Annotated in this window: 39 protein-coding genes, 2 tRNA genes and 3 rRNA genes; 22 read left to right on the top strand and 22 right to left on the bottom strand. The window is 44.5% G+C overall.

Going from position 1 to position 46,352, the window contains the following annotated elements; translation table 11 throughout:
- Positions 1 to 147 precede the first annotated feature (147 nt).
- From rrf to J3U75_RS10070, 6 genes are all read right to left on the bottom strand, one after another.
- Positions 148 to 260 (bottom strand): 5S ribosomal RNA (gene rrf / locus J3U75_RS10095).
- 110 nt (positions 261 to 370) lie between these two features.
- A 23S ribosomal RNA gene (locus J3U75_RS10090) occupies positions 371 to 3,260 on the bottom strand.
- A 322-nt stretch (positions 3,261 to 3,582) separates the two neighbouring features.
- Positions 3,583 to 3,658, bottom strand: a tRNA-Ala gene (locus tag J3U75_RS10085).
- 16 nt (positions 3,659 to 3,674) lie between these two features.
- Positions 3,675 to 3,751 (bottom strand) — tRNA-Ile (locus tag J3U75_RS10080).
- A 77-nt stretch (positions 3,752 to 3,828) separates the two neighbouring features.
- Positions 3,829 to 5,367, bottom strand: a 16S ribosomal RNA gene (locus J3U75_RS10075).
- Together the 16S, 23S and 5S rRNA genes with 2 tRNA genes alongside form the textbook arrangement of a ribosomal RNA operon.
- Positions 5,368 to 5,746: 379 nt before the next feature.
- On the bottom strand, positions 5,747 to 6,655 hold the full coding sequence (locus J3U75_RS10070; RefSeq protein ID WP_267391987.1) for a Rossmann-like and DUF2520 domain-containing protein: 909 nt from the start codon (positions 6,653 to 6,655) through the stop codon (positions 5,747 to 5,749).
- Between the two features lie 134 nt (positions 6,656 to 6,789).
- Between J3U75_RS10070 and minC the strand changes: the two genes are divergently transcribed.
- From minC to dtd, 5 genes are all read left to right on the top strand, one after another.
- On the top strand, positions 6,790 to 7,530 hold the full coding sequence (gene minC, locus J3U75_RS10065) for a septum site-determining protein MinC (RefSeq protein ID WP_267391986.1): 741 nt from the start codon (positions 6,790 to 6,792) through the stop codon (positions 7,528 to 7,530).
- An 81-nt stretch (positions 7,531 to 7,611) separates the two neighbouring features.
- Positions 7,612 to 8,427 carry a septum site-determining protein MinD gene (minD, locus tag J3U75_RS10060; RefSeq protein WP_100140915.1) on the top strand — a complete coding sequence of 272 codons (816 nt, stop codon included), beginning with the start codon at positions 7,612 to 7,614 and terminating at the stop codon, positions 8,425 to 8,427.
- A 3-nt stretch (positions 8,428 to 8,430) separates the two neighbouring features.
- Entirely contained in the window at positions 8,431 to 8,700 is a 270-nt protein-coding gene (gene minE / locus J3U75_RS10055) for a cell division topological specificity factor MinE (protein ID WP_100140914.1), read from the top strand.
- Positions 8,697 to 9,623 carry a hydrogen peroxide-inducible genes activator gene (locus tag J3U75_RS10050; protein ID WP_100140913.1) on the top strand — a complete coding sequence of 309 codons (927 nt, stop codon included), beginning with the start codon at positions 8,697 to 8,699 and terminating at the stop codon, positions 9,621 to 9,623. The genes minE and J3U75_RS10050 overlap by 4 nt, the downstream gene beginning before the upstream one ends.
- A 168-nt stretch (positions 9,624 to 9,791) precedes the next feature.
- A complete protein-coding gene (dtd, locus tag J3U75_RS10045) occupies positions 9,792 to 10,226 on the top strand; it encodes a D-aminoacyl-tRNA deacylase (protein WP_267391985.1) in 435 nt (144 codons plus the stop codon).
- Positions 10,227 to 10,269: 43 nt separating this feature from the next.
- Here dtd and J3U75_RS10040 read toward each other — a convergent pair whose 3' ends face one another.
- The 4 genes from J3U75_RS10040 to J3U75_RS10025 form a co-directional block, all read right to left on the bottom strand.
- Entirely contained in the window at positions 10,270 to 10,908 is a 639-nt protein-coding gene (locus J3U75_RS10040) for a hypothetical protein (RefSeq protein WP_267391984.1), read from the bottom strand.
- Between the two features lie 245 nt (positions 10,909 to 11,153).
- A complete protein-coding gene (locus tag J3U75_RS10035) occupies positions 11,154 to 11,714 on the bottom strand; it encodes a DNA-3-methyladenine glycosylase I (RefSeq protein ID WP_100140910.1) in 561 nt (186 codons plus the stop codon).
- A 53-nt stretch (positions 11,715 to 11,767) separates the two neighbouring features.
- Positions 11,768 to 12,334 (bottom strand): TMEM165/GDT1 family protein, encoded by a 567-nt coding sequence (locus J3U75_RS10030; protein ID WP_267391990.1) that lies wholly within the window; start codon positions 12,332 to 12,334, stop codon positions 11,768 to 11,770.
- A 319-nt stretch (positions 12,335 to 12,653) separates the two neighbouring features.
- Positions 12,654 to 14,111, bottom strand: coding sequence for a DASS family sodium-coupled anion symporter (locus J3U75_RS10025; protein WP_267391989.1), 1,458 nt, complete (start codon positions 14,109 to 14,111; stop codon positions 12,654 to 12,656).
- A 395-nt stretch (positions 14,112 to 14,506) separates the two neighbouring features.
- Here J3U75_RS10025 and dnaK point away from each other — a divergent pair, with 395 nt between their 5' ends.
- The 4 genes from dnaK (at position 14,507) to J3U75_RS10005 (ending at position 20,676) form a co-directional block, all read left to right on the top strand.
- Positions 14,507 to 16,441, top strand: a complete 1,935-nt coding sequence (dnaK, locus tag J3U75_RS10020) for a molecular chaperone DnaK (RefSeq protein ID WP_267391983.1) — start codon at positions 14,507 to 14,509, stop codon at positions 16,439 to 16,441.
- A gap of 304 nt (positions 16,442 to 16,745) precedes the next feature.
- Positions 16,746 to 16,919: a hypothetical protein gene (locus tag J3U75_RS10015; RefSeq protein WP_180295819.1), complete on the top strand. Its 174-nt coding sequence runs from the start codon at positions 16,746 to 16,748 to the stop codon at positions 16,917 to 16,919.
- 132 nt (positions 16,920 to 17,051) lie between these two features.
- Positions 17,052 to 18,221 carry an alpha-hydroxy acid oxidase gene (locus tag J3U75_RS10010; RefSeq protein WP_267391982.1) on the top strand — a complete coding sequence of 390 codons (1,170 nt, stop codon included), beginning with the start codon at positions 17,052 to 17,054 and terminating at the stop codon, positions 18,219 to 18,221.
- Between the two features lie 175 nt (positions 18,222 to 18,396).
- The gene (locus J3U75_RS10005) at positions 18,397 to 20,676 is read left to right on the top strand and encodes a Tex family protein (protein WP_267391981.1); all 2,280 of its coding nucleotides are present in this window, start codon (positions 18,397 to 18,399) and stop codon (positions 20,674 to 20,676) included.
- 85 nt (positions 20,677 to 20,761) lie between these two features.
- Here the strand turns inward: J3U75_RS10005 and J3U75_RS10000 are convergent, their stop codons facing one another.
- Both J3U75_RS10000 and budA read right to left on the bottom strand, forming a co-directional pair.
- Complete coding sequence (locus J3U75_RS10000) at positions 20,762 to 21,196, bottom strand: hypothetical protein (RefSeq protein ID WP_267391980.1); 435 nt, start codon at positions 21,194 to 21,196, stop codon at positions 20,762 to 20,764.
- A 107-nt stretch (positions 21,197 to 21,303) separates the two neighbouring features.
- Positions 21,304 to 22,005, bottom strand: a complete 702-nt coding sequence (budA, locus tag J3U75_RS09995) for an acetolactate decarboxylase (protein WP_267391979.1) — start codon at positions 22,003 to 22,005, stop codon at positions 21,304 to 21,306.
- Positions 22,006 to 22,631: 626 nt separating this feature from the next.
- Between budA and J3U75_RS09990 the strand changes: the two genes are divergently transcribed.
- The 5 genes from J3U75_RS09990 (at position 22,632) to J3U75_RS09970 (ending at position 25,733) form a co-directional block, all read left to right on the top strand.
- Positions 22,632 to 22,955 (top strand): YnfA family protein, encoded by a 324-nt coding sequence (locus J3U75_RS09990; RefSeq protein ID WP_100140903.1) that lies wholly within the window; start codon positions 22,632 to 22,634, stop codon positions 22,953 to 22,955.
- Positions 22,956 to 23,074: 119 nt separating this feature from the next.
- Positions 23,075 to 24,235 (top strand): MFS transporter, encoded by a 1,161-nt coding sequence (locus tag J3U75_RS09985; protein ID WP_267391978.1) that lies wholly within the window; start codon positions 23,075 to 23,077, stop codon positions 24,233 to 24,235.
- 17 nt (positions 24,236 to 24,252) lie between these two features.
- Complete coding sequence (locus tag J3U75_RS09980; protein WP_267391977.1) at positions 24,253 to 24,459, top strand: cyanate hydratase; 207 nt, start codon at positions 24,253 to 24,255, stop codon at positions 24,457 to 24,459.
- Between the two features lie 26 nt (positions 24,460 to 24,485).
- Positions 24,486 to 25,079, top strand: coding sequence for a uracil-DNA glycosylase family protein (locus J3U75_RS09975; protein ID WP_267391976.1), 594 nt, complete (start codon positions 24,486 to 24,488; stop codon positions 25,077 to 25,079).
- Between the two features lie 24 nt (positions 25,080 to 25,103).
- The gene (locus J3U75_RS09970; protein WP_267391975.1) at positions 25,104 to 25,733 is read left to right on the top strand and encodes an NAD(P)-dependent oxidoreductase; all 630 of its coding nucleotides are present in this window, start codon (positions 25,104 to 25,106) and stop codon (positions 25,731 to 25,733) included.
- Positions 25,734 to 25,814: 81 nt separating this feature from the next.
- Here the strand turns inward: J3U75_RS09970 and J3U75_RS09965 are convergent, their stop codons facing one another.
- The 6 genes from J3U75_RS09965 to metK all read right to left on the bottom strand — a co-directional run bounded on the left by J3U75_RS09965 (position 25,815) and on the right by metK (position 33,774).
- The gene (locus tag J3U75_RS09965; RefSeq protein WP_267391988.1) at positions 25,815 to 26,699 is read right to left on the bottom strand and encodes a lipid A biosynthesis lauroyl acyltransferase; all 885 of its coding nucleotides are present in this window, start codon (positions 26,697 to 26,699) and stop codon (positions 25,815 to 25,817) included.
- Positions 26,700 to 26,896: 197 nt separating this feature from the next.
- Complete coding sequence (locus tag J3U75_RS09960; protein WP_267391974.1) at positions 26,897 to 28,426, bottom strand: DHA2 family efflux MFS transporter permease subunit; 1,530 nt, start codon at positions 28,424 to 28,426, stop codon at positions 26,897 to 26,899.
- Positions 28,427 to 28,631: 205 nt separating this feature from the next.
- The gene (locus J3U75_RS09955; protein WP_267391973.1) at positions 28,632 to 29,828 is read right to left on the bottom strand and encodes an efflux RND transporter periplasmic adaptor subunit; all 1,197 of its coding nucleotides are present in this window, start codon (positions 29,826 to 29,828) and stop codon (positions 28,632 to 28,634) included.
- A 38-nt stretch (positions 29,829 to 29,866) separates the two neighbouring features.
- Positions 29,867 to 31,312 (bottom strand): efflux transporter outer membrane subunit, encoded by a 1,446-nt coding sequence (locus tag J3U75_RS09950; protein WP_267391972.1) that lies wholly within the window; start codon positions 31,310 to 31,312, stop codon positions 29,867 to 29,869.
- An 18-nt stretch (positions 31,313 to 31,330) separates the two neighbouring features.
- Positions 31,331 to 31,825: a MarR family winged helix-turn-helix transcriptional regulator gene (locus tag J3U75_RS09945; protein WP_100140896.1), complete on the bottom strand. Its 495-nt coding sequence runs from the start codon at positions 31,823 to 31,825 to the stop codon at positions 31,331 to 31,333.
- Between the two features lie 779 nt (positions 31,826 to 32,604).
- Positions 32,605 to 33,774 (bottom strand): methionine adenosyltransferase, encoded by a 1,170-nt coding sequence (metK, locus tag J3U75_RS09940; protein WP_267391971.1) that lies wholly within the window; start codon positions 33,772 to 33,774, stop codon positions 32,605 to 32,607.
- Between the two features lie 98 nt (positions 33,775 to 33,872).
- Between metK and J3U75_RS09935 the strand changes: the two genes are divergently transcribed.
- From J3U75_RS09935 to J3U75_RS09925, 3 genes are all read left to right on the top strand, one after another.
- The gene (locus J3U75_RS09935) at positions 33,873 to 34,745 is read left to right on the top strand and encodes a lysophospholipid acyltransferase family protein (protein WP_267391970.1); all 873 of its coding nucleotides are present in this window, start codon (positions 33,873 to 33,875) and stop codon (positions 34,743 to 34,745) included.
- 1,336 nt (positions 34,746 to 36,081) lie between these two features.
- On the top strand, positions 36,082 to 37,155 hold the full coding sequence (locus J3U75_RS09930; protein WP_267391969.1) for an ImmA/IrrE family metallo-endopeptidase: 1,074 nt from the start codon (positions 36,082 to 36,084) through the stop codon (positions 37,153 to 37,155).
- A 1-nt stretch (position 37,156) separates the two neighbouring features.
- Positions 37,157 to 37,702 carry a DUF4411 family protein gene (locus tag J3U75_RS09925; protein ID WP_267391968.1) on the top strand — a complete coding sequence of 182 codons (546 nt, stop codon included), beginning with the start codon at positions 37,157 to 37,159 and terminating at the stop codon, positions 37,700 to 37,702.
- 107 nt (positions 37,703 to 37,809) lie between these two features.
- Here J3U75_RS09925 and rpsI read toward each other — a convergent pair whose 3' ends face one another.
- The 3 genes from rpsI to dinG all read right to left on the bottom strand — a co-directional run bounded on the left by rpsI (position 37,810) and on the right by dinG (position 40,916).
- Positions 37,810 to 38,202, bottom strand: a complete 393-nt coding sequence (gene rpsI / locus J3U75_RS09920) for a 30S ribosomal protein S9 (protein WP_100140893.1) — start codon at positions 38,200 to 38,202, stop codon at positions 37,810 to 37,812.
- A 9-nt stretch (positions 38,203 to 38,211) separates the two neighbouring features.
- Complete coding sequence (gene rplM, locus J3U75_RS09915; RefSeq protein WP_100140892.1) at positions 38,212 to 38,640, bottom strand: 50S ribosomal protein L13; 429 nt, start codon at positions 38,638 to 38,640, stop codon at positions 38,212 to 38,214.
- Between the two features lie 143 nt (positions 38,641 to 38,783).
- Positions 38,784 to 40,916 (bottom strand): ATP-dependent DNA helicase DinG, encoded by a 2,133-nt coding sequence (gene dinG, locus J3U75_RS09910; protein WP_267391967.1) that lies wholly within the window; start codon positions 40,914 to 40,916, stop codon positions 38,784 to 38,786.
- A 131-nt stretch (positions 40,917 to 41,047) separates the two neighbouring features.
- Here dinG and J3U75_RS09905 point away from each other — a divergent pair, with 131 nt between their 5' ends.
- The 4 genes from J3U75_RS09905 to J3U75_RS09890 all read left to right on the top strand — a co-directional run bounded on the left by J3U75_RS09905 (position 41,048) and on the right by J3U75_RS09890 (position 44,250).
- A complete protein-coding gene (locus tag J3U75_RS09905) occupies positions 41,048 to 41,881 on the top strand; it encodes a MetQ/NlpA family ABC transporter substrate-binding protein (protein ID WP_100140890.1) in 834 nt (277 codons plus the stop codon).
- 205 nt (positions 41,882 to 42,086) lie between these two features.
- The gene (locus tag J3U75_RS09900) at positions 42,087 to 42,686 is read left to right on the top strand and encodes a CDP-alcohol phosphatidyltransferase family protein (RefSeq protein WP_267391966.1); all 600 of its coding nucleotides are present in this window, start codon (positions 42,087 to 42,089) and stop codon (positions 42,684 to 42,686) included.
- Position 42,687: 1 nt separating this feature from the next.
- Entirely contained in the window at positions 42,688 to 43,602 is a 915-nt protein-coding gene (locus J3U75_RS09895; protein ID WP_267391965.1) for a phosphatidate cytidylyltransferase, read from the top strand.
- Between the two features lie 3 nt (positions 43,603 to 43,605).
- Positions 43,606 to 44,250 carry a lysophospholipid acyltransferase family protein gene (locus tag J3U75_RS09890; RefSeq protein ID WP_267391964.1) on the top strand — a complete coding sequence of 215 codons (645 nt, stop codon included), beginning with the start codon at positions 43,606 to 43,608 and terminating at the stop codon, positions 44,248 to 44,250.
- Positions 44,251 to 45,143: 893 nt separating this feature from the next.
- Here J3U75_RS09890 and J3U75_RS09885 read toward each other — a convergent pair.
- The gene (locus J3U75_RS09885) at positions 45,144 to 45,806 is read right to left on the bottom strand and encodes an alpha/beta fold hydrolase (protein ID WP_267391963.1); all 663 of its coding nucleotides are present in this window, start codon (positions 45,804 to 45,806) and stop codon (positions 45,144 to 45,146) included.
- A 169-nt stretch (positions 45,807 to 45,975) separates the two neighbouring features.
- Here J3U75_RS09885 and J3U75_RS09880 point away from each other — a divergent pair.
- Positions 45,976 to 46,352: tRNA (cytidine(34)-2'-O)-methyltransferase (locus tag J3U75_RS09880; RefSeq protein WP_267391962.1), on the top strand; the 377-nt coding region annotated here is incomplete at its 3' end.

Below are 46,352 nucleotides of genomic sequence, written 5' to 3'. Positions count from 1 at the left end.
CGCTCATTGAATCTATCCAACGCAGCGGCCATCGTAGTGTACGAAGCGCTGCGGCAGCAGGGGTTCGCCGGTTTGTCTTAACCAGTTTCTCATTCAGCACAAAGCAAAAAACCCAGTAGACTATCTACTGGGTTCTTCTTAATGGGTGTCTGGCGGTGTCCTACTTTCACATGGGCATCCATACTATCATCGGCGCTAGGTCGTTTCACGGTCCTGTTCGGGATGGGAAGGCGTGGGACCAACCCGCTATGGCCGCCAGACTTTAAACTGTCAAATCAGAAAGCCTTAATCTTGGTGATGCTTGTATTCTCATCAGTAAGCTTTATCATTTACCTTGCACACCTTCTGTGTGCGAAGTCCTTCAAATGATAGAGTCAAGCCTCACGAGCAATTAGTATCGGTTAGCTCCAAGTGTTACCACTCTTCCACACCCGACCTATCAACGTCCTGGTCTCGAACGTCTCTTTAGAGGGATTAAATCCCTAGGGAAGTCTCATCTTCAGGCGAGTTTCACGCTTAGATGCTTTCAGCGTTTATCTCTTCCGAACTTAGCTACCCGGCGATGCGACTGGCGTCACAACCGGTACACCAGAGGTTCGTCCACTCCGGTCCTCTCGTACTAGGAGCAGCCCCCGTCAAACTTCCAACGCCCACTGCAGATAGGGACCAAACTGTCTCACGACGTTTTAAACCCAGCTCACGTACCACTTTAAATGGCGAACAGCCATACCCTTGGGACCGACTACAGCCCCAGGATGTGATGAGCCGACATCGAGGTGCCAAACTCCGCCGTCGATATGAACTCTTGGGCGGAATCAGCCTGTTATCCCCGGAGTACCTTTTATCCGTTGAGCGATGGCCCTTCCATTCAGAACCACCGGATCACTATGTCCTGCTTTCGCACCTGCTCGACTTGTCGGTCTCGCAGTTAAGCTACCTTGTGCCATTGTACTATCAGTCCGATTTCCGACCGGACCTAGGTAACCTTCGAACTCCTCCGTTACTCTTTGGGAGGAGACCGCCCCAGTCAAACTGCCTACCATGCACGGTCCCCGATCCAGATAATGGATCCGGGTTAGAACCTCAAAGTCACCAGGGTGGTATTTCAAGGACGGCTCCACAGAAACTAGCGTTCCTGCTTCTTAGCCTCCCACCTATCCTACACAAGTGACTTCAAAGTCCAATGCAAAGCTACAGTAAAGGTTCACGGGGTCTTTCCGTCTAGCAGCGGGGAGATTGCATCTTCACAACCATTTCAACTTCGCTGAGTCTCAGGAGGAGACAGTGTGGCCATCGTTACGCCATTCGTGCGGGTCGGAACTTACCCGACAAGGAATTTCGCTACCTTAGGACCGTTATAGTTACGGCCGCCGTTTACTGGGGCTTCGATCCGATGCTTGCACATCTTCAATTAACCTTCCAGCACCGGGCAGGCGTCACACCCTATACGTCCACTTTCGTGTTTGCAGAGTGCTGTGTTTTTATTAAACAGTCGCAGCCACCTATTCTCTGCGACCTCTAATAGCTTACAGAGTTAATCTTTCACCATCAGAGGCATACCTTCTCCCGAAGTTACGGTATCAATTTGCCGAGTTCCTTCTCCTGAGTTCTCTCAAGCGCCTTAGAATTCTCATCCTACCCACCTGTGTCGGTTTGCGGTACGGTTTCATTCAAACTGAAGCTTAGTGGCTTTTCCTGGAAGCGTGGTATCAGTCACTTCGTGTCCTTAGACACTCGTCATCACTTCTCGGCGTTAAGCACCCGGATTTGCCTAAGTGCTCCACCTACCGGCTTAAACGATCTATTCCAACAGATCGATGACCTAACCTTCTCCGTCCCCACATCGCATTTGAATCAAGTACAGGAATATTAACCTGTTTCCCATCGACTACGCATCTCTGCCTTGCCTTAGGGGCCGACTCACCCTACGCCGATGAACGTTGCGTAGGAAACCTTGGGTTTTCGGCGACAGGGCTTTTCACCCTGTTTATCGCTACTCATGTCAACATTCGCACTTCTGATACCTCCAGCATGCTTCTCAACACACCTTCTTCGGCCTACAGAACGCTCCCCTACCATGTCAGTTGCCTGACATCCGCAGCTTCGGTTACAGATTTGAGCCCCGTTACATCTTCCGCGCAGGACGACTCGACCAGTGAGCTATTACGCTTTCTTTAAATGATGGCTGCTTCTAAGCCAACATCCTGGCTGTCTGGGCCTTCCCACTTCGTTTACCACTTAATCTGTCATTTGGGACCTTAGCTGGCGGTCTGGGTTGTTTCCCTCTTGACACCGGACGTTAGCACCCGATGTCTGTCTCCCGAGGAACCACTTGATGGTATTCTTAGTTTGCCATGGGTTGGTAAGTCGCAATGACCCCCTAGCCATAACAGTGCTTTACCCCCATCAGTGTCTTGCTCGAGGCACTACCTAAATAGTTTTCGGGGAGAACCAGCTATCTCCGAGTTTGTTTAGCCTTTCACCCCTATCCACAGCTCATCCCCGCATTTTGCAACATGCGTGGGTTCGGTCCTCCAGTACCTGTTACGGCACCTTCAACCTGGCCATGGATAGATCACTCGGTTTCGGGTCTACACCCAGCAACTCGTCGCCCTATTAAGACTCGGTTTCCCTGCGCCTCCCCTAATCGGTTAAGCTCGCTACTGAATGTAAGTCGTTGACCCATTATACAAAAGGTACGCAGTCACGGATTACTCCGCTCCCACTGTTTGTATGCATCAGGTTTCAGGTTCTATTTCACTCCCCTCCCGGGGTTCTTTTCGCCTTTCCCTCACGGTACTGGTTCACTATCGGTCGATGATGAGTATTTAGCCTTGGAGGATGGTCCCCCCATATTCAGACAGGATTTCTCGTGTCCCGCCCTACTTCTCGTATACTTAGTACCATCTCTGAAATTTCAAATACGGGGCTATCACCCTCTGTGGCCAAGCTTCCCAGCTTGTTCTTCTATCTCAGTGACTATCATATACAGGCTCTTACGCGTTCGCTCGCCACTACTTGCGCAATCTCGGTTGATTTCTTTTCCTCTGGGTACTTAGATGGTTCAGTTCTCCAGGTTCGCTTCTCTAAACCTATGTATTCAGTTTAGGATACCATGCTTTTACATGGTGGGTTTCCCCATTCGGATATCGCGGGATCACAGCTCTATTGCCAGCTCCCCCACGCTTTTCGCAGGCTTACACGTCCTTCTTCGCCTATCATCGCCAAGGCATCCACCTGATGCACTTATTCACTTGACTCTATCATTTCAAGAACCTCTTGACTTCATCACAACTACCGTTGACCTGTAATCATGACTTAAGCTCCCTACTCTCATAAAGCTTACTTCTTGGTTGTCTGAACAACGCCTTTTGTCTTCGTTGCTCAGCGATACAATCATCACCCAATTCTTTCAGCACTTCCACTTCATCCGTCTCCAGACTCAGCTTCCATGCCTCAATCTTTGTTTGTTGATTTCGGCTTTCCAATTTGTTAAAGATCGATGCGTTACTTCGCAAATTAAATTCAGCTTCCGCTTCTTCTGCTTCCAGATAAACTCAATTTAATTTCCAAAGTAAAGTGTGGTGGAGGCAAACGGGATCGAACCGATGACCCCCTGCTTGCAAAGCAGGTGCTCTACCAACTGAGCTATGCCCCCTCTCTTCTTAAATAAGTGGTGGGTCTGGGAGGACTTGAACCTCCGACCCCACGCTTATCAAGCGTGTGCTCTAACCAGCTGAGCTACAAACCCAGTTTATTCAGTCTCTTCTCGCATCTTTTCAGTTTACCGATAAGTGTGAATGCGAATAACCCTCTTCTTTTCTCTAGAAAGGAGGTGATCCAGCCGCAGGTTCCCCTACGGCTACCTTGTTACGACTTCACCCCAGTCATGAAGCATACCGTGTTAAGCGACCCCCTTGCGGTTAGTCTACCCAATTCTGGTATCCCCCACTCCCATGGTGTGACGGGCGGTGTGTACAAGACCCGGGAACGTATTCACCGCAGTATGCTGACCTGCGATTACTAGCGATTCCGACTTCATGCACTCGAGTTGCAGAGTGCAATCCGGACTACGATCGGCTTTCTGAGATTGGCTTCACCTCGCGGCTTCGCTACCCTCTGTACCGACCATTGTATGACGTGTGAAGCCCTGGTCATAAGGGCCATGAGGACTTGACGTCATCCCCACCTTCCTCCGGTTTGTCACCGGCAGTCTCATTAGAGTGCCCAACTTAATGATGGCAACTAATGACAAGGGTTGCGCTCGTTGCGGGACTTAACCCAACATCTCACGACACGAGCTGACGACAGCCATGCAGCACCTGTGTTACGGTTCCCGAAGGCACTCTCCTATCTCTAAGAGATTCCGTACATGTCAAGACCAGGTAAGGTTCTTCGCGTTGCATCGAATTAATCCACATCATCCACCGCTTGTGCGGGTCCCCGTCAATTCCTTTGAGTTTTAATCTTGCGACCGTACTCCCCAGGCGGACAATTTCTCGCGTTAGCTTCGCTACTAAGACATCTAGTGCCCCAACAGCTAATTGTCATCGTTTAGGGCGTGGACTACCAGGGTATCTAATCCTGTTTGCTACCCACGCTTTCGAGCATGAACGTCAGTGTTATCCCAGGAGGCTGCCTTCGCCATCGGTATTCCTCCACATCTCTACGCATTTCACTGCTACACGTGGAATTCTACCTCCCTCTGACACACTCTAGTTAGACAGTTTCAAATGCACGTCCCAAGTTGAGCTCGGGGATTTCACATCTGACTTATCTAACCGTCTGCGCTCGCTTTACGCCCAGTAATTCCGATTAACGCTCGCACCCTACGTATTACCGCGGCTGCTGGCACGTAGTTAGCCGGTGCTTATTCTTTAGGTACCGTCAGCACCAGGTGGTATTAGCACCCGGCTTTTCTTCCCTAACAAAAGTCCTTTACAACCCGAAGGCCTTCTTCAGACACGCGGCATGGCTGGATCAGGGTTCCCCCCATTGTCCAAAATTCCCCACTGCTGCCTCCCGTAGGAGTTTGGGCCGTGTCTCAGTCCCAATGTGGCGGATCATCCTCTCAGACCCGCTATGGATCGTCGCCTTGGTAGGCCTTTACCCCACCAACTAGCTAATCCAACATCGGCCGCTCAAATAACGCGAGGTCCTAAGATCCCCCGCTTTCCCCCTCAGGGCGTATGCGGTATTAGCCATCCTTTCGGACAGTTATCCCCCATTACTCGGTACGTTCCGATGCATTACTCACCCGTTCGCCACTCGCCACCAGAGAGCAAGCTCTCCGTGCTGCCGTTCGACTTGCATGTGTAAAGCATGCCGCCAGCGTTCAATCTGAGCCAGGATCAAACTCTTATGTTTAATCTTAGCTTGTTGTAATCCTGAAGTTCCCTTCAGTATCACTGGTCTGCTTCAAAGTTATTGACAAGATTTGTTACTATCCTGTCCCTCTGAATCAGTGTGAGGCTTATCCGCACTCACACTTATCGGTAATCTGTTCTGTTAAAGAGCGTTGCTTTCGACTGCGTTCTACTTTAAACTGTTTCGTTCGTTTCGGCTCGCGTCTCAGCGAAGAAGGCGAACTATACGCCCCTACATCCACCCTGTCAACTACTTCCTCCGCTTATTTTTATCTAATACACCAAACCTCTGTTCTAATAAGATTTATTTTTTAGCGTCATCTGCTCCGTTTGAACCTTCTATAATTATCACACTCTATATTCCTCACTTCTTATGACTCTTAATTTTGCTTCGTTTGCGTTGGTGATATGATTTGTAATATTTGCTGACGCTTGTCTTGGCTTAATTTGGTCAAATTTAATGTCTGCTTGGCGAGTACGCTATATATCTCCTGCTCTGTTGTGTTTAATGCCTGCCAATGTTTTGCGATTGTGGTGCTATCGCCACGTTTTATTGGACCTGTAAGGGCTTCTTCCGGAACCATTGTTTGTAGTTGGTTTAGATTTTGCTGCATGAGCTGGTTTACGAGTTGTTCAGCCAGGCTTTTCGGTATAGACAAAGAAGTAAGTATATTACGCGCATATGCATTTAGGGTAATCAGAAAATTGGCACTGGCTGATAGTGCGGTGTGATAGCGGCTTTTCTGGTTTGCATCAATAATAAAGCTATTTAATTTTGCAGCCTGAGCCAGTTGTTGCAGTATAGGTAAAGCAACTATATCGCCTTCTATGGCGCACATGTGTCCGGCTAATTGATTTAAGGCTATTTCGATTGAGGCAAAAGGAAATACCGGATGCAGGGAGCCTGCCAGCACTTTATTTTGGTTTGATTTTAATATTTTGCTGTCTAACGCACCGCTTAGGTGAATAACTAATGAATTGCGTGTTAGGCAATGATTTTGTTGAATTTGCCAGCTTATTTTTTCGATAGCCTGATCGCTGACACCTATAACATAAATATCAGCTGGCGGTAGATTGCTTAATTCTTTGCATAGTTGAATAGAAGGTATATGGTTTTTAAGATTTTGCGCTGTGATGAAGCTGCGGTTCCATGCTGCCTGTATATTTATTTGCTTGCTCTGATGCCAGATGATGGCGAGGCTGGAGGCTACTTTACCGGTACCGATGATATTTACACGCAGTTGGGAAGACATATTGAGTTGTGGTTTGATGGTGGGGATATTGGTCATTATGGGTTTTATAGGGTTGATTAGGTAATTATTTTGCTGAAGGATATGAGTTGTAATTGAAGCCGCTTAACCAAAACGGTACACTTCGGTACTTACTCTTTATTCTAATCATAATTTTTTGGGCAAACACGTTAATGAAACCAGCTTTTAATGTGAAATCCGCGCGTCTAGATACTTTGTCGGTACAGTTGCTGACGGATGACCTGACTTTGATTAACCATGAATTAAAGCAACGTGCAGAGCGTTTTGGTAATTTGCGTAATATGCCTTTTACACTTGATCTGCACAATCTTGCCAATCCGGCAACATTGGACTTGGCTAAAATTGTGGCACTGTTTTCACGTTATCATTTGCGTATTATTGCTATCCGTCATTCTGATGCAGCCTGGGTCAGCTTAGCCAAACAACATAATATAGCTTTCAGTATTTTACCGGAAGAACAGGCTAACAGTAGGGTTAAAGCTGTGGCTGATGCGCTGGTTCAGCCTTCTGCCGATGTTAATGACAAAATAAATTCTTCAGTTGCTGCAAGTGCTCTGCCTACGTTGGTCATTGATCGCACCATAAGAACTGGTCAGCAAGTATATGCGGAAAAATCAGATTTGATTGTTCTGGGTTTGGTCAGTGAAGGGGCGGAAATCATTGCTGATGGCAATATTCATATTTATGGTCCTTTACGCGGACGAGCTCTGGCCGGTGCGGCAGGGAATAAGGAAACACGTATTTTTGCTCAGTCTATGCAAGCTGAGCTGGTATCTGTGGCCGGTATTTATCGTATTTTTGACCAGCAGTTGCCGGCGCATCTGGATCGCCATCCGGTACAGATTTTCCTGCAAAATGACCGGCTGGTACTCAGTGCGATTCAGGCGCATTAGTTAATTCAGGGACACGCATCGGTGTGTGGCTGATTTGTGAATGTTTTGTATATTCGTTTATATAACAAAAGGAATTTAATTGTGGCAAAGATTATTGTGGTGACGTCAGGTAAGGGCGGCGTGGGTAAAACCACGACCAGTGCCAGTATTGCAACTGGTCTGGCTTTAGCCGGCCATAAAACTGCGGTAATTGATTTTGATGTGGGTTTGCGTAATCTGGATTTGATTATGGGTTGTGAGCGCCGAGTGGTTTATGACCTGATTAATGTTATTCAGGATGAAGCTACGCTGAATCAGGCATTAATCAAGGATAAACACTGTGATAATCTTTATGTGTTACCTGCTTCGCAAACTCGTGATAAAGATGCACTGACCCGTGATGGGGTGGAAAAGGTGCTGAAGGATTTAACAACGAAGATGGGTTTCGAATATGTGGTTTGTGACTCACCGGCAGGCATTGAGCAGGGTGCGTTGATGGCCTTGTATTTTGCGGATGAGGCAATTGTTACCACTAACCCAGAAATTTCCAGTGTGCGTGATTCTGACCGTATTCTGGGTATTTTGTCGAGCAAATCCAGACGAGCTGAAACCAACAGTGAACCGGTAAAAGAACATTTGCTGATTACGCGCTATTCACCTGAACGTGTAGACAAAGGTGAGATGCTGTCTGTACAAGATATTCAAGATATTTTACGTATTCCGCTGATTGGTGTGATTCCAGAATCCCAGAACGTATTGCAGGCTTCTAATTCTGGCACGCCGGTAATTTTGCAGGAAAATTCGGTAGTGGCGGAAGCTTATAAAGATGTTGTTGCGCGCCTGCTGGGTGAAGACCGTCCAATCCGCTTTGTGGATGCTGAGAAAAAAGGCTTTCTCAAGCGTCTGTTCGGAGGTTAAGACATGTCTATAATGGATTTTCTTTTTGGCAAAAAGCAGCAATCCGCTCAGACAGCGCGTGACCGTTTGCAGATTATTATTGCGCAGGAACGCGCTACTCAGACTCCGGATTATTTGCCTACGCTGCAAAAGGAACTGTTGCAAGTACTTTCAAAGTATGTCCATGTTTCTTTAGACGATATTCATATTTCTCAAGAAAAGAAAGATGGTATGGATGTCTTGGCACTTAATATTACTTTACCGGAAACAGGAAAGAAAAAGGCCAGTGAATGACGCTGACTGAATTGCGCTATATTGTGGCTGTTGCTCAGGAAAAACATTTTGGGCGTGCTGCCCAGCGATGTTTTGTTAGCCAGCCTACTTTATCTATTGCAATTAAGAAGCTGGAAGAAGAGCTGGGGCTGACTTTATTTGACCGCAGCAGTAATGAGGTAATGACAACTGATGCTGGTCAGCGCATTGTGCTTCAGGCTCGCCGTGTGCTTGAGGAGGCTGACCGCATTAAGTTGATGGCCAATCAGGAGCAAAGTGAGCTTGAAGGAATTTTCAAACTAGGGCTGATATTCACTATTGCTCCCTATTTGCTTCCAAAGCTGATTTTATCTCTACGTCAGCTGGCGCCAGAAATGCCTTTACAGCTGGATGAAAATTATACGGATGTTTTAAAAGAATCGCTTAAGCGAGGCGATCTGGATGCGATTGTTGTTGCAGAACCGTTTCAGGAAAACGGTTTGCAAACGATACCGCTTTATGATGAACCTTTTTTTGTTATTGTGCCTAAGGGTCATGCATTTGAGCATTTAGACGAGGTAACGCCGAAACAGCTGGGTGAAGAACGGGTGTTGCTGCTGACTGAGGGTAACTGTATGCGTGATAATGTGCTGGATAGTTGTCAGGAACTGGCTTCGCGCCAGAAAATTCTGGGCCTATCGAACAGTATTCAGGGCAGCTCTATTAATACCATCCGGCATATGGTGGCCAGCGGTTTAGGTATCAGTGTGATGCCAGCGACTGCTTTAACGGATAATGATCATTTATTATTCAGCATTATTCCTTTTTCAAAACCGACACCTGAGCGAAGAGTGGTACTGGCTTCGCGTCGTAATTTTGTCCGGCCTAAGGCTTTACGTATTATCAAATCAGCTATCCTGTCTTCGCAGTTGACCGGCGTGAAGTTTATCCATGATGTGGATTAATATCTCGCTTTTCTGAAAAACGTCTGTGTCTAAGCAGGCGTTTTTTCATTAGTCAGTTTGATTATCAGTCTTTTTCAAAATGGATAATTTGGTCTATAGCTATGGTTTGTTTTAGCAGATAAACCTGAAGCGTTTGAATGAGACATTTAGATTTTAAAGGAATTTTGCATGATTGCTTTAATACAACGCGTTAAGCAAGCTAATGTGGAAGTAAATGGCGAAACAGTTGGTCAGATAAAACAGGGATTACTGATTTTATTAGGTGTTGAACAGGGAGACGATACACAAAAGGCTGAACGTCTTTGCGATAAGGTACTTGGTTACCGTGTTTTCAGTGATCAGGATAATAAAATGAATCTGAATGTTAGGCAGATAGGCGGGCAAGTATTGGTGGTATCACAATTTACACTGGCTGCAGACACTAAAAAAGGCACTAGACCTAGCTTTACTAGAGGTGCTGCGCCGGCTGCAGCGGAACGCTTGTATGATTATTTCGTTGAATTGTGTCAAAGGCAGATTTCCACTGAAACCGGTATTTTTGCAGCCAATATGCAGGTCTCTTTGGTAAATGATGGACCGGTAACTTTCTGGCTTCAGGTTTGATAATTTTCTACGATTGTTTTTGCTATTTTGTAATCAGTGATATTTAATACCGGTTTAATTCCTGCCTGAGTACGCGGATATTGGCCTGCCTATCATTAACATTCTGCTGCCAACGCTGAATCTGAACGGCGATACCTTGTTTTTGCGCTTGACGCAGTTGCTGTTGTGCAGCAGCCAGTGCCCGCTGTTCACTGACGATATCACGTTGTACAAGCTGTTTCGGTGTTGGCTTGGGTACGATGATTATTTTGGCTGGGACGGTAGGTTGTGTATTCTTGATTTTAGGTGATGCTTCTGACTTCGGCATTTGCTGACGCAGTAGAATGCCGATTTTAGGAGCTGGAGGGGTTTTCATTAGGTCGCCATCACGTCCGAATTCAGCGCTGTACCATAACCGCTGTAACTGTTCTAAACCAGGTGCATTCTGATTTTCTAATGAATATTTTTTTAAATTATCACCATCGGTAGGCGGATGTTTGGCTATCTGGCAGTGCACGTCTAAAGGTTTAGTTGTGTAACTGACATGGTTATTGGCCAATGGACATGCATACCATGTCACTTGTGTCGGTTCGCTAGCGGTAACATTGGCAGTTGAATTATCTTCAGCCCAAGCTAGATTTAAATATGTTGACAATAGTATGCCGATACTGAGATGGAGGCTGAGTTTGAACTTGTTTTGCATGGCTAAGGCTCATTGCGTCTAATCTGAATCAAACACCCTAAACAAGTTTGTATCACATTTATTCTGCTTTTGGTATTTAATTCCAAATTATACCTGTATGGTATCTGGATATAATTTTGTAACAAATTATTGATGTATCTTTGCTTCCTTTAATTTTATTATACCAAAAACATAATTATCATGTTTCTTGTTGCGGTGGAATCTGGTACTTTCTATTGTTTGATAATGTATTTGAGTAGCGGTTTTTAATGTTGGGCGCAAAAACAGCCTTGCAGATGATCATTAACTAGTCCCATTGATTGCATAAATGCATAACAAGTGGTGGGACCGACAAAACTAAAACCGCGTTTTTTCAGCGCTTTTGACATGGCCGTACTTATTTTTGTCTGAGTCGGCACTTCGGATAAATGCGAATAATGATTGATAATCGGCTGATGATTGACAAACGACCAGATAAAATTAGCAAAATCTTCTCCCTGTTCTTGCATGGAAAGATAGGCATGCGCATTATGGATAATTGCCTGTAATTTGCCCGGATGGCGTATCAGTCCCGGATTTCGGAGTAATGGCTCAATATCATTGATGGTTATAATTTTTTGCGGATTGAAATCATAAAAGCAACGCCGGTATTCAGCACGTTTTTTTAATACCGTTATCCATGATAGTCCGGCCTGCTGGCCTTCTAGACAGATTTTTTCAAACAATTTCTGGCCGTCTTTCTGCACATGCCCCCATTCATTATCATGGTACTGCTGATATAGTGGATCAGCGTTGACCCATTCACATCTTGTTATTTGTTTTTGCATTTTATGTTTGGCACTGGATTGAAGGAATTAATCTGTCTGAACATTTATGATATTTAGTTTAAGTATGTCTGAATGAGTGTCACGATGCCTAATAGACAGAACAAGACGCAGGCACCTATGCGGATGCGGTTTAAGGGCAATCGTTGCATGAGCCAATTACCAAAAAATATGACTGGAACATTTGCCAACAATAAGCCTGCTGTACTGCCCATAACTACAGAAAATAAATCCCGATACTGTGCTGCCAGCAATATGGTAGCAATTTGGGTTTTATCCCCTACTTCAGCCAGAAAAAACAAAACAGATGTAGCCACAAACGGCCCGTAGCGCATGAATCGGGTATCTACACCATCATCCTTATCTGGTTTTAATAGCCACAATCCCACGACTAAGAAACTGATACCAACTACCCAGCCCATTAACTGCGGGGTAAAAAATCGTGCGACTTCTACGCCAAACCATGCTGAAACAACGTGATTAAGTAATGTGGCACATAACATACCAGCAATAATGGCATATTTACGCGCAAAGCGGGTAGCCAAAAATAATGTCAGTAATTGAGTTTTATCGCCAATCTCAGCCAGTGCAACGGGAACAACGGAAGAAAGAAAAGCATGAATCATTATGAGATACCGTAGGCGGGCATAGACAAAAGACACGATAAAACGCCCGCCATTGCAGTTTTATCCTGTCTCAAGTCTCGTTAATCCACCATCTGGTTAGACGTTACGACCATACAGCAAATGCTGCAAATATGTTGATCGTAACCACAGGTATTGGAGATATTACCTGTGAAACTACTCCCTTAAGGCACTGCATCATAACCGAATCCGGACGATATTAACAAGCGAATTTCTGAATTGACGCATTAAATTTGATTTTAAACAATAAAACAGGCTGCCAAACCTTTTGGCAGCCTGCTGCTGTGAAGATAACAGATTAATAGTAACCCAAAACTTTCCACCAAACTCCGCCAATTACAACGAAGATAGCAAGTTCAATCACGCTCATGATGAAACCAATTTTCCACCATTCACCTAGGGTCACAAAGCCGGAACCGAACACTACAGGTGAGGTACCGGTGGCGTAATGAGTTAGGGTCATCATAATGCTGGAAGCAGCAGCCATCATCAGCGCAAACAGCATGGGCGGCGCACCCAATGCCAGACCGGCTGAGTAAAAGGCGGCAAACATAGCGGTAATATGGGCCGTGGTGCTGGCAAACATATAATGTGCATACATATACGCCAGTAATAATAGTGTACAGGCACCCATCCAGCCCATACCCAGACTACCAATACTGCTTTCCAGTACCCCGGAGAACCATGTAATCAGTCCCAGTTTATTCAGGAACGTTGCCATCATTACCAATGCAGCAAACCAAGTGATGGTATCCCACGCACTTTTTTCTTTCAGGATGTCATCCCAGCTCAATACGCCGGTTAAAAGAAGAAGCGACAAACCGATAAACGCGGTGGTGGTCGGATCTACTGCAAAGGATTTACCGAACAGCATGGCCGGAATACCTGCCCACAGAATCAGCAATACCGCAAAAATACCCAGCATGATTTTTTCATCACGTGTCATCGGGCCCTGTTCTTTCAAACGCTCTTTGGCAAAAGCCACTGCATTCGGAGTGTGCTTGATTTCAGGCGGATACAACCAGTAGATAATCAGCGGCATCAAGAACATCGCTACTAAACCAGGTACCAGCATGGCCAGCGCCCAAGTACCCCAAGAAAGATGAATATCGCTGTTGGTGGCTTTGGCTACCAGATCCACAATCAAAGGATTGGGTGCTGTAGCGGTAATAAACATAATTGAACTGATGGGATTAGCGTGGTAATTTACCAATGCCAGAAATTTACCCATGCGTTTTTCGGTGCCCTTTTCGGGGTCTGAATCATAGCTGGATGCTATAGATTTCATGATTGGGTGAATGATACCACCACCACGGGCTGTATTACTGGGGGTTACTGGAGCCAATAATAGTTCCACCACTGCCAGACTATAGGCCACACCTAGGGTACGTTTACCCCACAAGCCGATAAACAGGTAGCCGACACGAGCGCCCAAACCAGTTTTCAGCAAACCACGAGAAATCATGATTGCTACGCCAATCAGCCAGATAAGTGGATTACCAAAGCTGCTTAAAGCATCATTCATGGCTTTGCTGGGTGTGTCTGCAGTAACACCGGTTACGGCTACCAGCATAATAGCGATGATAGACAGCGCACCAATGGGCATAGCTTTGCCGATAATAGCTGCAATCACACCAACAAACATAGCCAGCAAATGCCAAGCTTGAGGAGAAACCCCTTCTGGTACCGGGATGGCAAACCAGACTATCAGGCCGATTAACAGCGCTACGGCAGCGGGAATGGGCTTGAACCCAATTTTGACAGGCATACAACTTACTCCTAATCATGAAGAAATAGATACAGCCAGACAGAAATCATTAATGTCTTGAGTGATTGTAAACTCATATTGAAAAACACCGTCTGACATAGCGCAAATTAGTATCAGACGGCATTGACAAAAGCAGGATGATTTTACTGTTTAAGCCTGAATGAATATAACATACAACCATGTAAGCAAACGCTATTGATATTAAAGCAGACATTAGGGGTGCAATAATTTGGATAAAATTTGCAAAACTATGCTTGAAATCGTATCAGGTATACCCATTTACGATTCATTAGCAATAGTATAACGGTGGTTTCATACTGCCTATTTGCAACTGTAAGATAATGCTGCAAATCACGAAATTAAATAATTAGGAGATTTTAAATATGGCAAAAGTAATCGGTATTGATTTGGGTACGACCAACTCATGTGTTGCCATTTCAGAAGGTGGCCAGACAAAAGTAATTGAAAATGCGGAAGGTGCACGTACCACACCTTCTGTTGTTGCTTATCTGGACGACAATGAAATTCTGGTTGGTGCACCGGCCAAACGTCAGGCAGTCACTAACCCTAAAAACACTATTTATGCAGTAAAACGTCTGATTGGACGTAAATTCGACGATGCTGAAGTACAGCGCGATATCAAATCCATGCCGTTCCAGATTGTTAAAGCCAATAACAACGATGCATGGGTGGAAGCACATGGTGAAAAACTGTCTCCTCCGCAGGTTTCTGCTGAAGTACTGCGTAAAATGAAAAAAGCCGCCGAAGATTATCTCGGTGAAAAGGTTACTGAAGCTGTCATCACTGTACCAGCCTATTTTAACGACAGTCAGCGTCAGGCTACCAAGGATGCCGGCCGTATTGCTGGTCTGGATGTAAAACGCATTATCAACGAACCTACAGCTGCTGCTCTGGCCTTTGGTATGGACAAAGGCGAAAAAGGCGATCGTAAAATTGCTGTTTACGACTTAGGTGGCGGTACTTTCGATATTTCTATTATTGAAATTGCCGAAATTGATGGCGACAAACAGTTTGAAGTATTGGCTACCAATGGCGATACCTTCCTCGGTGGTGAAGATTTCGATCAGCGTCTGATTAACTACATCATTGATGAATTCAAAAAGGATCAGGGTATCGACCTGAAAAATGACGTAATGGCATTGCAACGTCTGAAAGAAGCCGCTGAAAAAGCCAAAATCGAACTTTCGAGTGGACAACAAACTGAAATCAACCTGCCTTACATCACCATGGATGCGACTGGCCCGAAACATCTGGCCATGAAAATCACCCGTGCCAAATTTGAAAGTCTGGTTGAAGATCTGATTACCCGTTCTATCGAACCTTGCCGTACTGCCATCAAGGATGCTGGTTTAAGTGTGAACGACATTAACGATGTGATTTTGGTAGGTGGCCAGAGCCGCATGCCGAAAGTACAGGAAGCTGTAAAAGATTTCTTTGGTAAAGAACCACGTCGCGACGTTAACCCTGATGAAGCAGTGGCTGTTGGTGCAGCAATTCAAGGGGCAGTACTGGCCGGTGACCGTAGCGACGTATTGCTGCTGGACGTAACCCCGCTGTCTTTGGGTATCGAAACCATGGGTGGTGTGATGACCAAGCTCATCAACAAAAACACCACTATTCCGACCAAAGCAACTCAGACATTCTCTACTGCTGAAGACAATCAAAGTGCTGTAACCATTCATGTATTGCAGGGTGAACGTGAACGTGCTTCTGCTAATAAGAGTCTGGGACAGTTTAATCTGGGTGACATTCCGCCGGCTCCACGCGGTGTACCACAAGTAGAAGTAACTTTCGATATCGATGCTAACGGCATTTTGCATGTTTCTGCCAAAGATAAAGGTACAGGTAAAGAAGCTAACATTACTATTCAAGCTTCATCTGGATTGAGCGAAGAAGAAATCGAACGCATGGTAAAAGATGCAGAGGCCAATGCAGAAGAAGACCGCAAACTGGCTGAACTGGTAAGCAGTCGCAATCAGGCCGAAGCTCTGATTCACTCCGTGCAGAAATCTTTGAGCGAATACGGTGATAAACTTGATGCAGCTGAAAAAGAAAAAATCGAAGCAGCCATTAAGGAAGCTGAAGAAGCTGTTAAAGGTGAAGACAAAGCTGCAATTGATGCTAAATCAGAAGCACTGGGTGCAGCCAGCCAGAAGCTGGGCGAAATGATGTATGCTCAGGCTCAGGCAGAAAGTCAACAGGCTGGAGCACAAGCAGACCAGGCTCAAAGCAAAGGTAACGATGATGTTGTTGATGCTGAATTTGAAGAAGTAAAAGATAAAGAGAAAAAAGACTAAGTTTTTCCTTTAAAATAAAACCCCGCTAACAAGCGGGGTTTTATTTTAGGCGCGTCAAGGAAGAGAAAGTCTTTTTACTGAGAATAATATTGCTCACAAGCTGAATTTGGATATTAAGAGGAGTATAAATAAGTATGCAGGCATACGTTCTGGCTACTAACAAAATGTTGCTTTACTCTTCAGATTTTGGTTAACCTAGCAAATACCCTGCGTGATTGTAAAAAAAACAGACATGTCTGTGAAACGGCCGTTACAATAAGTACATTAATTATTGACTATAAATATATTTCTACCGGAGTAAAAGATGAACTTTTATATTTTGCTTATCCTGCTGGGCGTTTGCTGTGCCATTTTAACAGCCGGATTTTGCGGACGTTCTCAGCGCTGGGGCCCGTGGACTATGCTGGCAGGCATTAGCTGTCTGCTGATTCTGATTATGTTTATGATTTATAAGCTGTCCCGTGTTGTCGGTTTGTAAATTACTGGTGTTCAGTCTGTAAGATTCAGGCGAAAATTCAGGACAATAATTACATTACGTTAGAACTGATGTATAAGTTTATATTGTCCAGTTAAAATTACATTTACCAAAAATTGAAAATTAGGTATCTACATGCAAAATAAATTAAGCAAAATAACCTGTATCGAAGATTTGCGCATAGTGGCCAAGCGCAAAGTACCAAAAATGTTTTACGACTACGCCGATACTGGTTCATGGACAGAAACTACCTATCATGCCAATACCACCGATTTTCAGCCGATTAAGCTGCGTCAGCGTGTACTAACTGATATGACCGGCCGTACACTGGAAACTACCATGGTAGGGCAAAAGGTAAAAATGCCGGTTGCAATCGCTCCTACTGGCCTGACTGGTATGCAGCATGCCGACGGAGAAATTCTGGCGGCGCGTGCTGCTGAAAAATTCGGAGTTCCTTTCACTTTATCTACTATGTCCGTCTGCTCCATTGAAGATGTAGCAGAAAACACCAGCACTCCTTTCTGGTTTCAATTGTATGTAATGCGCGACCGCGAATTTATGCGCGACCTTATTCGCCGTGCTCAGGCTGCCAATTGCTCTGCTCTGGTTGTTACTGCTGATTTACAGGTAATGGGGCAGCGCCATAAAGACATTAAAAATGGCCTATCTACCCCCCCCAAACCCACCTTGCGCAACTGGATTAATCTGGCCACCAAACCGGAATGGTGTCTGGCTATGCTTAATACCCAACGCCGCACTTTCCGCAATATTGTTGGTCACTGCAAAGGCGTAGCTGACATGTCTTCACTGGCTTCATGGACAAGCGAACAATTCGATCCGCGTCTAAGCTGGAAAGACATTGAAGAAATCAAGAATTTATGGGGCGGTAAATTGATTATCAAAGGGATACTGGATGCTGAAGATGCTGAAATGGCGGTCAAATCCGGTGCTGATGCAATCGTGGTATCTAATCATGGCGGTCGCCAGCTAGATGGCGCTCCCTCTACCATTCACGCTTTACCCAATATCATCTCTGCCGTGGGCAACGATATTGAAGTATGGCTAGACAGTGGTATCCGTACAGGTCAGGATGTATTAAAGGCCATGGCCATGGGTGCCAAAGGTACACTGATCGGCCGTGCCTTTCTGTATGGCCTGGGTGCATATGGTGAGGACGGCGTAAGACGCGCTCTCGAAATCATCTACAACGAATTAGATACTACCATGGCTTTTACCGGCCACACCGATATCAAAAAAGTTAATACCGATATCCTGATACCCGGCACTTATCCTGTTGCCAGTTAATTCTGCATAACGAGCAAGTTTAAGGCTATTTGTCTATGACAAATAGCCTTTTCTGCTGTTACAGATAAATCAATCTACGTTTATCACCATTCTGCTGCCATACAAACAAGCTGCAACAGGTGACAAAGCCACAACAGGCGGCTATGCTTGCATTTTTATTGCTCTATAGGTTGTTATGAACATCACTGAGAAAATTGCTGACGAACTGAATGTAGCTACGGCACGAATTCAGGCTGCGATTGACCTACTGGATGATGGTGCCACTGTACCGTTTGTAGCCCGCTACCGCAAAGAGGCCACTGGAGGACTAGATGATACGCAATTGCGCACCCTTGCCGAACGCCTTCAGTACCTGCGCGAATTGCAGGAACGTAAGCAGACTGTCCTGTCCAGTATCGAAGAACAAGGCAAACTCACTGATGAGCTGCGGCAAAGTATTGCTGCAGTAGATAACAAAACCGCGCTGGAAGATATTTATCTGCCCTACAAACCCAAACGCCGTACCAAAGCACAAATTGCGCGAGAACACGGACTGGCACCACTGGCCGAAGCTCTGCTCAATCAGCCGCAGCTGAATCCAGAAGCAGAGGCGCAAAACTATCTGAATGAAAATGTACCCGATAGCAAAGCTGCGCTAGACGGTGCGCGGGCCATACTGATGGAGCAGTTTGCCGAAGATGCTACGCTAATTGGCCATCTGCGCGATAAACTGTGGCGAGAAGGTGAAATCCTCGCCACCGTACTCGAAGGACAGGAAAGCGCTGGCGAAAAATTCAAAGATTATTTTAATCACCGCGAACCGATACACAGTATGCCCAGCCACCGCGCATTAGCTGTTTTACGCGGACGCAATGAAGGCATACTGGCACTAAACCTAAAATATCAACCGGACGATAAACCAGTCGGCGAACAAAGTTTTTACGAACAGTTGATTGCCGAGCAATTTGGTATCGCTGACAATGGACGCCCTGCCGACCGTTGGCTGCGCGACACCGTACGCCTGAGCTGGCGCGCCAAAATCTTCCTATCGCTGGAATTGGACGCCCTCAACCGGCTGAAAGAAAATGCTGACCAGGCTGCAATCAGCGTATTTGCGCAAAACCTCAAGGATTTACTGCTGGCAGCTCCGGCAGGTCGTCTCACCACCATTGGCCTCGATCCCGGTATCCGTACTGGCGTTAAAGTCGCGGTAGTAGATGATACCGGCAAACTACTGGAAACCGCCACCACCTATCCCCATCAGCCCCGTAACGACTGGCAGGGTGCCCTCAACACCTTGATGCATCTGGTTAAGCAGCATAATGTACAACTGATTGCTATTGGGAATGGCACTGCCAGCCGCGAAACCGACAAATTAGCAGGCGAACTGATACGCGCCTTGTCCGACCGCAAACTACAAAAAATTGTTGTCTCCGAAGCCGGCGCTTCTGTCTATTCCGCTTCCGCACTGGCTGCCAAAGAGTTTCCTGAGCTGGATGTTAGTCTGCGCGGTGCCGTATCCATTGCCCGTCGCCTGCAAGACCCGTTGGCCGAATTGGTAAAAATCGATCCCAAATCCATCGGTGTGGGACAGTATCAGCATGATGTGAACCAGACCCAGCTAGCCAGAAGTCTGGATGCCGTAGTTGAAGACTGTGTGAATGCCGTTGGCGTAGATGTTAACACCGCTTCCGTAGCATTGCTGGCACACATTTCTGGCCTTAACAGCACGCTGGCGCAGAATATTGTCACCTATCGCGACCAGAATGGCGCCTTTGCAAATCGTCGCGCTCTGATGAACGTACCGCGGCTGGGCAGCAAAACTTTTGAACAGGCAGCCGGCTTTCTGAGAATCCAGGGTGGTGATGAACCTCTTGACGCCAGCGCCGTGCATCCAGAAAGCTACCCTATCGTCGCCAAAATGCTCCAAACCACGCACCTGCGTGCCGAAGAACTCATTGGCAACCGCAGCGCCCTCAAAACCTTGAAACCGAGCGATTATATCGACAGCCACGTTGGTCTGCCGACCATCAACGATATTCTAGCTGAGCTAGAAAAACCTGGCCGCGACCCTCGCGGCGAATTTCAGACTGCCACCTTTGCCGACGGTATTGAAGACATAACCGACCTTAAAAGCGGCATGATACTTGAAGGTGTAGTTAGCAACGTAGCTGCATTCGGTGCATTTGTTGATATCGGCGTACATCAGGACGGCCTCGTCCATGTTTCAGCACTGGCCAACCGCTATGTTGCTGACCCGCGTGACGTTGTGAAAGCCGGCGATGTGGTAAAAGTAAAAGTTGTCGAAGTCGATGTCGCACGTAAACGCATTGCTTTATCCATGCGCCTAAACGACGAAACCAAACCAGCAGCATCCAGAAGTGACCGCCCACGCAGACAACAAGACAAAACCGGGCATAACAGCGGCATCACAGATAATGCCATGGCCGCAGCATTTGCCCGCCTGAAACAATAGCTGGCGCACCCATATAACAACAGGGGGTATAACAACAGGGGGGTTGATAACCCCCCTGTTTTGTAGCCTAGCCAGCAATGTAGAACTAGCGACAATCTTTACCAGACAAAGTGATGCTCTGCTGTGAATGATCCTGAAACGTATACACATAAACAAAATCAAATCCACCCAACAGCATTCGACGTGTCAGAGGCTGACGACAGCTGCGCATGAGCTCTTTTTTCACAGAATCTACATTAAAATTATCTCGCTTACGCTTTTCGTCCAGCATTGTATATGAATAATAAATCGTGTAATTATGGCGTACAGCTGCATTAAACCTTATCTGCTTATGCTGCTGTGGCAATTTTTTTTGCAACGCCATCAGCTGCTGATCAACAGAAGTGGTTAACGCTGGGTCGATTACCAGCGGCATATGCCGCGGCTGGCTGGCGGCAGAAGCTTCCACAGCATCCACAGCTTGCTGATGGCAACCTCCCAGCAGACACATATAAAACAGCCCGCAAATTATTTTTTTCATAGTACGCTTTCCGTAGTGGCAAATTCGTTATCCGGCTGTACGAACACTAGCACCGCCTCTCCCCTATAATTGATTAGATAACGAAAAAACAGTGTAGCACGTCCGCGCTAATTTTCTACTTGTTTAATCACCTGATTCAAATCGTCCATATTTAGGTTTTTACGCAGATACTCCTCGCTCTGGGGCAATGCAATTTCTATTGACTGCTTACGTTCAAACGCCAGCTCCGCTTTGGCAGCACGAAAATCAATCACATGTCCACCTAGTTTGCGTGTGGTATCAATAAAATGCAGATGGAAGCCGGCTACCGACAGCTCCTTGAAAAACTCCGGCGTCCAGAACCCAATCAGCGAACCGCTGACAGCCTCCACTGTATCCACCACCTGTTGCTTAAACACCTCAACCACAGACGGATAGGGTTTCTGCTGCGCATGCGGGCGGCGGATTTTCAGTTCATCAAAACGGGCATTGATTCTCACCGCAACAAACACATTATCCATAGGCAAGTAGTTGGACAGATGGGTATACAGATTGTCTTTACAGATATCCACCACATCTACCACCTTGTCTGGTTGAAACGTGGTGACCTGCACAAATGGCAACAGCTCTTCATCGCCCATTACCTTTACCGCTTTATCGCCATCAGCCTCCAGAAAATCCTGATCAATAATTACCTCACCTGCTAACGCGTGCGAGCAACCCAGACCAAAATTGCCATATTTTTTTACCTCCCCAACCGCAAATACCCCATCGAACAAGCCTGCCATCAAAGCATTAATCGTAGAAAACTGCCGGATTTCTTTTTGCATGTATATTCTCCTGCATAATTTATTTACATATTAATTAATTGTATTCCATTTAGCAGTTTATAGCTAATATCAGCCATCAAGCATTTGTCGAAAAAATGAATTATCAATAAATCAATCTACATAGATTTTTTCCTTAAATACGCTCTTCAATATTTTTCGGCAGATTAGTTTGCTTTATGAAGGGAACAGCTATTAACAATGCTATCAAATATCAGACTAACAGCATCTCAATAACAACATCACCTGCATGATTACATAACGCCTCTGTCCGAGCTGTTTCATCGAACCAGCGGATAGAAAGTACAAATATTCAGTATTTATGAACTAGCCTCCATCAACTATTATTGCTAGTCCACACCCACTAATTTCGATACAAAAATCAAAATCATCTGCAAACTACTCCTTGATCATTAGCGATTTTCCCAACACGAGCACTAGTTACCACACTCACCGGCAACCTAAACGGAAGCATTAACTGTATTTAGCCTAAACGCGCCCACACAGCATAAACATATTGTCATAATATTTTTGTCGATAATGAAAAATATTGGCGGTTTTATTTTCATAGATTGTTCTTAACGAATATTGATAGTATCTGGAACAATTAATTTAATTTTGGTGTAGCAATGAAAACCTTTATTTATTTTTTTCTCGCCGCTATTGCTGAAATCAGTGGCTGTTTTTCTTTCTGGGCATGGCAACGTATGGGTAAGTCTGCATGGTGGACATTACCGGGCACATTATCGCTGCTGCTATTTGCATGGCTGCTCACTTTGGTAGAAAGCAATATTGCCGGCCGTGCCTATGCAGTATATGGTGGTATCTACATCTGCTCATCACTGCTGTGGTCATGGATAGTAGAAAAATCCATGCCAGATAAATGGGACATCAGCGGCGCACTGGTATGCCTCCTCGGCGCTGCCATGATATTGATGGCACCACGCAGCTAAGATTGTAATTCATAATTTATTCAGACAGATTATCCCGTAATAAAGCATGGAAAGTGACAAGTAGGCAGGCTACGTCTAAACTTGTACTTTAGCTGAACAGACAATGGCTGTAGATAATTATGCTACTAAAAAGTTTACTTTCGCTGTCATTAGGTACCTTTGCACTGGGCATGGCAGAATTCAGTATGATGGGTATTTTGCCGGATGTAGCTGCTACTCTGCATATCAGCATTGCACAGGGCGGGCATTTTATTGCCGCTTATGCTATCGGCGTATGCTGCGGTGCCTGGCTGCTGGTATTAAGTTACCGCCTACCGCCGAAAACCATTTTGCTGTCACTGTCGGTACTGATTGCCATCGGCAATCTGCTGGCATCCATTGCACCCGGCTATAACACGCTGCTCGTAGCGCGTTTTATTTCCGGCCTCCCGCATGGAGCGTATTTTGGTATCGGCTCGATTGTTGCCACTAAACTGGCGCCACCTGGCCGTTCCGCACAGGCTGTAGCGATGATGATTGCGGGTATGACGGTTGCCAATCTACTTGGCGTACCCGTAGGCACATGGCTAAGTCTGCATTTAAGCTGGCGGCTGGTATTTGCTTTGGTAGCCGTGGTGGCAATTGTGCTAATTTTTACCTTACAGCGTTTTATTCCGCAGATGGAACGGCTACCTGATACCGGCATTCTGGGGCAATTCCGTTTCCTGAAATCAGCCGCACCATGGTTGATCTTAGCGGCTACCACCTTTGGTAATGGCGGCATTTTTTGCTGGTTCAGCTATATCCGTCCCTTATTAACACAGGTATCCGGTTTCAATGGCAATCAGGTCAGTCTACTAATGGTACTGGCTGGTGCCGGTATGGTAGCAGGAAACTGGTGTGGCGGCCGTCTGGCGGATCGCTATACCCCCGGCCAGGTAGCTGCCGGTTTGCAAGGGCTGGCCGCAGTGTCATTGTTACTGATTTTTGTGTGTTCATCTGTCGGCTGGCTGTCGGCCACGCTGATGTGTGTATGCACATTCTGTCTGTTTGCAGTATCAGCACCACAACAGCTCCTATTGCTGCGCTTTTCGCCCGGTGGTGCGCTACTGGGTGCAGCCAGCGTACAGATGGCGTTTAATCTAGGCAATGCCATTGGTTCATACAGTGGCGGCGTGGCCATCAGCCACCAATGGGGTTATCAGTATCCGGCACTGCTCGGGGTACCGTTAACTTTAATCGGCTGTGCCTGCCTACTGTGGTTTCACCGTCGCTACGAAAGTCAAGGACGAGCAATCTGAAGCATACGGAGGTAATGATGAGCGATACAATACCGGAAAATATCCAGCAACGCCTGCATCTGGCAATTAAACATGGTAATCAGGCCGAGCAGCAGCGTCTGTGGCATGAGTACAGTAGTCTACAGGGCTTTAGCAACGAGTGGGTAATGTCAGCACGACTGGGTCAGGACGGCTATACGGAGGAACAGGCACATATGGTAGCCTGTCTATTTGGCCGTTGTTAGCATGCACAATGACACAACAGGAATATATGACTGAAATTATTATTGAAACCCATCCACTAGCACCGTTTCTGCCAGCCAATGCAAAGCTTCTAATGTTGGGGTCCTTTCCACCACCGGCCACACGTTGGAAAATGGATTTTTACTATCCGAATCTGCAAAATGATATGTGGCGCATATTCGGACTGGTGTTTTTTCAGAATAAAAATTATTTTCTTAGTAATGATCAAAAAGGCTTCAATGAGCCTTTAATTCGCGCTTTTCTTAACCAACGTGGCATTGCCATCAACGATACAGCCTATCAAATCAAGCGCCTGCAAAACAATGCGGCGGATAAATTTCTCGAAGTGGTAACACCAGTGGATTTAGCGGCATTACTGGTACAGATTCCAGACTGTCGGCACATAATGACCACAGGCGACAAAGCCACCACCACTTTATTGCAACTGCTCCCGGCAGAAACTCCGGTACCAACTATCGGCCATCCCAGTGAAACCATACTAAACGGACGGCAGCTGACCCTTTCCAGACTGCCTTCTTCTTCGCGAGCTTATCCACTCTCACTTGAGCGCAAAGCACAGGTTTATCAAGATTATTTTTCTAACATCGGTTTATTAAACTGATTTTTAATTTTCGGGAAAACATTAATGCATATTCTTATTTTCGGTGCCAGCGGCGGCGTGGGCAAAGCTTTGGTCGAACAGGCACTGGCAAACGGTGATGAAGTGACAGCAGCAGTACGTTCGCAGAAAAAACTTAATATCCAACCCCCTAAATTACATATTCGTCTTTGTGACGTGTTTGAGAAAGCCGATGTAGCAGCATTGTTTACAAACAACAGCCATTACGACGCAGTGGCCTCGGCTCTTAACACCAACCAAGGCATAAAGCCAGGCAATGATTTGGAACGTATGCTGAGCAATATCACCCCACAAATGCAACAGCATGGCATTAAACGCATCGTTTATTGTGCCTCCGCCGGCGTAGACAATGAGCTGGAAGGTGAACGTGGACAGGCCGCAATGGAGTTTTTACGCCATCCGCTGGCTGACCATCGTGCCGCCATAGCGCAAATTCAGGCAGCCGGTTTAGACGCAACCATCGTACGCCCACTTGGCCTAACCCACGATACCCTAACCGGAAAATATACTGAGGCAGCACGGGGCATACCAGCAGGCAGTGGCCGCATAGCACGTGCCGATGTAGCGCACTTCATGCTAAAAGCGTTACATGATGATGCCTATATCGGCCAGTCTGTCGCTTTGTCTGGCGTATGAATACAAAAACTGCTGCCAGAGCCAAGCTCTGGCAGCAGTTTTATTTTAATCAATTGTCTGCCACAACAGATAATCGGATTTTTATTTGTGAATTTTTTGGTAAAACGACGCTTCACCCTCGGGGCGGGTTTTAAACCGTTTATGCAGCCAGTAATACTGTGACGGCTGCTCTCGTACTCGTGCTTCGATAAAATCATTCATTCGTTGCGTATCGGCCACTATATCTTTACTGGGAAAATTATCCCATTGCGGATAAAACCGCAAGGTAACCTTGCCATCTGATTCCCGTGTCGGAATTGCTGGAACCACTTTAGCATTGGTTAAAGCAGCGATACGGCTCAGCCCAGCAATCGTCGCTGTGGGAATGCCGAAAAAGTTTACAAAAATCGATTCTCTTCGTCCGAAATCCTGATCGGGCAAATATAAAAACGGCGCACTGCTGCTTTTGATTTTTTTAATAATCGCACGCAGCCCTTCAGTGCGCCCTATCAGAAACACATTATTATAGCGATGGCGTCCCTTGAGAATCTGCTCATCCATCTGTTTATTTTTCTGATGTGAATACACACTGATTAAGGGTACATCTTGGTTGAGCGCATACACCGCCGCTTCAAACGCAGTAAAGTGCGGATAAAGTAAAATTACTTTTTCACCGGCGGCCAGCGCTTCATCAAGATAATGTTTGTCTTGATAGCGCACCAATTTTTTTAAACGCGCGGCATCACCATACCAGTACAGCCCATATTCCAGCAGCAGCATAGACATATGATAAAAATGTTCGCGCAATACTTTACGTCGCTGCTGCTCCGTCCATTCGGGAAAACAGTGGCGCAGATTAATCAAACCAATTCGCCGCCGTGGAGCAACTGCATAATAACTCAGCCAGCCCACACAGCGTGCCAGCGCATGAATCGCCCCTAAAGGTAGCAACTGCAGCATATATAAAAAAGCAAAAGCCAGTTTCATCATCATTACAATATTACCTACTGGTTTTTCAACCAGCCCAGCATTAAACGCCGTCTATTGTACACAAGCTGCCGTCAATTTACATTCACAGTTGTATCTAAGCCCTTTTCTTATCACTTACAGCCAAACAAAACCAGTTCATAAAAACACGGCCTGTATCGCAAATACACAGGCCGTATCAGATAAACCAAACTAGCTTAATGAGCTCCGCCACCTCCGCCACTGCCAAATGGCGGTTTAGCAAACCACACCAGCACAATCAGAACTAAAAATGTCATGCCATACAGCCAAAATAAATCATTGGCACCCATAATATGCGACTGCTGACCGATGGTCTGCTCGATTGAGCCTAATGGCTGTATTCCACTCATACCCAGCTGATTCATCCCCTGAATCGACTCATTCATAGTACTGTTATAAGGATGAATGTTCTCCACCAATTGTGTATGGTGTAATGCTTCGCGTTTATCCCACAATACATTAACCATCGACGTACCAATACCGCCGGCTAAAATTCGCACAAAATTAGAAATACTGGAAGCACTGGCAATCTGCGAACCAGACATATTCGACAAAGTGATTTGGGTTAACGGCATAAAGAACATCGCCATTCCAATACCCTGCACAAACTGCGGCCAGAATACATCCATAAAACTCATACCGGCATTAAAATTAGTCCGCCAGAAGAAACAGATGGCGTAAACGGTGAAACTGATAGTCACCAATACCCGCATATCCAGCCGGTTGCCAAACTTACCAATTAGCGGCGACAGCAATACTGGGAAGATACCAATCGGTGCCGTTGCCAGCCCTGCCCATGTTGCGGTATATCCTAGCTGCATCTGCAACAGCATCGGCAATAGCACAATGGCCCCCATATACGTCATATAGGCAGTACTGAGCGTAATCACCCCTACAGTAAAATTACGGTCCTTAAACAAGCGCAAGTCCACAATCGGATACTTTGCATACCATTCCCAGATAATAAAGTAGCTCAGGCACACTACCGCGATTACCGCTAGCGTAATGATTTCATTGGATGAAAACCAGTCTAGCTCATGACCACGGTCAAGCATCATCTGCAATGCACCCACACCGACTACCATTAGCGACAGACCCATACGGTCAATAGGCTGGTGCTCAGTTTCGGTTTCACGTTTTTTAAGCATCTGCCAAGAAATACCGGCAGCCACCAAACCAATTGGTACATTAATAAAGAAAATCCAGCCCCAATGCCAGTTGTCACTGATGATACCGCCTAGAATCGGCCCAAAAATCGGTGCCACAATAATCACCATCGACCACATCGCCAACGCCATTGGGCGTTTTTCCGGCGGATAGGCAGCCATCAGCAGACTTTGTGACAACGGAATCATCGGCCCAGCCACAGCACCCTGCACCACGCGGAAAAACACCAGCAAGGCCAGACTAGGCGCAATACCACATAAAAAAGAAGCAAGCACAAACGACAGTGTCGCCACCACAAATACTTTTACTTCGCCAAAGCGTCGCGCCAGCCAGCCTGTGAGTGGTACCGAAATAGCATTGGCCACGGCAAACGCCGTAATTACCCACGTACCCTGACTATTGGCTGCACCCAAATTACCAGTAATGGTGGGCAAAGCCACATTGGCGATAGTGGAATCCAGTACCTGCATAAATACGGCTAGTGACAGCGCCACCGTAACCAGAGCAAGAGCCGGACCTTTCAAGGGAGAATGCGTCATTCAAGCAAAGCCTTAATACAAAAACCTTCTCGGTGTAGCGTCAGCTCATTTCATGCCTCATGAGCACGAATATTCCTACTCACCAGAGAAAGCTTCTGAAATTAAAATAAAAATCAAGCCAGATCAACATCGCAGTAACCGCCACTGGCACGAGAACAATCACCCTGCGCCAGCAGCAATCGAATCATAATTAGGCAGAACAGAATTAGGGCGCGTACTGGGCAAAAATTTGCTCAATCATATTATTGATTGGCGTCCAATCAATCGCAGCCATATTGCCATTAGTAGGAATCGCCGTAGCAGCAGTTAAATCCTGACCATCCTGATTACGCGTATTCACTTCTACATCCATAGACAGACCTACCCGCAGCGGATGCGCAGCCAGCTCTTTAGGATCCAGTGCAATCCGCACCGGCACACGTTGTACAACTTTAATCCAGTTACCAGTCGCATTCTGTGCCGGCAACAGTGAAAACGCAGCACCAGTACCGGCAGACAGTCCGGCCACCTTACCGTGATAAGTCACTTTACTGCCATACACATCCGCTTTAATTTCCACCGGCTGACCAATACGTATCTTCGCCAGCTGGCTTTCCTTAAAGTTCGCATCTACCCAGACATTATTCAGTGGCACCACCGCCATCAGCGCCGCACCAGTTGCCACTTTCTGGCCTACCTGCACATTGCGTTTCGCTACCTGTCCATCCACCGGAGCCTTGATTTGAGTACGCTGTAAATCCAGCCATGCACTTTTCAGATGGCTAACCGCGGTCATCACAGCTGGCTGCTGACGCAGCGGCACATTATGGCCAAGCACAGCTTTAGCTGCATTTTCCTGCCCCTGCATGGCCTTCAGGTTTGCCTGCGCTTCCACTACCGCATCACGGGCATGGCTTAATTCTTCCGCAGAAATTGCATCGGTACCAGCCAGACTCTGGCGCCGCTGTAAATCAGCTTGCAAACGTTTTAACTGGGCCTGTTGTGCCGCCACCTGTGCACTGGCCTGATGCGACTGAGCCGTCTGCTGCTTATTCTGACGAATCGCATTAATCAGCTCATCATGCGCCCGCTCAAACGCCAGCTGCATATCACTGTTATCCAACTCTACCAACACCTGACCTGCCTTAACAGTCTGTGTATCATCCACGTTTACTTTTTGCACCGTACCGGTAATTTGCGGCGTAATCTGCACCAGATGGCCATTCACATATGCATCATCAGTGGATTCCTCATGCTGCCATACCAGCAGATACATCAGCAGAAAGCCCAGCGCAATCAGCACAAATACCACCGTCAGCAATACCAGCTTACGCTTGCGGCCGGCGGGCACACGTTCTGACTGCGGTTGTACCGCCGGTTGAGAGGTAGTCACTGCCTCATTGGTTTGCTTTTGTTCACTCATACGTCAATAGCTCAAGAAAATAGGAAATTAACACTCAGTTACTGATTATTGCCACTTGCAGGAATTTTAAAACCACCACCAAGCGCAGCATGCAGGTTATTCCAGCTCTGTTGCCGCCACGCAGCGGTTTTTGCTAAATCTGCCTGTGCACTTAAAGCTGCATCCTCGCGTTGCAACTTGGTAAGCGCATTCTCCAGACCAGCTGCATGGCGTCTATTGCTGGATACAGCATTTTTCTGCGCCACCCGCCACGCCTGCTGCTGTAAAGGCAATGCTTCAGAACTACGCTGATAGTCACTGACAGCATCGGCTGCCTGCTGCAAAGCCGTCAGCACCGTTTTATCGTATTGCGCCACCTGCTCATTGTAAGCAGAACGTTTACCAGCCAAAGCAGCCTGCAAACTGCCTGACGTAAATATCGGCAACGAAATAGCCGGCACAATACCCAGCATACGTGAAGAAGAATGCACCAAGTCAAACGCATCAACATGCGCCAAACCTGCCAGTCCTTTGATTTCTATATTCGGATAAAACGCTGCTTGTGCCGCTTTAATTCCAAAATAATCCGATTGCAGTAAAGCTCGTTGCGCCGCAATATCCGGTCGCTGCCCCAGAATATCGGCATGTAAACCATTTACCGCCACTTCTGGTACTTTCCCCAGCGGCTGCGGTACCATCGCTGGCATCTGAGCAGGTGAAACACCTATCAGCGCAGCCATACTGTGCCGGGCACGTTCGATATCCGCCTGCGTCTGGCGCAAAGCGCTTTGCATAGCCAGTACATTTTGCGACACAGCATATTCATCACTTGCTGGTTGCAGACCAGCACGAATCCGATTCGCCACCAGTTTCTGCAACGCTTGATTCACCGCAATACGCTTTTGCAACACATTAGCCTGCTCTTGCAACAACTGCCATTGCGTATATTGCGACACAATACTTTGGCTTAGTAGCAACCGTGCCTGCTCTTGCTGATAAGCGGCAGCCACACGCGCACCTAGTGCTGACTTAATCAAATTACGCTGCTTACCCCAAAAATCAAAAGTATAATTAACTGCCAGCGCAGCCATTTCATTGCTAAACACATGATTCGGGTCATCACCCGCTCTGTTTGAATCTGGTTTCGGATTTAGGTAAGCGGCCACACCATTAGCCTGCAAAGCTACCTGTACACCAGCCTCCCCTTTGGTTCCACGCCATTGCGCTTCAGCCTCAGCAAAACGAGCAGCGGCAATACGTAAATCCGGGGCACTAGCAAGACCCATATCCATCAACTGATTCAATAACGGCTGATTCAGACTAAGCCACCAGCTCTGCTTTGACTGTATGGTTTGACCGGCTGGCAAATGCAGCTGGGCTGCATCCTGCGGGGTTTGTAACTCGGGCTGGCGGCCAAAATTGGCACAGGCAGACAACAACAGCAAAGCCAGCGGGCTGACAAGAGATAACTGACGCAATCGGCGCGCAAATACAGTTAATTTCATGCAAATCTCAGCAAAAAGTTAAGCAGCAGTTAATAACTTTGTTAAAAGCTGCTGCAATTGTTCATATTCTGGTTCACTCAGGGCTGACCATACCCTCCGGTGCACCTCATTGGTTTCCGGACTGACACGTTGAATCAAATCCTCACCGGCCTTAGTTAATTTCAGCGTAATTTTGCGCCGATCTAAAGGATGAGTTGAACGAGTAGCCCAGCCATTTACAACCAGATCATCAGACAAACGCGTAGCACTAGTACGGGTGAGATTAAGAATATTGCTTAGTTCCGAAGGTAAAATCTCATGATTTGGCCGCGCATACACAGCCAGCAGCGCATGCCACAAGCTTTCGGACAAATGGTGTTTATGCAAACGCTCATTCAGCTGATTGTGAATCGTTGCATGCACCAAACGCACCAGACGGCTTAGCATTACCAGCTGAACATTCATGCTCGGCATTTTCACTGCCAGCACCCCCAAAGTAGCTTCCAGTTCGGCAGCAGGAAGAGAAAAACCCATTTCAGAGCACCTCAAAGTCCATAAAATAAGCCATTATAATAAATTTATCTCTTATTATAAATGGAGCTTATAGTTTGGCAGAGAATATTCCAACCCCAAAATAGTCACTAAAGCATCAAAATTTTAAAATTTTTTGCTTATCAATCTGCATGCTACAAAATTAATTTACACCACCCATCCCATACCAACGTTATTTTCCGTTACATCAGCATAATCAGTAGCTCAACAAACTGAACCACCAGACAACACTAGCAAAAACCATCTGCCGTCAGCTGTATCGTTGCAGAAAAGAAACATCAAGCTATTCAACCACACCAAACAGCAGCCCGAATGAAATTATCCAATTCGCAAATAGAACTTATTAATAAACCGCTACAGACATCAATCGGATAAGTGTTTCCTAAACAAAATAAAAAACAATCACCCCAAACCACCCTAATTCGTTAAGACCATAATTATATTTAATAACAGATTAAATATTTAGAGTTTTTGAAATTTTTTACGCCGTATTAACCAGATACCGGCTTTTTCTGGCTAGTGTCAACAACCTTTCACACCAGTCGGCAACAAAATTGCACCATACACTATGTACAAAACTCTCGTTTTCTTAGCAAACCAACCACCAATACGCACACAAACTGTCACTTCAGCTCATTTCACGACCAATCGTCAGCCTGCTTTAAGCATTATTTTTCTCTTTTATACAAATATCCTTATCAGCTGCATACAATAAAAAACAGGCTGCTTAAAAGCAACCTGTTTGTATCAACCCATCTAAATCAGATACCCGCAGCCTCACGCAGCAACTGAGCTTTATCCGTACGCTCCCAAGTAAATTCCGGCTCTTCACGTCCAAAATGGCCATATGCTGCTGTTTTAGCATAAATAGGGCGCTGTAAATCCAGCATTTTAATAATTCCTTTCGGACGCAAATCAAAATGCTGTTGCACAATCTCAATAAGCCGACTTTCCTCAATCTTACCGGTACCGAAAGTATCGATTGCAATCGAAGTCGGCTGCGCAATACCGATAGCATAGGAAATCTGAATTTGACACTGGCTAGCCAGACCGGCAGCCACAATATTTTTCGCCACATAACGGCAAGCATAAGCAGCAGAACGGTCTACCTTGGTGGGATCCTTACCCGAAAATGCGCCACCTCCATGCGGCGCTGCACCACCGTAAGTGTCCACAATAATTTTGCGTCCAGTTAATCCACAGTCGCCCTGCGGCCCACCAATCACAAAACGTCCGGTCGGATTAATCAGATACTGAGTATCTTCAGTTAGCATTTCAGCAGGTAATACCGGCTTAATAATCAGTTCCTTCACCACCTCAACCAGTTCTTCACGCCCGATTTCGGGATCATGCTGCGTAGAGAGCACCACCGTATCAATGCGCTTCACCTTACCGGTTTCACTATCATATACACAAGTCAGCTGCGCCTTTGCATCCGGACGGAGCCACGGCAGTTCACCGCTTTTACGTACTTCACTCTGGCGCTGCATGAGACGATGCGCATAATAAATCGCAAACGGCATCAGCGTCGGGGTTTCATCACAGGCATAACCAAACATCAGCCCCTGATCACCGGCACCCATATCCAGATCCAACCCCTCACCCTCATTCACACCCTGCGCAATGTCAGGCGACTGTTCGTCATAACAAACCATGACTGCACAGCCACTGGCATCAAAACCCAGCTCGGATGAGTTATAACCGATACGCTTAATCGTATCGCGGGCAACTTGTATATAATTAATATGTGCGCGTGTGGACACTTCGCCGGCCAGCACACACAAACCGGTATTAACCAACGTTTCAGCAGCTACGCGCGCTGAAGGATCCTGCGTCAGGATAGCGTCTAAAATAGAATCGGATATCTGGTCGGCAACTTTATCCGGATGTCCTTCCGAAACCGACTCAGAAGTAAACAGAAATTCACTCATAATTGGCGGATACTTTCTGATGCTAATATTGCTTTATGGGCAGTTATAGATGCTTTTGTTACAATGTCGCCCAAATTTTGATTTGAGATACAGAACAGATGCAAAAGCTGGTTTATTTCGTATTTTCCTTATTGGCGTTAATCCCCTTGCCAGTTTTACAGGGCATCGGCTCAATACTGGGGCGCCTTGGCTTTTACTTCGCCACCAGTGAACGTGAACGCACAACCAAAAATCTGCATTTTAGCAAAATTGCTGCCAACGACCAACAAGCAGAAAAACTAGTCAAATCCATTTTTGCTGAAACTGCCAAGAGCGGATTAGAGCTGTCCATCGCATGGACCCGCTCCAGCAACCACATCGTATCCTTGTTCAAAGAAGTGCACGGCTGGAAACACATTGAAGAAGCCATTGCAAATAAACACGGGCTGCTCCTTATTACCCCGCATCTAGGCAATTACGACCTTGCCGGCCGCTACTTGAGCGAAAAACTACCATTCCCTCTCACTGCCATGTACCGGCCACCCAAAATAAGCTGGCTGGAAAGCGTCATGAATAACGGCCGCGTGCGTGACAACGGCTACACCGCACCAGCCAACATGCAAGGCGTGAAACAAGTAGTACGGGCATTAAAAAACAAAGAAGCCACCATCATCTTGCCTGATCAGGTGCCTGGAGAAGGTGAAGGCGTCTGGGCCAACTTTTTCGACCGGCCAGCCTATACCATGACACTGGCTTCACGGCTCGCCATCATGCCTAATGTAACAGCCCTATTCTTTTGCGGCGAACGCCTACCCCATGGCCGCGGCTTTGCCCTGCACATCGCCCCACTTACTGGCACACTCACCGGCAACAGAGAACATGATGCACAAATCATTAATAACAATGTTGAAGAGTGGGTTAAACGTTTTCCCAGCCAATACCTATTTGGCTACAATCGTTATAAACAGCGCCATAACAAACCCGCACCCTAGGCTAAATCATTATATATAAATAGAAATTTAGCCAATTTCCAATATCGTGTTGTTTATCTGAAAAAAATAATTACACAGACATGGCAATCTTCTCAATTAAAATTGACATCAACACACTTTGTAGCAGCACATAAAAACAATTCAAATATGTGCTTTTAAACATAATTAATTATCATTAAATTTATAAAAATAGCATCTCAACAAATAAAATTTTCATTCAAGATAATTAATTAAACCCAATAATCACCATAAAACAATCACACCACAACTGAACTAAAAAAATGTTTTCCTGACCTTTGTTTGCGCTATAGTGCTTGATTAGTTAGCGTTAGCAAATTAATACGTTTGTCGATAGATTAACCATCATCATTTACCATAACATATTGATTTATATTTAATTTAAATATATAAAAGCAATGATACAACATTCAAATTACGGCAGCACCTGCCCGAAATCGCACAACAGGTCAGTCAGGAACAGATGGTAAACTTCAGCGGCATCCTCGTCAGTCTTACAGGCAGCTTACCCCAAAGTCTCAGCACACCGGCTATTCAAAGCAGCGCCATACATAACTTACCTTGCTAGTTGCTCTTACAAAAACTGCTTATCAAGTTAACTCATAAGCAGTTTTTGTAAGAGCAAGAAACAAATTTTTGTATCAAATTGCTGCCATACGGCTAATATTCAGAATCCTCAATTACAATATAATACAACTAACTTACGAAGACATCACACCAACTTTCAATGTTGGTACTTGTTGTGTTTTTCTCGACCTTATTAGGAAAAGCACAGATTAGACACTAAACAACTTGCTACACAAATTTGGAAAACCACAAATCTTTGTAGCCAGAGAAAATACAGTACTTTTGTGATATGCATTTCATCTTTTTTACTAAGCGTACCCAATACTTCCAGAATTTGGCTGCTCAAATGATTAAATATTCACTTCAATCAATTAATTCTCGGTTTTACATACACGCTTAAGTTTACAAATTCTAGAATTGAATATTATCAATTTCAAATTGAAAATAATATTCAGTTTTTTACAACACTAATTCTAAAATAATTTTACATATAAATCAATTAAAAACAATTATATATACAAAAAGAAATGTATTTGATTTGATAAGAATATAGATTTTAATAATCAATATAGAGGAATTTAATTAAGTATAATAAAATTTTAATTAAACAAGTAGTTTAATAAAGTATTCTACTATCTCAATAAATATTCGAATAAATATTATGAAATATGAATTCCAAATTTCTAATTCTATACTAGAATGGATTGCACACTCACAATCTAAGGATGTTAGAATTCTCGCGCAGGAACTCGTGAAATCCGAAGAAAAAATTGATAGATTTGTCAATGGTATAGTAAACAAGGCTCAGGCTTTAAGATTAGCTAAACTGGCAAACATTCCTTTCGGATTTTTATTTTTAGATAAACCACCAGAAATAACACGCCCAACATTACCAGATTTCAGAAATACACAACAAGCTGTACCTTTGAGTACTGATTTCTATGATACTCTTGAAGATATAAATAATAAGATAGAATGGTATAAAGACTTCCTCAAAAAAGAAGACATATATAATAAACTTGATTTTGTAGAACGCGTTGATTACAAAATTTCTGAACCGGAATACGTTGCTCAAAATATAGCAAAGTCTATTGATTTTAATATCGAAACCGATTTAGATTCATTCAGAGAAGAAAGTGTATATTTTAAAAACTTAGTAACTCGATTTGAGAATCTTGGTATTTTGATTTTTCAAAATGGTATTGTCAAAAACAATACCAAAAAACCGTTAAGTGTCAATGAATTCAGAGGATTTGCAATTACCGACAATTATGCTCCCGCTGTTTTTATTAATACTAAAGATTCAAAAAATGCTCAAATTTTCACATTGCTTCATGAAGTTGCTCACCTATGGATTGGAAAAGAAGGAGTATCTGATTGGTCTGTTAACGATAATGCCACGGAGGCATTTTGTAATGAAGTAGCAGCTCATTTTTTAATGCCTAATGATATGTTTAAGCAAAAATGGCAGACAGAAAGAAAGAAATTCCCTAATTCTGATATATACGACACTATTAACGTAATTAGTAAGATATTTAAAGTCAGCAGACTTGCTACTACAATCAAAGCGGTAAAACTGAAATTAATTGCTAGTTCTTACATCAATAGTGTGAAAAATCAACATAATGGACAACAATCAAAGAAAGCAAATACAGGCGGTAATCCTTATAAAAGTTATCCTCTACGCAACAGCACGCGCTTAACTAAAATAATTCTGACACAAACAATAAATCAACATATCTTGATATCAGAAGCGGCCAAATTATTAAACCTGAAATCACCTTCAGTAATGAAGCTATATAGCAATATGAGGGATAGTATTTAGTATGGGAAAATTCTTAATTGACGCAAACGTTTTTATTCAGGCAAAAAATTTTCATTATCAATTCTGTTTCTGTCAAGGATTTTGGAATTTTTTATTAAATCTTCATGAAAAAAAGATTCTTTATTCGCTCAAATCCGTTTATCATGAATTAGTTGAGGTTAAAAAAGATGAGTTAGCAATTTGGGTACAAAAAAATATACCTGAATCATTTTGGCTGGATGACTATGACGCTATAGAAAAATATGCTGAAATCATTAAGTGGGCTCATAATAACCCAAGTTTTAAGCCAGTGGCAAAAAAAAATTTTGCTGATTTGACAACTGCGGATCCATGGCTAGTCTCATATGCGGCTACATTTAATTACTCAATAATTTCTCAGGAAAAATCTAATCCATTTTCACCTAGAAAAATTTATTTAGCCGATGCAGCCAAAGAGTTCAGAGTCCCCTATTTTACTATTTATGAATTTCTAACAGAATACGCCAAAGCAGACTTTTGCTGTAAAGAAATTAATGAAATTTCTGATATTGAAAACCCATCTGAATAGTATTAATTTTCAGATTAATTTTCTGTCTATTTATCAAGCATACAAAAAAAAGAGCCACATGGCTCTTTTTTTGTATTTGTAAACTGTGTTGGCAGTGGCAATACAGATTAACGTTTGGAGAACTGTTTCGCACGGCGTGCTTTACGCAGACCGAATTTCTTACGTTCAACTTCACGTGCATCACGAGTAACCAGACCAGCAGCAGACAGAGTTGGTTTCAGCGCTGCATCGTAGTCAATCAATGCACGGGTAATACCGTGACGAATCGCACCAGACTGGCCGGTTTCACCGCCGCCTACAACGTTTACTTTAATGTCGAAAGATTCCAAATTTTCGGTCAGCACTAATGGCTGACGTACAATCATGCGGCCGGTTTCACGACCAAAGAATTCATCCAGCGGACGGCCATTAACAATAATCTGACCGCTACCTTTTTGCAGGAAAACACGAGCCACTGAACTTTTGCGGCGACCCGTGCCGTAGTAATATTTACCGTTCATTGCGTGTCCTTAGATTTCCAAAACTTTAGGTTGTTGAGCAGCATGGCCATGTTCTGAAGTTGCATATACTTTCAGTTTTTTAATCATAGCGTAGCCCAACGGACCTTTAGGCAACATACCTTTAACGGCTTTTTCCAGCGCACGGCCAGGGAACTGGTTTTGCATTTCTGCAAAGGTACGCTCGTAAATACCACCCGGGAAGCCTGAGTGGCGATAGTATTTTTTGTCAGTCTGTTTCTGACCAGTTACACGCAGTTTGTCAGCATTGATTACAATGATGTAATCGCCAGTATCAACATGTGGCGTGTATTCTGGCTTATGTTTGCCACGCAGACGGCGAGCGATTTCAGCAGCCAGACGACCCAGAACTTTGTCTTGAGCATCAACCACATACCAATCGCGCTTCACCTCATGCGGCTTAGCTGAAAAGGTTTTCATAGGAGCTAATCCAGATAAATATACGAAAGCTTCTAATATTAAAGATTAATCAAGTGATTGTCAATTGCTAAGCTTGGTCATACAACAATCTCTCTATCCTCAGCAACATAGGCAGGCTGTGCTTTTCACGCTTGCCGGCCTGTTTAACCGATGCGCCTGAAGGGCGGCAAACATGCCAGTAATTGCTTGCCATAGCGCGCTGTCAGAATACGGTTATCCAGAATAGTCACACGGCCATAATCTGTTTCGGTACGAATCAGCCGTCCAACGGCCTGTATCAGCTTAATGCTGGCTTCAGGCACAGTAATTTCCATAAAAGGATTGCCGCCACGAGCTTCTATCCATTGATTACGGGTTTTTTCAATCGGATTATCCGGCATCGCAAAGGGCAACTTAGCAATGATCACCTGTACACACATTTCACCCGGTAAATCTAACCCTTCAGCAAAACTGTCGAGTCCAAATATAATGCTGGGTTTTCCATCGGTAATAGCCTGATGATGGCGCTGCAAGAGAACTTGCTTAGGTAGTTCTCCCTGCACCAGCAACAAAGGTAAATGGCTGTAGGGTAATTTCAATGCCACTTCTTGCATCTGCCGGCGGGAAGAAAACAGAACCAACGTTCCAATGGCTTCGTTTTCATTAATCAGTTTTGGAAGCCACTCTACAATTTCGCTGGTATGAGCAGCTGCATCTTTCGGACTGGCAGTCAGTGCAGGTATATATAGCTCCCCTTGCTCGGCAAAATGAAACGGGCTATCTAGTGCCAGCATAGTGGTATCTGTTAACCAATTAAGGCCAGTTTGTTTTAGCAGCAAATCAAAAGTACCTAACGAGCGTAACGTTGCCGAGGTCAGTAAAGCGCCTGCCGCACGTCGCCATAGACCACTGGCCAGTTTGCCGGCACTGGTAATCGGAGAAGCATTAAAACTGTAATCAACTTTATCTTTACTCGTTCGGGTAATCCATTTAGCCAGCGGTGCTTCCCCTTCAACATTTTCAGTTGCGAGTAAATCCCAAACATCAACCACTTGCTCTATACGCGCCAGCAACATACCCAGATCACCGCTAAGCCGGTCAAGCAAACTGCTGTCCTGATTTTTATCACGTCGTGCGGCCGATAGAGCCTCATTCAGACTATTGATGTGTTTAAGCAGCATGCGTGCGGCCAAAGCGGTATTATCAACCAATATTTTCAATGTAGCTGGGATGACGCCATCCGGCCACAACCAGCTACTTTCATCATGGCCATCTTGTGCCGCCAGGCTGGGTTCATCAGCCAAATGCATCATCCATTCCTGCAAATTTTCCTGCAAAGCGGAGGCTGCTTCTGTAGCCATTACAGCAAGTTCACTTTTATCCAGCACACCAGCTACTTTATCCACAACATTACCAGTGCGTTCTAAAAACCATAATGCTTGATTCAAGCTGTGTTCAGCCGCAAACTGCTGCAAAGCTTTGTGTGGCAAATGGTGCGCCTCATCTATACAATAAAAGCTATTGGAAGGTGATGGCAAAATAACGCCACCGCCCATACCGATATCAGCCAACAATAAATCATGGTTAGCCACCACCACATTTACAGTTTCCAGCGTTTCTCGCGCCAAAAAAAACGGACACTCCGGTCGATTGGGACACCCAGCTTTCAAACAGCCGTGGCGGTCATTGGTAACTTTCTGCCACAGACCATCATCAATCTGTTGCGGCCACGTATCTCGATCTCCATTAAAAGTACGGTCAGCAAACTGGTCGCCCATATCACGTAATACCGCCAGCTCCTCACTTTTAGGTTTCCGGTCCCACAACGCCTGCTGTGGTTCAAACCCTTGTAAACTATCCTGTGCGTTCAATTGGGTTAATTGATACAGTTTATAGGGACACAAATAGCGACCACGCCCTTTGGCGAGTGCAAAGCTGAGATTCAGACCACTGTGTCTGACCACAAAGGGTAAATCACGCCCTACTAGCTGTTCTTGTAAAGCTACAGTGGCACTGCTGACCACGAGAATTTTGCCGCGCGTCTGCGCCATAATCCCGCCGGCCAACAGGTAGGCCAGACTTTTGCCTACACCTGTAGGCCCCTCCACCACCACAATTGATTCTCCATTGCGCTGTGGTGCTTCTCCACCATCCTCCTGCTGTTGAGTGCGTGAAAATGCATTAGCAATCGCGGCCACCATCTCCCGCTGTGCCTGACGTGGCCGGAAATTAGGCAGACTTTTGGCGATATTTTGGTAATGTTCGCGTATCGCGTTTTTTTCTAAATCTGTGAGCATAACTAGTCAGACAAAAGCAAATGACATAAACACTTATTCTATTTAGTAGTAAAGTTATTTAAAATCAGTATATTCGCAACGTAATTCCAATTATATACTGATATTCCATATTAAATTTCAGCAGGTCCATCATGAACAAAATTATTTATCTTGTTATAACCTGTCTGGTAGCCACAGGCTTGATAGCCTGCTCCAAAACACAACAGGATAACGCATCCGCCGCAACGGCTACTAAAAAAGAACTCGTGTTCGGTGCATCCGCCATGCCCTACACCACCATATTTGAGCAAGGCGTTAAGCCAATTCTGGAAAAACAGGGTTATAAGATTAAAACCTTGAATTTTTCCACGCTGGAAGTGAATAATCAATCTGTAAATAATGGACAGGTTGATTTCAATCTGGATCAGCATACTGCCTATCTGAATGTTTTCAACCGTGAAAAAGGCACACATCTATATCCGCTAGTGCATATTCCAACCGTACCAGCTGCCATTTATTCAAATAAATACACCTCCATCCAGCAGGCACCCAACGGTGCCAGCGTACTGATTCCAAGCGATCCGGCTAATACCTCACGTGCATTACGTATTCTGACCGATAACCACTTAATTCAGTTAAAACCCAACACCAATCCAATACTCGCAACCACACGAGACATTGCCAGCAATCCTAAACTACTAAAAATCAAAGAAATTGATTCAGTTATGATTCCGCGCACATTAAATGAAGTGGACTTCGGGTTCGCCTCAGGGGGCATTGCCTATCAGTCCAAACTGGATCCGAAAAAAGCTGTTCTGCGTGAAAAGGTGATTCCGGAAATGGAAATGGTGGTCACCATCAATGAAAAAAACAAAGACACACAATGGGCAAAAGATTTAAAAGCAGCTTATCAGTCAGATGAATTTAAACAATTTATGCAGAAATACAATCAGAACCAAATGTGGGTAATGCCACAGGCTGAATAAGCTGCCTGATAATACTTCTTTTCTGAGGATAACCGGTAATACTTTACAAGTATTACCGGTTATCTATTTTATTGTTATTTGCCACGATACAGAATCGTAGCATCATTTTTTATCAGCCTGAAGGCAAATTCCATTCTTAAACAACATAACATTAAATTTAAATACATTTTATAATATAAAGATTACAAAACTTATCTGCACAAGCATGACTCTCTATAGCATCAAACCTGCTTTTCAAAAATTGCTACGTCCACTAATGTTTTGGCTGTACAGAAAAGGCATTACAGCCAACCACATTACGCTAACTGCTATCGGCCTTTCAGTTTTAATAGGTGCCATCCTCGCTCTGTTTCCTTATCCCAAATTATTTTGGCTGTTGCCGATTACTTTGTTTATCCGCATGGCGTTAAATGCACTGGATGGTATGCTGGCACGCGAATGTAATCAACAAAGCCGGCTTGGTGCGGTATTAAACGAGCTTGGCGATGTATTATCTGATATTGCGCTGTATTTACCATTTATATTATTACCCCACAGCAATACAGCCAACGTACTGGTTATGCTGTTCTGTGCAGCCTTAACTGAATTCAGTGGCATTCTCGCGCAAACCATTAACGGCATTCGCAGCTATGCTGGCCCGATGGGAAAAAGTGACCGTGCGCTGATTTTTGGTAGCTGGTCTTTACTGATAGCTATCTGGCCAAATTTAACAATTTGGAATAATTTCATCTGGTGTGCCTCTATCCTCTTATTGATTTGGACTTGCATTAACCGTTGTCGCAGCGCCATACATGGAGGCCGTTAATATGCTGCTACAAAAATCCCTATTGGTTATCTTCAGCCTTTTACTGTTGGCAACAATAATCAACGGACTACTAGTTTGCCTGCAAAAAAATAAAGATTGGCGCGAACTCACCCTGCGTATCCGCACATGGTGGGTAATTGTTATTTTGTTTTCACTAGCACTGATCAGCCCATGCTGGCTTGGATTAAGTTTTTTTGCTTTAGTGAGCTTTATAGCTTTAAAAGAATATTTAACTCTGGTTCCCGCCCGCCATGCAGACAGAATGCCCATATTATGGATGTTTATTACCATTCCGATTAACTACTGGTTAATCGGCATCGACTGGTACGGATTGTTTATCGTATTCATACCAGTATATATGTTTCTATTTTTACCAGCTCGTATGGTTATTGCTGGCGATACCAGACATTTTTTGCGCACAGTTTCTCAGCTCCAATGGGGATTAATGACTACTGTATTTGCTTTCAGCCATGTTGCCTGTCTGCTGGTATTACCCAATGATAAGCAGCAAACTGGAGCTTTATTAGTTCTGTTTCTCGTTGGACTGACAGAATTCAACGATATTACCCAATATCTATGGGGCAAATCACTTGGGAAAATCAAAATCACCCCAAAAGTTAGTCCGAACAAAACACTGGCCGGTTTGGTTGGCGGCATAGGTAGCACCACTATAGCAGCCATGTTATTAGGCCCTATACTGACACCTTTGAACTGGAGTATGGCCATACTGGCCGGATTGATTATCAGTGTCAGTGGCTTTTGTGGAGACATTGTGATGTCAGCCATCAAACGTGATATCGGTATCAAAGACAGTGGCACACTACTACCTGGGCACGGCGGCATTCTTGACCGCCTTGATTCATTGATATTTACGGCACCAGTATTTTTTCATTTTGTCCGATACTTTTACTACTAAGCCATGCTGAAATCATTACTCAAACCATTATTTGCCTTATGCATCGTATGGCCAGTTATGCGTTTATGGCTGGGTTTACGTATCCACCAGCACCAGAATCTGCCTAAACAAGGGCCGGCTATTCTCGTTGCCAATCACAATAGCCACATGGATGTGTTTGCATTAATGTCACTGTATTCTCCCATGCAACAGCGTCAGATTCATCCAGCTGCAGCAGCAGATTACTTTCTCAGCAATAAATGGATGGCATGGTTTGCGCTCAATGTACTGAATATTATTCCGGTTACACGCCAGAATAACGGTCAAGGTAATCCCTTGCAAGGCTGTGAAGAAGCCTTACGCAAAAACAAAATTCTGATTTTATTTCCAGAAGGCTCCCGTGGTGAACCTGGCAAAATGCAGCCATTAAAATCAGGTTTATGGTATTTAAGTGCCACCATGCCTGACGTACCAATTATTCCGGTATGGTTGCAAGGCACTGAACAGATTATGGCAAAAGGAAATCGCATTCCCTTGCCGCTGTTTATCGATGTCAATATCGGTAAACCGATGTATTATCAGCCTGACAAAGAACAATTCAAAACAAACCTGTTAAACCATTTATTGGCATTGCGTCCACAGTATCGCAAAAAAGATTTTAACGACTGAACAATACTAGACCACAGATGATAGTTGCTTAGGGTTTAAATGAAAAAGCTCACTTTGAAATCAGTGAGGCCTTAATTAGGAACATTTAAGTACACCAACATTCAAATCCACACTGGGTTTCGTGTAAACGATCTACATGAACATTCCTCCAACAGCAATTTACTACGCACATCCTGAAGCAATTTAACTGCTACCATAACGGATTTTGTGATGGCATCAATCACCCGTGGCACTCACTATCCAAAATGACTCTTTAGTTGCAAACTTGCCAGAATAGATTATGCATAATATGGTTTAGAGAGAAATAAAATTACTGGCCATCGAAGCAACTTCTTAAAAAATTATTAAATATTAATGAATGGAATATTTTAGTTTTTTATGGTTCTACCTCACATTCATAAACCAAAATAATAAATAATTTAGCAGACAGAAACCTGATAAATTATCTATTTTTTCCCCCTAAGAAAAATTAATCAATTTATGACCGTACGAATTCTTACAGAAAAATGATTTTCGCATGAAAACACAATTTTTTTCTTCTAAGCATTTATTCAACTGAAGTGGCAATTTTCTTATGCAAATCCTTATTTTTGTCGCTCCCCTTATATCCGAATTAAAGCAAGTTTTACTGCGACTCCAGACATGCTTTATATGCTTATAGACTTTTACTACGCTTATCACCGCCCAGTTTTACACCCAGGCATATAGAAAATTTCATACTAGGTTGCCAAGTTAATCAAAGCAATTATTCTTATCTTATAAATATTTATACTCATTATGTACCGTTTCATGCTCTACCATTTTTTGTCACATCCATCCAAACGTTATCATTTGGCATGAAGGCGCAATAAAACTGACTTACAGGAATCCTACAACACATTTAAAAATTGGCTTTATACTGAATTACTAAAAAAATCAGCAAGTTCAGAATACAATAAATCATTATTGATGATATAGCTGCCATGATCATGGTCTGGCACAATTTTTAATTTGGAATGGGGCAAAGCTTCAGCAATTGAGCTAAATACCTCAGGATGATAAATATCATTTTCCGCCCCAATCACAAAAGCTGGCACAGTGACATCCTTCAGAGAAGATATATCAATCTGTGGCTGCTCCAACATCATTTTATACAACGGATCACCTGTTTGTTCATAGTACTGCTGCATAAACTCAAAAGTTTCAGCATTAAAATCCGCAGGCGAAAGATTCACTCCTAATAATGCCATCTTGGAAATCACAGACTGATCGTGTAGAGCAAGTAATAAAGAAACAATTGCACCATCACTAAAGCCAATAATATTAACCGGATCAATGGCCAAAGCCATAATCAATGCATAAATATCATCTGCCATCACTTTATAATCATAGATAGTAGTTTTTTCACTTAAACCATGATTACGGCTATCCACTGCATACACGGTATAATTATGGTGAAATTTTTGAATCAGTGGAGCAAAAATACTGTGATCTTCACCGTTCCCATGCAATAGTATTAAAGCCTCCCCACTTCCTGATTTTTTATAATTAATATTAATACCATTTACATTAATCATTTAGTTTATTCCATTTTTCTGTTTTTATTTCAGATAATTATCTATTGATATTGAAATCAGTCAAATAATATCATCAATCACAGAAATACAAACCAATTATTATTTAGCAATACAACATCTGTCTTATCTGATATAAACTAAGGGTCATATTATTTATTGATTCATTTAAATGAGCCTGAACATAGTTTTATATCAACCTCAAATACCTGCCAATACAGGCAACATTGCCCGTACCTGTGCTGGTACTGGTACCAGCCTGCATTTAATTCACCCTCTTGGCTTTTCAACAGACGACCGTATGCTTAAACGTGCCGGTCTTGATTACTGGCCTTATGTCGATATTCATTATCATGACAGCCTAGAAGCTTTTATTGAAATGACCGAAGCGCAAGCCAATGCACAAGTGTATCTAACCGAGACGTACGGCACACGTAACTACACAGAATTTGACTACAGCAACAGCAGGCAAGCAATCTATTTCCTCTTCGGCCGGGAAACCACCGGCCTGCCCCAGGAGTTCGCACAGGCCAGAGCAGATCACTGCCT

Origin of the sequence: Snodgrassella sp. B3088 (assembly GCF_026535815.1) — a bacterium.
Taxonomy (GTDB): Bacteria; Pseudomonadota; Gammaproteobacteria; order Burkholderiales; family Neisseriaceae; genus Snodgrassella; species Snodgrassella alvi_E.
The sequence above is the reverse complement of the archived record's forward strand: the minus strand, read 5'-3'. Positions and strand labels throughout refer to the sequence as shown.

What these genes read in the sequence shown, in the direction of transcription:
- J3U75_RS09950 (WP_267391972.1), bottom strand. Translation starts at nt 31,312, where the DNA reads ATGAAATTAACTGTATTTGCGCGCCGATTGCGTCAGTTATCTCTTGTC.
- J3U75_RS10010 (WP_267391982.1), top strand. Translation starts at nt 17,052, where the DNA reads ATGCAAAATAAATTAAGCAAAATAACCTGTATCGAAGATTTGCGCATA.
- dnaK (WP_267391983.1), top strand. Translation starts at nt 14,507, where the DNA reads ATGGCAAAAGTAATCGGTATTGATTTGGGTACGACCAACTCATGTGTT.
- J3U75_RS09905 (WP_100140890.1), top strand. Translation starts at nt 41,048, where the DNA reads ATGAACAAAATTATTTATCTTGTTATAACCTGTCTGGTAGCCACAGGC.
- J3U75_RS10050 (WP_100140913.1), top strand. Translation starts at nt 8,697, where the DNA reads ATGACGCTGACTGAATTGCGCTATATTGTGGCTGTTGCTCAGGAAAAA.
- J3U75_RS09970 (WP_267391975.1), top strand. Translation starts at nt 25,104, where the DNA reads ATGCATATTCTTATTTTCGGTGCCAGCGGCGGCGTGGGCAAAGCTTTG.
- J3U75_RS09890 (WP_267391964.1), top strand. Translation starts at nt 43,606, where the DNA reads ATGCTGAAATCATTACTCAAACCATTATTTGCCTTATGCATCGTATGG.
- J3U75_RS09975 (WP_267391976.1), top strand. Translation starts at nt 24,486, where the DNA reads ATGACTGAAATTATTATTGAAACCCATCCACTAGCACCGTTTCTGCCA.
- dinG (WP_267391967.1), bottom strand. Translation starts at nt 40,916, where the DNA reads ATGCTCACAGATTTAGAAAAAAACGCGATACGCGAACATTACCAAAAT.
- J3U75_RS09885 (WP_267391963.1), bottom strand. Translation starts at nt 45,806, where the DNA reads ATGATTAATGTAAATGGTATTAATATTAATTATAAAAAATCAGGAAGT.
- J3U75_RS09955 (WP_267391973.1), bottom strand. Translation starts at nt 29,828, where the DNA reads ATGAGTGAACAAAAGCAAACCAATGAGGCAGTGACTACCTCTCAACCG.
- J3U75_RS09925 (WP_267391968.1), top strand. Translation starts at nt 37,157, where the DNA reads ATGGGAAAATTCTTAATTGACGCAAACGTTTTTATTCAGGCAAAAAAT.
- J3U75_RS09965 (WP_267391988.1), bottom strand. Translation starts at nt 26,699, where the DNA reads ATGAAACTGGCTTTTGCTTTTTTATATATGCTGCAGTTGCTACCTTTA.
- J3U75_RS10035 (WP_100140910.1), bottom strand. Translation starts at nt 11,714, where the DNA reads ATGCAAAAACAAATAACAAGATGTGAATGGGTCAACGCTGATCCACTA.
- J3U75_RS09960 (WP_267391974.1), bottom strand. Translation starts at nt 28,426, where the DNA reads ATGACGCATTCTCCCTTGAAAGGTCCGGCTCTTGCTCTGGTTACGGTG.
- metK (WP_267391971.1), bottom strand. Translation starts at nt 33,774, where the DNA reads ATGAGTGAATTTCTGTTTACTTCTGAGTCGGTTTCGGAAGGACATCCG.
- rpsI (WP_100140893.1), bottom strand. Translation starts at nt 38,202, where the DNA reads ATGAACGGTAAATATTACTACGGCACGGGTCGCCGCAAAAGTTCAGTG.
- J3U75_RS09990 (WP_100140903.1), top strand. Translation starts at nt 22,632, where the DNA reads ATGAAAACCTTTATTTATTTTTTTCTCGCCGCTATTGCTGAAATCAGT.
- budA (WP_267391979.1), bottom strand. Translation starts at nt 22,005, where the DNA reads ATGCAAAAAGAAATCCGGCAGTTTTCTACGATTAATGCTTTGATGGCA.
- J3U75_RS10000 (WP_267391980.1), bottom strand. Translation starts at nt 21,196, where the DNA reads ATGAAAAAAATAATTTGCGGGCTGTTTTATATGTGTCTGCTGGGAGGT.
- J3U75_RS09945 (WP_100140896.1), bottom strand. Translation starts at nt 31,825, where the DNA reads ATGGGTTTTTCTCTTCCTGCTGCCGAACTGGAAGCTACTTTGGGGGTG.
- J3U75_RS09980 (WP_267391977.1), top strand. Translation starts at nt 24,253, where the DNA reads ATGAGCGATACAATACCGGAAAATATCCAGCAACGCCTGCATCTGGCA.
- J3U75_RS09895 (WP_267391965.1), top strand. Translation starts at nt 42,688, where the DNA reads ATGCTGCTACAAAAATCCCTATTGGTTATCTTCAGCCTTTTACTGTTG.
- J3U75_RS10070 (WP_267391987.1), bottom strand. Translation starts at nt 6,655, where the DNA reads ATGACCAATATCCCCACCATCAAACCACAACTCAATATGTCTTCCCAA.
- J3U75_RS09985 (WP_267391978.1), top strand. Translation starts at nt 23,075, where the DNA reads ATGCTACTAAAAAGTTTACTTTCGCTGTCATTAGGTACCTTTGCACTG.
- minE (WP_100140914.1), top strand. Translation starts at nt 8,431, where the DNA reads ATGTCTATAATGGATTTTCTTTTTGGCAAAAAGCAGCAATCCGCTCAG.
- J3U75_RS10040 (WP_267391984.1), bottom strand. Translation starts at nt 10,908, where the DNA reads ATGCAAAACAAGTTCAAACTCAGCCTCCATCTCAGTATCGGCATACTA.
- J3U75_RS09900 (WP_267391966.1), top strand. Translation starts at nt 42,087, where the DNA reads ATGACTCTCTATAGCATCAAACCTGCTTTTCAAAAATTGCTACGTCCA.
- minC (WP_267391986.1), top strand. Translation starts at nt 6,790, where the DNA reads ATGAAACCAGCTTTTAATGTGAAATCCGCGCGTCTAGATACTTTGTCG.
- rplM (WP_100140892.1), bottom strand. Translation starts at nt 38,640, where the DNA reads ATGAAAACCTTTTCAGCTAAGCCGCATGAGGTGAAGCGCGATTGGTAT.
- dtd (WP_267391985.1), top strand. Translation starts at nt 9,792, where the DNA reads ATGATTGCTTTAATACAACGCGTTAAGCAAGCTAATGTGGAAGTAAAT.
- J3U75_RS10005 (WP_267391981.1), top strand. Translation starts at nt 18,397, where the DNA reads ATGAACATCACTGAGAAAATTGCTGACGAACTGAATGTAGCTACGGCA.
- J3U75_RS09935 (WP_267391970.1), top strand. Translation starts at nt 33,873, where the DNA reads ATGCAAAAGCTGGTTTATTTCGTATTTTCCTTATTGGCGTTAATCCCC.
- J3U75_RS10015 (WP_180295819.1), top strand. Translation starts at nt 16,746, where the DNA reads ATGAACTTTTATATTTTGCTTATCCTGCTGGGCGTTTGCTGTGCCATT.